Annotated in this window: 56 protein-coding genes and 2 riboswitches (1 of these 58 cut by a window edge); of the genes, 39 read left to right on the top strand and 17 right to left on the bottom strand. The window is 64.1% G+C overall.

The genetic code is table 11. From position 1 onward, the window contains the following. Positions 1 to 46 precede the first annotated feature (46 nt). Entirely contained in the window at positions 47 to 661 is a 615-nt protein-coding gene (locus tag CXY70_RS14340) for an exonuclease domain-containing protein (protein ID WP_104193018.1), read from the bottom strand. Between the two features lie 64 nt (positions 662 to 725). Here CXY70_RS14340 and ychF point away from each other — a divergent pair, with 64 nt between their 5' ends. The 3 genes from ychF to CXY70_RS18520 all read left to right on the top strand — a co-directional run bounded on the left by ychF (position 726) and on the right by CXY70_RS18520 (position 3,000). Then, positions 726 to 1,799 (top strand): redox-regulated ATPase YchF, encoded by a 1,074-nt coding sequence (gene ychF / locus CXY70_RS14335; protein ID WP_104128088.1) that lies wholly within the window; start codon positions 726 to 728, stop codon positions 1,797 to 1,799. 635 nt (positions 1,800 to 2,434) lie between these two features. Next, a complete protein-coding gene (locus CXY70_RS14325; protein WP_104193016.1) occupies positions 2,435 to 2,815 on the top strand; it encodes a hypothetical protein in 381 nt (126 codons plus the stop codon). Between the two features lie 53 nt (positions 2,816 to 2,868). Continuing rightward, entirely contained in the window at positions 2,869 to 3,000 is a 132-nt protein-coding gene (locus CXY70_RS18520) for an alpha/beta fold hydrolase (protein WP_255412045.1), read from the top strand. A 302-nt stretch (positions 3,001 to 3,302) separates the two neighbouring features. Here the strand turns inward: CXY70_RS18520 and CXY70_RS14320 are convergent, their stop codons facing one another. Next, on the bottom strand, positions 3,303 to 4,250 hold the full coding sequence (locus CXY70_RS14320; RefSeq protein ID WP_199183449.1) for an SMP-30/gluconolactonase/LRE family protein: 948 nt from the start codon (positions 4,248 to 4,250) through the stop codon (positions 3,303 to 3,305). Between the two features lie 401 nt (positions 4,251 to 4,651). Between CXY70_RS14320 and CXY70_RS14315 the strand changes: the two genes are divergently transcribed. From CXY70_RS14315 to CXY70_RS14270, 10 genes are all read left to right on the top strand, one after another. Then, positions 4,652 to 4,933 carry a type II toxin-antitoxin system RelE/ParE family toxin gene (locus CXY70_RS14315; protein ID WP_104193014.1) on the top strand — a complete coding sequence of 94 codons (282 nt, stop codon included), beginning with the start codon at positions 4,652 to 4,654 and terminating at the stop codon, positions 4,931 to 4,933. Continuing rightward, a complete protein-coding gene (locus tag CXY70_RS14310) occupies positions 4,908 to 5,228 on the top strand; it encodes a HigA family addiction module antitoxin (protein ID WP_104193013.1) in 321 nt (106 codons plus the stop codon). The genes CXY70_RS14315 and CXY70_RS14310 overlap by 26 nt, the downstream gene beginning before the upstream one ends. Then, the gene (locus CXY70_RS14305; RefSeq protein ID WP_104193012.1) at positions 5,225 to 5,779 is read left to right on the top strand and encodes a GNAT family N-acetyltransferase; all 555 of its coding nucleotides are present in this window, start codon (positions 5,225 to 5,227) and stop codon (positions 5,777 to 5,779) included. The genes CXY70_RS14310 and CXY70_RS14305 overlap by 4 nt, the downstream gene beginning before the upstream one ends. Then, a complete protein-coding gene (locus CXY70_RS18705) occupies positions 5,737 to 6,279 on the top strand; it encodes a DUF2695 domain-containing protein (protein WP_104193011.1) in 543 nt (180 codons plus the stop codon). The genes CXY70_RS14305 and CXY70_RS18705 overlap by 43 nt, the downstream gene beginning before the upstream one ends. Before the next feature lie 638 nt (positions 6,280 to 6,917). Further along, positions 6,918 to 7,382 (top strand): nucleotidyltransferase domain-containing protein, encoded by a 465-nt coding sequence (locus tag CXY70_RS14295; RefSeq protein ID WP_233205948.1) that lies wholly within the window; start codon positions 6,918 to 6,920, stop codon positions 7,380 to 7,382. Between the two features lie 156 nt (positions 7,383 to 7,538). Then, positions 7,539 to 7,772 carry a DUF86 domain-containing protein gene (locus CXY70_RS17615; RefSeq protein ID WP_158250988.1) on the top strand — a complete coding sequence of 78 codons (234 nt, stop codon included), beginning with the start codon at positions 7,539 to 7,541 and terminating at the stop codon, positions 7,770 to 7,772. Positions 7,773 to 7,895: 123 nt separating this feature from the next. Further along, positions 7,896 to 8,570 carry an SDR family oxidoreductase gene (locus CXY70_RS14285; protein WP_104193008.1) on the top strand — a complete coding sequence of 225 codons (675 nt, stop codon included), beginning with the start codon at positions 7,896 to 7,898 and terminating at the stop codon, positions 8,568 to 8,570. Between the two features lie 241 nt (positions 8,571 to 8,811). Next, a complete protein-coding gene (locus CXY70_RS14280; protein ID WP_233205970.1) occupies positions 8,812 to 9,015 on the top strand; it encodes a DUF4177 domain-containing protein in 204 nt (67 codons plus the stop codon). Positions 9,016 to 9,313: 298 nt separating this feature from the next. Then, entirely contained in the window at positions 9,314 to 9,883 is a 570-nt protein-coding gene (locus CXY70_RS14275) for an HhH-GPD-type base excision DNA repair protein (protein ID WP_104193006.1), read from the top strand. Positions 9,884 to 9,892: 9 nt separating this feature from the next. After that, positions 9,893 to 10,612 carry a DUF2461 domain-containing protein gene (locus tag CXY70_RS14270; protein ID WP_104193005.1) on the top strand — a complete coding sequence of 240 codons (720 nt, stop codon included), beginning with the start codon at positions 9,893 to 9,895 and terminating at the stop codon, positions 10,610 to 10,612. Between the two features lie 82 nt (positions 10,613 to 10,694). Here CXY70_RS14270 and CXY70_RS14265 read toward each other — a convergent pair whose 3' ends face one another. Beyond that, positions 10,695 to 11,966, bottom strand: a complete 1,272-nt coding sequence (locus tag CXY70_RS14265; protein WP_104193004.1) for an MFS transporter — start codon at positions 11,964 to 11,966, stop codon at positions 10,695 to 10,697. A 194-nt stretch (positions 11,967 to 12,160) separates the two neighbouring features. Between CXY70_RS14265 and CXY70_RS14260 the strand changes: the two genes are divergently transcribed. Beyond that, a complete protein-coding gene (locus CXY70_RS14260; protein WP_104193003.1) occupies positions 12,161 to 13,825 on the top strand; it encodes an ABC-F family ATP-binding cassette domain-containing protein in 1,665 nt (554 codons plus the stop codon). An 18-nt stretch (positions 13,826 to 13,843) separates the two neighbouring features. Here CXY70_RS14260 and CXY70_RS14255 read toward each other — a convergent pair whose 3' ends face one another. The 3 genes from CXY70_RS14255 to CXY70_RS14245 form a co-directional block, all read right to left on the bottom strand. After that, positions 13,844 to 14,803, bottom strand: coding sequence for a Brp/Blh family beta-carotene 15,15'-dioxygenase (locus tag CXY70_RS14255; RefSeq protein WP_104193002.1), 960 nt, complete (start codon positions 14,801 to 14,803; stop codon positions 13,844 to 13,846). Beyond that, positions 14,782 to 15,990: a lycopene cyclase family protein gene (locus CXY70_RS14250; protein ID WP_104193001.1), complete on the bottom strand. Its 1,209-nt coding sequence runs from the start codon at positions 15,988 to 15,990 to the stop codon at positions 14,782 to 14,784. Before CXY70_RS14250 ends, CXY70_RS14255 begins: the two co-directional genes overlap by 22 nt. Before the next feature lie 368 nt (positions 15,991 to 16,358). Then, positions 16,359 to 16,718 carry a LysR family transcriptional regulator gene (locus CXY70_RS14245; protein ID WP_104193000.1) on the bottom strand — a complete coding sequence of 120 codons (360 nt, stop codon included), beginning with the start codon at positions 16,716 to 16,718 and terminating at the stop codon, positions 16,359 to 16,361. 130 nt (positions 16,719 to 16,848) lie between these two features. On the opposite strand from CXY70_RS14245, the gene CXY70_RS14240 reads away from it, so the two are divergent. From CXY70_RS14240 to gcvP, 5 genes are all read left to right on the top strand, one after another. Further along, positions 16,849 to 17,451: an LON peptidase substrate-binding domain-containing protein gene (locus tag CXY70_RS14240; protein ID WP_104192999.1), complete on the top strand. Its 603-nt coding sequence runs from the start codon at positions 16,849 to 16,851 to the stop codon at positions 17,449 to 17,451. A gap of 82 nt (positions 17,452 to 17,533) precedes the next feature. Further along, positions 17,534 to 18,139, top strand: coding sequence for a DNA-3-methyladenine glycosylase I (locus CXY70_RS14235; protein ID WP_104192998.1), 606 nt, complete (start codon positions 17,534 to 17,536; stop codon positions 18,137 to 18,139). A 34-nt stretch (positions 18,140 to 18,173) separates the two neighbouring features. Continuing rightward, positions 18,174 to 18,269: riboswitch (glycine riboswitch) on the top strand. Next, positions 18,270 to 18,383: riboswitch (glycine riboswitch) on the top strand. A 69-nt stretch (positions 18,384 to 18,452) separates the two neighbouring features. Beyond that, on the top strand, positions 18,453 to 19,616 hold the full coding sequence (gene gcvT, locus CXY70_RS14230; RefSeq protein ID WP_104192997.1) for a glycine cleavage system aminomethyltransferase GcvT: 1,164 nt from the start codon (positions 18,453 to 18,455) through the stop codon (positions 19,614 to 19,616). 53 nt (positions 19,617 to 19,669) lie between these two features. Continuing rightward, positions 19,670 to 20,041 carry a glycine cleavage system protein GcvH gene (gene gcvH, locus CXY70_RS14225; RefSeq protein WP_104192996.1) on the top strand — a complete coding sequence of 124 codons (372 nt, stop codon included), beginning with the start codon at positions 19,670 to 19,672 and terminating at the stop codon, positions 20,039 to 20,041. A 27-nt stretch (positions 20,042 to 20,068) separates the two neighbouring features. Then, the gene (gene gcvP, locus CXY70_RS14220; RefSeq protein ID WP_233205968.1) at positions 20,069 to 22,966 is read left to right on the top strand and encodes an aminomethyl-transferring glycine dehydrogenase; all 2,898 of its coding nucleotides are present in this window, start codon (positions 20,069 to 20,071) and stop codon (positions 22,964 to 22,966) included. Positions 22,967 to 23,050: 84 nt separating this feature from the next. On the opposite strand, the gene CXY70_RS14215 is transcribed toward gcvP, so the two are convergent. Beyond that, positions 23,051 to 23,842, bottom strand: coding sequence for a CPBP family intramembrane glutamic endopeptidase (locus CXY70_RS14215; RefSeq protein WP_104192994.1), 792 nt, complete (start codon positions 23,840 to 23,842; stop codon positions 23,051 to 23,053). Between the two features lie 533 nt (positions 23,843 to 24,375). Here CXY70_RS14215 and CXY70_RS14210 point away from each other — a divergent pair. From CXY70_RS14210 to CXY70_RS14200, 3 genes are all read left to right on the top strand, one after another. Then, entirely contained in the window at positions 24,376 to 26,181 is a 1,806-nt protein-coding gene (locus tag CXY70_RS14210; RefSeq protein ID WP_104192993.1) for an ABC transporter family substrate-binding protein, read from the top strand. 95 nt (positions 26,182 to 26,276) lie between these two features. Further along, complete coding sequence (locus tag CXY70_RS14205) at positions 26,277 to 27,809, top strand: ABC transporter permease (RefSeq protein ID WP_104192992.1); 1,533 nt, start codon at positions 26,277 to 26,279, stop codon at positions 27,807 to 27,809. Next, a complete protein-coding gene (locus CXY70_RS14200) occupies positions 27,809 to 28,873 on the top strand; it encodes an ABC transporter permease (protein WP_104192991.1) in 1,065 nt (354 codons plus the stop codon). Before CXY70_RS14205 ends, CXY70_RS14200 begins: the two co-directional genes overlap by 1 nt. Before the next feature lie 17 nt (positions 28,874 to 28,890). On the opposite strand, the gene CXY70_RS14195 is transcribed toward CXY70_RS14200, so the two are convergent. Further along, positions 28,891 to 29,499 (bottom strand): PH domain-containing protein, encoded by a 609-nt coding sequence (locus tag CXY70_RS14195; RefSeq protein WP_104192990.1) that lies wholly within the window; start codon positions 29,497 to 29,499, stop codon positions 28,891 to 28,893. 67 nt (positions 29,500 to 29,566) lie between these two features. On the opposite strand from CXY70_RS14195, the gene CXY70_RS14190 reads away from it, so the two are divergent. The 3 genes from CXY70_RS14190 (at position 29,567) to CXY70_RS14180 (ending at position 33,882) form a co-directional block, all read left to right on the top strand. Continuing rightward, positions 29,567 to 31,255, top strand: coding sequence for an ABC transporter ATP-binding protein (locus CXY70_RS14190; protein ID WP_104193193.1), 1,689 nt, complete (start codon positions 29,567 to 29,569; stop codon positions 31,253 to 31,255). Between the two features lie 145 nt (positions 31,256 to 31,400). Further along, positions 31,401 to 33,311, top strand: a complete 1,911-nt coding sequence (typA, locus tag CXY70_RS14185) for a translational GTPase TypA (RefSeq protein ID WP_104192989.1) — start codon at positions 31,401 to 31,403, stop codon at positions 33,309 to 33,311. A 106-nt stretch (positions 33,312 to 33,417) separates the two neighbouring features. Continuing rightward, positions 33,418 to 33,882 (top strand): hypothetical protein, encoded by a 465-nt coding sequence (locus CXY70_RS14180; protein WP_146066144.1) that lies wholly within the window; start codon positions 33,418 to 33,420, stop codon positions 33,880 to 33,882. On the opposite strand, the gene efeB is transcribed toward CXY70_RS14180, so the two are convergent. The 3 genes from efeB to efeU are packed head-to-tail and all read right to left on the bottom strand — an operon-like array spanning position 33,879 to position 37,315. Further along, positions 33,879 to 35,237 carry an iron uptake transporter deferrochelatase/peroxidase subunit gene (gene efeB, locus CXY70_RS14175; RefSeq protein ID WP_369852655.1) on the bottom strand — a complete coding sequence of 453 codons (1,359 nt, stop codon included), beginning with the start codon at positions 35,235 to 35,237 and terminating at the stop codon, positions 33,879 to 33,881. The two genes, CXY70_RS14180 and efeB, sit on opposite strands and share 4 nt — an antisense overlap. Beyond that, positions 35,234 to 36,418 (bottom strand): iron uptake system protein EfeO, encoded by a 1,185-nt coding sequence (gene efeO / locus CXY70_RS14170; RefSeq protein ID WP_104192987.1) that lies wholly within the window; start codon positions 36,416 to 36,418, stop codon positions 35,234 to 35,236. The genes efeB and efeO overlap by 4 nt, the downstream gene beginning before the upstream one ends. A 27-nt stretch (positions 36,419 to 36,445) precedes the next feature. Then, complete coding sequence (efeU, locus tag CXY70_RS14165) at positions 36,446 to 37,315, bottom strand: iron uptake transporter permease EfeU (RefSeq protein WP_104192986.1); 870 nt, start codon at positions 37,313 to 37,315, stop codon at positions 36,446 to 36,448. A gap of 161 nt (positions 37,316 to 37,476) precedes the next feature. On the opposite strand from efeU, the gene CXY70_RS14160 reads away from it, so the two are divergent. The 9 genes from CXY70_RS14160 (at position 37,477) to CXY70_RS17610 (ending at position 45,631) form a co-directional block, all read left to right on the top strand. Further along, positions 37,477 to 38,457 (top strand): PIG-L deacetylase family protein, encoded by a 981-nt coding sequence (locus CXY70_RS14160; RefSeq protein ID WP_146066143.1) that lies wholly within the window; start codon positions 37,477 to 37,479, stop codon positions 38,455 to 38,457. 84 nt (positions 38,458 to 38,541) lie between these two features. Then, positions 38,542 to 38,799, top strand: coding sequence for a ferredoxin (gene fdxA / locus CXY70_RS14155; RefSeq protein ID WP_104192984.1), 258 nt, complete (start codon positions 38,542 to 38,544; stop codon positions 38,797 to 38,799). Between the two features lie 9 nt (positions 38,800 to 38,808). Then, the gene (gene dapC / locus CXY70_RS14150) at positions 38,809 to 39,909 is read left to right on the top strand and encodes a succinyldiaminopimelate transaminase (RefSeq protein ID WP_304481727.1); all 1,101 of its coding nucleotides are present in this window, start codon (positions 38,809 to 38,811) and stop codon (positions 39,907 to 39,909) included. 231 nt (positions 39,910 to 40,140) lie between these two features. After that, complete coding sequence (locus CXY70_RS14145) at positions 40,141 to 41,427, top strand: citrate synthase (RefSeq protein ID WP_104193191.1); 1,287 nt, start codon at positions 40,141 to 40,143, stop codon at positions 41,425 to 41,427. A gap of 266 nt (positions 41,428 to 41,693) precedes the next feature. Continuing rightward, positions 41,694 to 43,181: a nitronate monooxygenase gene (locus CXY70_RS14140; RefSeq protein WP_233205947.1), complete on the top strand. Its 1,488-nt coding sequence runs from the start codon at positions 41,694 to 41,696 to the stop codon at positions 43,179 to 43,181. Positions 43,182 to 43,595: 414 nt separating this feature from the next. After that, positions 43,596 to 43,811, top strand: coding sequence for a hypothetical protein (locus CXY70_RS14135; RefSeq protein ID WP_104192982.1), 216 nt, complete (start codon positions 43,596 to 43,598; stop codon positions 43,809 to 43,811). Continuing rightward, a complete protein-coding gene (locus tag CXY70_RS17865; protein WP_104192981.1) occupies positions 43,811 to 44,341 on the top strand; it encodes a hypothetical protein in 531 nt (176 codons plus the stop codon). The genes CXY70_RS14135 and CXY70_RS17865 overlap by 1 nt, the downstream gene beginning before the upstream one ends. A 2-nt stretch (positions 44,342 to 44,343) precedes the next feature. Next, positions 44,344 to 45,105: a DUF222 domain-containing protein gene (locus CXY70_RS14125; protein WP_104192980.1), complete on the top strand. Its 762-nt coding sequence runs from the start codon at positions 44,344 to 44,346 to the stop codon at positions 45,103 to 45,105. Then, entirely contained in the window at positions 45,059 to 45,631 is a 573-nt protein-coding gene (locus CXY70_RS17610) for an HNH endonuclease signature motif containing protein (protein WP_146066142.1), read from the top strand. The genes CXY70_RS14125 and CXY70_RS17610 overlap by 47 nt, the downstream gene beginning before the upstream one ends. Before the next feature lie 45 nt (positions 45,632 to 45,676). Here CXY70_RS17610 and CXY70_RS14120 read toward each other — a convergent pair whose 3' ends face one another. Both CXY70_RS14120 and dapD read right to left on the bottom strand, forming a co-directional pair. Then, positions 45,677 to 48,334, bottom strand: coding sequence for a penicillin acylase family protein (locus CXY70_RS14120; protein WP_233205946.1), 2,658 nt, complete (start codon positions 48,332 to 48,334; stop codon positions 45,677 to 45,679). A gap of 94 nt (positions 48,335 to 48,428) precedes the next feature. Continuing rightward, positions 48,429 to 49,412, bottom strand: coding sequence for a 2,3,4,5-tetrahydropyridine-2,6-dicarboxylate N-succinyltransferase (gene dapD / locus CXY70_RS14115; protein WP_104192978.1), 984 nt, complete (start codon positions 49,410 to 49,412; stop codon positions 48,429 to 48,431). 83 nt (positions 49,413 to 49,495) lie between these two features. On the opposite strand from dapD, the gene dapE reads away from it, so the two are divergent. From dapE to CXY70_RS14100, 3 genes are all read left to right on the top strand, one after another. Beyond that, positions 49,496 to 50,572, top strand: a complete 1,077-nt coding sequence (dapE, locus tag CXY70_RS14110) for a succinyl-diaminopimelate desuccinylase (RefSeq protein ID WP_104192977.1) — start codon at positions 49,496 to 49,498, stop codon at positions 50,570 to 50,572. A 27-nt stretch (positions 50,573 to 50,599) separates the two neighbouring features. After that, complete coding sequence (locus CXY70_RS14105) at positions 50,600 to 51,850, top strand: hypothetical protein (RefSeq protein ID WP_233205945.1); 1,251 nt, start codon at positions 50,600 to 50,602, stop codon at positions 51,848 to 51,850. Positions 51,851 to 51,956: 106 nt separating this feature from the next. Then, positions 51,957 to 52,133 (top strand): DUF3117 domain-containing protein, encoded by a 177-nt coding sequence (locus tag CXY70_RS14100; RefSeq protein ID WP_104193188.1) that lies wholly within the window; start codon positions 51,957 to 51,959, stop codon positions 52,131 to 52,133. 73 nt (positions 52,134 to 52,206) lie between these two features. Here the strand turns inward: CXY70_RS14100 and CXY70_RS14095 are convergent, their stop codons facing one another. Then, entirely contained in the window at positions 52,207 to 52,839 is a 633-nt protein-coding gene (locus CXY70_RS14095) for an O-methyltransferase (RefSeq protein ID WP_104192976.1), read from the bottom strand. An 86-nt stretch (positions 52,840 to 52,925) separates the two neighbouring features. Here CXY70_RS14095 and CXY70_RS14090 point away from each other — a divergent pair, with 86 nt between their 5' ends. Both CXY70_RS14090 and ppk2 read left to right on the top strand, forming a co-directional pair. Continuing rightward, entirely contained in the window at positions 52,926 to 53,315 is a 390-nt protein-coding gene (locus tag CXY70_RS14090) for a sec-independent translocase (protein ID WP_104193187.1), read from the top strand. Positions 53,316 to 53,358: 43 nt separating this feature from the next. Beyond that, a complete protein-coding gene (gene ppk2 / locus CXY70_RS14085; RefSeq protein WP_104192975.1) occupies positions 53,359 to 54,180 on the top strand; it encodes a polyphosphate kinase 2 in 822 nt (273 codons plus the stop codon). A gap of 3 nt (positions 54,181 to 54,183) precedes the next feature. Here the strand turns inward: ppk2 and CXY70_RS14080 are convergent, their stop codons facing one another. The 3 genes in view from CXY70_RS14080 to CXY70_RS14070 are tightly spaced (each overlapping or abutting the next) and all read right to left on the bottom strand, a layout consistent with a single transcriptional unit that may run on beyond the window. Next, the gene (locus CXY70_RS14080; protein WP_104192974.1) at positions 54,184 to 55,335 is read right to left on the bottom strand and encodes an Mrp/NBP35 family ATP-binding protein; all 1,152 of its coding nucleotides are present in this window, start codon (positions 55,333 to 55,335) and stop codon (positions 54,184 to 54,186) included. Continuing rightward, entirely contained in the window at positions 55,332 to 55,898 is a 567-nt protein-coding gene (locus CXY70_RS14075) for a DUF1003 domain-containing protein (protein WP_104192973.1), read from the bottom strand. The genes CXY70_RS14080 and CXY70_RS14075 overlap by 4 nt, the downstream gene beginning before the upstream one ends. After that, positions 55,885 to 57,053, bottom strand: the 3' portion of a protein-coding gene (locus tag CXY70_RS14070) for a magnesium transporter MgtE N-terminal domain-containing protein (RefSeq protein WP_104192972.1). The gene runs 163 nt beyond the window's last position; only the last 1,169 of its 1,332 coding nucleotides appear in the window; the start codon falls outside the window, past its right edge; the stop codon is at positions 55,885 to 55,887. The genes CXY70_RS14075 and CXY70_RS14070 overlap by 14 nt, the downstream gene beginning before the upstream one ends.

Raw genomic sequence — 57,053 nt, 5'->3', positions numbered from 1 at the left:
TCGCCGAAAGGACACTCGGATCAGGCGAATTGCTGGCTGGTCCTGACTAGCTGAGGGCCATCGGACCGTGCGTCGACGCGTGCTCCCTGGTGGCCACTGGCCCGATTACGCCGACCTTGACCCGGGTCACGTGGGCGAGCTGCTCGAGCGTGTCAACTTCGTGGCGCCCAGCCGCGTGAATCATGATGGCCGCGCACGCCTCGGCATCGGCAAGCGCGTTGTGGTGCGAGAAGTCCTCAAAACCGGCCGCCATGGCCGCCACCGGCAGCCGATACGACTCCAGGTGATAGGTGCGGCGGGCCACCTGCAGGCTGCAGACATAACGAAAGTCGGGCACCGGCTGGCCAGTCACGAGCGATGCAGTCTTGATTACGCCGAGGTCGAACCCAGCGTTGTGGGCCACGAGATCGTCGCCGTCGACGAAGGCGACCAGCTGCGGAAGCTGTTCGGCCCAGGTGGCTGCACCCACGACATCCGCTGCGGTGATGCCGTGGATACGGGTGTTCCACGCCGAGAATTCATCGTGGCCGGGAGGCGGGGCAATGAGCCAGTAGGCCGAATCGACGACGACGCCGTGACGAACTTTCACCATTCCGACGGAGCACGCCGAGGCGCCAGAGGAGTTGGCGGTTTCGAAATCGATCGCGGTAAAATTCAGCACACCTTATGCTCTCACGGGCCACCGACAGAGCCCGCGTCCCGCGCTGCCGGTAGAATGATCTCTCGTGGCTCTTACTATTGCAATCGTCGGACTCCCCAATGTGGGTAAGTCCACCCTCTTCAACGCCCTGACCAAGAACAACGTGCTCGCAGCGAACTACCCGTTCGCAACGATTGAGCCCAACGTTGGAATCGTGAACCTGCCGGATTCGCGCCTGGCCGACCTGGCAACCATTTATGGCAGCAAGGCCCTGCTCCCGGCACCGGTGTCGTTCGTCGACATCGCCGGCATCGTTCGTGGTGCGAGCGAGGGGGAGGGCCTCGGCAATAAATTCCTCGCCAACATTCGCGAAGCGGATGCCATCGCCCAGGTTATCCGCGGCTTCGCAGACCCCGACGTGGTGCATGTCGACGGCAAAGTCAACCCGGCCGGCGATATGGAAACCATCAACACCGAGCTGATCCTCGCCGACCTGCAGACCCTCGAGAAAGCCGTGCTGCGCTTCGAGAAAGAGGTCAAGGGCCGCAAGCTGGCGCCACTCGTTTTGGAGACCGCGCTCAAGGCGCAAGCCATCCTCGACGGTGGCCAGCCGCTGTCCTCGGCGACGCTCGATATCGAGCCGATTCGCGAGCTTGGCCTGCTGACCGCCAAGCCCTTCATCTATGTCTTCAACGTCGATGAGGCCGTGCTGCAGGACCAGGCCAGGCTCGATACCCTCGCCGCGCTCGTCGCTCCCGCGAACGCCGTCTTCCTCGACGCCAAGCTCGAGAGTGAGCTGAGCGAACTTGATGCTGAAGACGCCGCCGAGATGCTTGCCTCGACCGGTCAGGCCGAGAGCGGCCTCGACCAGCTCGCCCGCATCGGCTTCGACACACTCGGCCTGCAGACCTACCTCACGGCCGGCCCCAAAGAGTGCCGCGCCTGGACCATCCACAAGGGCTGGACCGCGCCGCAGGCCGCCGGCGTCATCCACACCGACTTCCAGAAGGGCTTCATCAAGGCGGAGATCTTTTCCTTTGAAGACCTCATGGCCGCCGGTTCGATCGCCGAGGCTCGTTCCAAGGGCAAAGCGCGCATCGAGGGCAAGGAATACGTCATGCAGGACGGCGATGTGGTGGAGTTCCGGTTTAACGTCTAGCAGGCACCGTCGCCCGCGTAGTCCCTGACTCTGTCGGCTGCGGTGAGTCGCGTCTAGATCGACAGTTCCCGTCGACTTCAACAGGCGCAACAGCCGAACTGGACCGCAACCGTCGCAGTCGATGCGCGCTCGTTGCGGATGCCGCTTTGCACTGACGGCGTCACCGGAGTTAGGTCAGCGTCACCTTTTCAGAGCGTGCTGAGGCTTTAGGCGCCCCAGTCCGCCGAGGGGGCCCAGAATTCTGTGATCGCCCCGAGCGGATCAGGTGCGTCTAGCCGGGCCGAATACGTGCGGTCCGAATTCCCTCTCGCTGCCACTGAGAACGAGGAATTTGGGCAGTTCAGTGTCTCCCCACCCACCACAGGATCGTAGTTGAGCAGGGCGAAATCGCGCCAGGCGTGAGTGATTCCCCGGTGTTTGTCGCCTTCGCCCCACGTGCTTTCGGTCGGCGCGCTTCCCAGCGCCAGCGACTGCGCGGAAACCAGCTTGTCCGGCGGGAAATAGGCGAACGTGGATGGACTGCGCCGTCCCGGATGCATCTCGGAATTCGATCGACGTCGCGCTGAGGACGAGGTCAGTCGGCCCGCGTGGTCGGGCCGGGATCGAGTCGATTCCGACGTAGAGCGGAGCTCCCGTTGGGGGTAGCGGCGTTCATCGGCCGCGGCCGCGACCGCGCCAAGGTGGCGGACCTGCTCGCGGAAACCCGCGTGGTGACGTTGACCGGTTCGGGTGGTTGCGGAAAGACGCGGCTGGCAATGGTGGTCAGCGGGGATGTCGCGGCACGCTTTACCGACGGGGTCCGTTGGGTCGTTCTGCAGACGGTGAGCGAACCCGGCCGGGTGGCGCCGGCCGTCGTTGAGGCCGTGGGCGTTCGCTCCGGCTCGCGGGTTGCTTCAGCACCGGCGGCGGCGCGTGTGCGGGTACTCACGCCGAGACAGATCGCGGCGGGGTTGTCTGACCGGTTCGGACTGCTGACCGGAGGGTTGCGAGGAGCCCCGCACCGGGATAACCAGTAGCACCGTGCTGGATCTGGTCGCGGGTCTGGTTGAGCAATATCAGCGCACAGCACGTGGTTGACCACGTCCCGAACGCACGAATCCAAAAGATTCCCGGCGCCGGGCACGCCGCCCCGCTCAAGCACCCCGAGGCACTTGCAGAGCCGCTCATCGGGTTCTTCGCGCGCACCCGGAAGGATGTGTAATTCAGGGAGCCCAAAACTCGGCCCCGCCGGGCCGGGTTTGGGCAAGCGTAGGGAATAAGTCGAGTGAACACCGATCCCAGCAAGGTCCAGCCCCATACATGGATGCTGATCGAGCCACCGGCGGTTCAGATCCGGGTCGCGGGGGCCAGCCTCATCCCCTGACTTAAGCGGCTCAGGCGGCCATCGCTGGGAGGTGCGATTTGGGGCGCCTCAGGTTGATCGACCGTAATGCCATATGGTTCGCTGGCGCCACCTCGGGGTTCGTGACCTAAACGCTGGGGAAGTGCGTCTGCAGGCGGTGGTCACCGATCGATGCGCACCACCGAGTAGGGAGTGTCGGGCGCCGGGGGCGTGCCGAAGCGGGCGTTCGGGAGGTAGAGCCCGTTGCCAAACCTCGCGATAGTCGTGGGCACTTGGAAGTCGGGGTCCGTGTACCGGTCGATGAGCTCGCCGCTGGTCCCGGCTGCATTGAGGCGGATAACGGCGACGGTGTTCAACTGATTCTGCACGACGTACAGGGTGCGCCCGGCGACGAGCAGCCCGTCACCGTTGGGGAGCAGGAGCCCGCCCAGATCAACGACCGCGGCGACGCCGGTCTTGGGGTCGACGCGGAACAGAATGCCCGTGGATGACTGGATGACCAGAAGCGCTTGATGGTTGGGGGTCTCCGCGATGCCGTTTGCGTTGAAGCCCGGCTGCTGCATCCAGCTGCCCGACAGAGAGACGACTTCGATCGCATCCGCCCCAGGGAGCGCGCCGCCCGGTCCGAGGGGGAGCTTATAGAGCTGCGCTTGCTGGCTGTCGGTGAACCATGCGGCGTCGCGAGTCACAATGACGTCGTTCACGAACGTTGGCGCATCGGTGAGAGCGTAGCTCTGCAGGAGGTCGCCCGTGGCGGCATCCACGACCCGCGCCTCGCCGGTGGGCCCGCCCGCGATGAAAAGCCGATCGCGGTTGTCGATCTTCAGGCCGACCGACGGAGTGCCCGGGCCCTCGAGGGTCCTGATCTCCTCGCCGGTGCGCACGTCGAAGACGTAGACGTCGCCGTCGGCGAGTGAGCCGACGTAGGCAGTGCCGCGCGGGCCGATCGCGATTCCCTCGGGCTGGAATCCGTCGGGAAGCGCGATAACATCCTCGAAATGACCAGGCCGTGGCTGCGGTGCGGCGTGGACTGCGGGGATCCCTGAAGCAAGGAAGAGCGCACCCAATGCGGCGGCGGACAGTGTGCGTGCGACGATGCGACTGATCATGGCGATCATAATAGTCCGGCTCGGGCGCTGCCAACAGGCCTGATCGGCCTCGGGCGAAAATCACCGGGCCGGTCGTTGAATCGTGAGGTCACAGGAGACCACCGCCGCGCCTGATCGTTCGTATCGATGAGCGGGAGGGACAATTGCAGCATAGGAAGAGTGGTAGATCGATTCAGAACCAGATCGCGTGCCAGAGTAATGTCGCTCATTCTCGTTCCGCCCCCCTGTGGACCCAAAATCGACGCAGCTTCACCGGCCGTGGCTGAAGGCTACCGTGCCGCTGAGGCCATGGCTGTGCCTTGGTAAGCGATTTCTGTCGTCACGTTGCCTGGTGACGCAATCCGGTGGAGTTCCGCTTTAGCGTCTAACGTTATTGACGCGCTGCGTTATACACTGATCTTGTGCTCAGGTCGTTCGGTGGCAAGGACACTGGAAAGATCTGGCATGAGCAGTACGTCAAGGGTGTCGACCGCACGGTGCAGCGAGCGACCCTGCGGAAACTCGAGTTGGTTAATGCGGCCACGGATGTCGAGGATCTTCGGATCCCTCCGGGGAATCGTTTGGAGCGGCTGGTCGGTGACCGTCGTGGTCAGTACAGCATTCGGGTGAACGCCCAGTGGCGCATCTGCTTCAACTGGAGAGAAGGAGGAGCGGACAATGTCGAACCCGTCGATTACCACTGAAAACGACCGGATCGAGCCGATCCATCCGGGAGAGATCCTGATGGAGGACTTTATCGACGCTTTCGGGATCACCCAGAACAAGCTCGCGGTCAGCATTGGGGTGCCGCCGCGCCGGATCAATGAGATCGTGCACGGCAAGCGGGGCATCACGGCCGACACGGCGATCCGCCTGGCGCGGTACTTCGGAACATCGGAAGAGTTCTGGATGAACCTGCAGTCCAACTACGAGCTGCGTCGCGAGCGCCGGGCGCTGCGGGACAAGGTTGCATTGATCACACCGCTGAAGGTCGCGTGACCGATCGCTCGATCGAGGTAGCCGCGCACAATGCGTTGGGGGCGCGAGACTTCGACCAGCTGGCGCGGCTGTTCAACGACGAGTATTTCTATGATTTCGGACCATGGGATCCGGATCAGCCGTATGGCTACGCTCCTCACGATCGCCACGTGATCTGTCGATCCGGTGATGATATCGTCGGACACGTAGGCTGGGCCGGTCGCGTCATCGGGGTGGGTGATGTCGAGGTCACCATCGCAGGCGTCGGAGGAGTGCTGGTATCTGAGCGAGCGCGCGGTCAGCGGTTGGGGAATCGGCTCATGGCCAGCGCGGCGCAGTCGATGCTGGATGCCGGGGGCTTCGGCTTCGGCTACCTCGGATGCCGGGAAGAAGTGGTGCCGTTCTACACAACGTGCGGGTGGCGTCGAGTCTACGCGGCCGAGTGGTCTATCGGGCGGGACGGCCGACCGGCCGACGATGCGCAGGGGCAGCCACTCATGGTGCTGCCGGTCGCCTCCGAGCTGGCCGCATGGCCCGTCGGCACGATCGATCTGCGTGGACGCGCGTGGTGAACGATGAAATGTTTCTCACCGTCGGAACGTGGTCGAATTCCGATGTCGGAGGTTCGTGGCAGGGTTTCTACATGGAACGCATATCGATCACCGAACGGGCAGAGCGGATCCTTCACGATGCCGCCTCGACGCTCATGACTCCCACGGCCGGCGAATGTCTCGTCTGCTTCGTGGCTCACCTAGTCGACGAGTTCGGGTGCGAAGGCACCCACCGGTTCGCTTCGCAATATCGAGATAGCGTTGCCCCTCGCGCCACGGAACTGCTAGCGCGGCTCTCAGCAATGGGCGCGTGTTGTTGCGATTGCGAAATGTTCATGAACACCTATGAGCCCGCCACGCGGCTTTGGTCGCAGGCGAATGAATCCGTTGCCTCGGATGATTTTGACGAGTGGGCGGACCCCAAACCACCCGACAACATGTCCCCGTGCGAGACAACACGACGGGGCTCGACTAAACCGTGTGCGAACTGGGAACGCACTTCACGCTCGCGGTGCCGGTGATTCGACTTCGGAATGCGGTGGAATTCCGCTTCAACGTCTAGCTCGCTATCAGGCGCTCAACCGGTTCTATGTGATGTAAGAGCGCGTAGCGACTCGGGACCACGTAGGGCTAGGTGTCACCCGACACGCGCTGCTTTCTTTTCGGTTAGGTGCATTTGCGCGGCGATGCGTCCGAGAACGAAATATTGGCGTGCAGGCTTATCACCGCACTGCAAGATAGCCCGCTCCTTTCGCGCGCGACTACTTGAAGCCGTTGCTTGAGCTGACTCCCGTGCTGGCGTTAGAGGCCCTGCAATTCTCGGCACTCGGCCTAATCCACGCGATGTGAGCAGTGCACCATGTTCATCCCGCTTGTGGACGGTCGGAAGTTGGACAATATCTGCTGCATTACTCTCAATTCGACTGTACAGCGAGAGCAAAGTCACTTCTCTAGCGGTGATCGGTGACGAAACGTGGTGGAGTTTCGCTTCAACGTATCAGGATCCTGTATGGGCCATTGGTTGGCATTGGACGGAGGCAGACAAATGGCCATGACGAACACGACAATGCCGCAGCTTGTGCCCGACACCCGTGCACGCACGGCCAAAAAGACGCTGAACGTAGCAGTGCTGCGAACATAAGATTACCTTATTTCGCTCGTGACGGAGTATGCGCGTGCGCGCCGTGACGAAGATGGTGCTCGCCTGCGCCGCGTTCTCTCGCTTCGTGCGATGCTCGCCACGGGGATGAGTCATCAGCAGGTAGGTGACGCAGTGGGTGTCTCGCAGCCGGCGGTCAGCCAGCAGCTCCGGTACAGCCCTGACTTCGCGGGCATCGGTCCCGAGGAGTTGCGGGATGCGGCTGCTCCGGTGCTGAAGGCCCTGGCGGCGGAATATGACTACCGGCGCCTGGCTGTGTTCGGCTCGGTTGCCCGTGGCGAGGCCCACCAGTATTTGGACATTGACCTTCTCGTGGATGCGCCGCCAGGCACTTCGTCATTCGCGTTCATCAGGTTCAAACAGCTGATCGAGAAGGTCCTCGGCCGGGAAGTCGACCTCATTTCGTACGGCGGTCTGAAACCAAAGATCGACGATGATATCCGGCGTGACGCGGTGCTGTTGTGATGGGTCGCGAGGTGGCCAAACAACTGTTGCACATCGATGGCTGGCTCGATCGGGCCGCTGAGATTGTCGAGCGTGGCAAGGATGCCTATCTCGCTGATGACCTCTTGCAGGAGGCAGGAGGCAGGAGGCAGGAGGCAGGAGGCAGGCGACTCGCTGATGATGAAGCTCAGTGAAGCCGCAAAACGGATGTCGAGGCTCGATGTGCTCGCGCCCGATGGAGTCGAGTGGGCGCTGGCCGTCGCCAACCGAAACTTCATCATCCATCAGTACGATCAGATCAACCGCGAACTGACCTGGGTGACACTGTCCGTTGATCTTCCGGCTTGGCAGAAGTCGCTCGCACGGATGGTCGACCGAGCTCGGTCTGCGCTCGACGCTGATGCCAGGTAGACGGGCGCCACGTGAGGGTTTCCAGCTTCAGTGCCTGACGGAATGTGGTGGATTTCGCTTCAACGTTTAGACTTAATCTCGTCGCGATAGTCGTCACAGCAGCATCAATCGAAGGAGACCATCGTGCCTGTCATTGCCATCATCGGAGCCGGACCGGGACTCGGCGCAGCAGTTGCGCGAAAATTCGGGCGCGAAGGCTTCTCAATTGCCCTGATCGCCAGAAACCAGTCGAAACTAGACGCCATGGCAGCCGAGCTCACGGCCGCCGGCTTTACCGCGAGTGCTTACGCTGCGGATGTCCGCACGCCGGCGTCGCTTGAGACTGCCCTTGCGAATGCCGCAGCAGAGCTCGGGCCCATCACCGCGCTGCAATATAGCCCACTCCCATCGCGCGACTACCTGAAGCCGGTGCTTGAGATGACGCCCGAGCTGGCGTTAGAGGCGCTGCAGTTCTCGGCCCTCGGGCTGATCCACGCGGTGCGTGCGGTGCTCCCGGCGATGCGTGAGGCAGGTAGCGGCAGCGTCATCATGATCAACGGCGGGACCTCCGTGAAGGCACGGGCCGGCTACGCCGGAACATCGGTGGCCTTCCCCGCCGAGAGCGCCTACGGCGAGATGCTCCACGATGCACTTGAGGATGAGGGCATCCGTGTCAATCAACTTGTGATTCCTGGCGGTATCCCACAGCTGCAGCTGCCCAATGGCATTGATGGCGTCGCCGATCGTATCTGGGACCTCCACGCTGTGGCCGGTCCGTTCCGCACCATGCTCATCCCGCTCGAGGACGGCCGGGAGTAGCGTCGCGGCATCGGGCTTCGCGCGATGCTCGCCACGGGTTGCACTGTGTTGGACCGATGGCTTTCCAGGTTCGAGCCTCGATCGACACCGACGCCGGTAGGCATGGACGGTGCTCCAGATGATTGCAGCTGACGGAAGGTGCTGCGCGGCGATTGGGTTCAACGCCTGTAACCTCGGAGTCCTCTGATGATGCCTCGACTGCAGGGCGGTGGAAGGTAAAGCAAAGATGGCGGCAAAGGGTATGTACGTAGTGATCCAGATCGTGCTTAAGGAAAAGTTTTTGGGCACTGGCTCCGGCAATCTCACGGAGCTGGAAAATGCGATTAATTCGCAGGCCGCGCTCGGCTACCGACTGCACACCATTACAACCGCGGCGTCGGGCAGTAAGGGCTTCGGAGGCGGCGATCGTGTGCAAGCGACAATGGTGTTCGAGCGCATCGTCTGAGTCGGGCACAAGTTCGTAAAACCCCGACCAGCGAGCGCTTCGCCTCGGTCGGCCCGACCTTCAGCTACAACCTCGGCTGCTCAACCGAGTCGAGGTTGAAGACGCTGATTCGGGTCGACACGTTAGTCGTGGCTGCCCCTCGATTTTCGTTCACAGCCAAGATTCCCCCTTTACGTTTGGCCGGGATCGGGTCACACGCGCTTGGTCCCCACGGAATCGTGTGCGACGGGGGCCACAACCCCCAGGCTGACCGCGGTGGAGTGCTGACCTCACAGCAGCGCAGTGGCACAATGAGCGAATGACAACCCTGCACCTCACCGGCGATGTCGCCGCCGACGCTCTACTGAGCGAGAACCCGTTCGCCCTGCTTGTGGGCATGCTGCTCGACCAGCAGGTCGCTATGGAAACCGCCTTCGTCGGCCCGGCCAAAATTCGTGACCGCATCGGAGCGATCGACCCGGCCGCGATCGCCGCCTACGACGCCGACGCCTTCGTCCTGCTGTTTCGCCAGTCTCCCGCCGTGCACCGATTTCCCGGCTCGATGGCCAAACGCGTACAGGAAGTCGCTGCGGTCATCGTGAGCGATTGGAACAGCGACACGACTTCGATCTGGACCGCTGACGACCCGACTGGCCCCGAGATCCTGCGCCGGCTCGAGGCGCTGCCCGGGTTCGGCGAGCAGAAGGCGAAGATCTTTCTCGCACTCCTCGGCAAACGACTCGGGGTCGACGCGGAGGGCTGGCGTGACGCATCCGCTCCCTATGGCGAAGACGGCGCGTACCGGTCGGTGGCCGACATCGTCGATCCCGAATCTTTGACGCGGGTGCGCGCGACCAAGCGGGCCGCGAAGGCTGCAGCGAAAGCGTAGTCTCGCGTAGTGGGCCCTCATTTCAGCGAACAGACATTCGACTTTCTCGACGAACTCGAGCACCGCAACGAACGCGAATGGTTTCAGGAGCACAAACCGATCTACGAGGTCGAGTTAAAAGAGCGGATGCTCCTGGTCATCGAGGCGCTCAACGTTGCGCTCGGGGATTTCGCCGCCGCCTACGTTCGTCCGCCGAACAAAGCCATGATGCGCATCTATCGTGACGTGCGGTTCTCCAACGACAAATCGCCGTACAAGACTCATCTGGCCGCGCACTGGCCTCCCCGCGGGCTGGAAAAGGCCGGAGGAGCCGGATTCTTTCTGCAGGTCGGCGTGCACGGCGTCATGATGGCGGGCGGGGCTTACAGCCCGCAGCCGCCGCAGCTGCGCGCCATCCGCGACTATGTGCTCGACCACCACACCGTGCTGCGATCCCGGCTCGCCGCGCCCGCGCTCAAGAAGGTGGCGCAGTCGTTTGGCGGCAACAAGCTCATCCGCCCGCCACGCGGCTTCCCGGTCGACCATCCGGCGGCCGACCTGTTGCTCAATCGGAGTTGGGCACTCGTCGCGCACCTGCCCGGCGACGTCGCGCTCGAGGAGAACTTCACCGACCTCGTCATTGAGCGATTTCGCGCGTTCGCGCCGGTCGTCGACTTTCTCAACATTCCGCTGGTCCGCGCTACGCCGCTCGAGCAGGAAGCAGCTACTGGCCGGCGGCGCTCGGCCTGACCGCGATCGGCAGCATCCGTTTGTAGCGGTTCAGCGCTCGCTAGAGGCTGGGGTGAACATGCGGCGTGGCGTGTTGCGAAGTTTAGGCGTGCGTGCCGCGCAGTCGCAACACCGACCAGACCGCCACGATCGCGACGAGCGCCATGGCAGCGATGCCGAGCCCGGAGTACCCGGCCAACGCCAAAATTGGACCGGCGATCGCGCCGCCGAGCGCGCCGGCCGCGTTCATGGTGAGGTCAGAGAATCCCTGCAACGACGAGCGATCCTCGATTTGAACGGCTTCCGATACGAGCGCTGAACCGGCCACAACGGATGCAGACCATCCCAGTCCCAGAAAGATCAGGCTGAGCGTCATCGTGCCCTGTGATCCGTCGCTAAGCGCGGCGATGATGAGGGCGACGAGCAGCAGGGACTGTCCTCCGAGAATGACCGGGAGACGACCCGCTCGGTCGGCGAGTGCGCCGAATACGAGGGAGAGGGCGTACATCCCGGCCACGTGCAGGCTGATGGTCAGTCCAACGATGGTCAGGGTAGCGCCGTGGTCACGCAGGTGCACCGGAGCCATCGACATCAGGGCCACCATGGTGGCGTGGCTGAGCGCGATGACCATGACGGCATACCGCGCCGCCGCATTGTCGCGCAAAATTGACAGACCGCCGCTGGCCCGACGGATACCCGCGCTCGCCGTTCGCGCCGCCAGCGCGGTCAGCAGAGGGTCGGGTCGAAGCCCGAGCGCATAGACGAAGGCGGCGGCGACCGTTGCGGTGAGCGAAAACGCGAAGGCACCCGTCATCGCCGGCAGGCCGAGGGCTGCGCCGAGCACTTCGCCCGGCCCGAACAGGTTTGGGCCGAGTACGGCGCCGATCGTGGTCGACCAGACCACGATTGACAGGTCGCGGGCCCGAAAACGTGGGGTGGCGAGGTCGGTGGCCGCGAAGCGCGCCTGGAGATTGGTGGCCGAGCCGACACCGAGGAGCATGAGCGAGAGAAGCAGCAGGGGAAAGCTGTCGACGGACACCGAGGTGATGGCGAGTATCGCGCCCGTGCCAGCGGCGAGCGAGCCGGTCGCGAGCGACACGCGACGCCCGCAGGCCTGCGCCAGCCGAGCGAGCGGTATGGCCACGATCGCGGCACCGAGGGTGCTCATGGTCGCGGCCATGCCCGACCAGGCACTCGACCCCGACAACTGGGCAGCGAGCAGCGCGCCGAGGGACAGGGTCGCGCCCATGCCTATCCCGCCGAGGATCTGCCCGGCGATGAGCACCCGCACGACGCGCTTCTGCAGCGCTGTGTGCGCAACCGGAGTGATCGGAAACTTCGTCGGTTCGGCGGGTACCGTGTCGTTGTTCATCATGTGTACTTTTCTGATTGCGGCCTCGCGCTGGCAGTAGCGCTTTGCCGATCCACCGTCTACAGCTCACTTTACTGAGTCGTGCACGCCTCGCTCGTAAAGAGTCAAGCCAGGCAAGCCGTGCGAACGCTGCTCACATAGCTCGCCCGGACGGCTAGCTGCACTGCGTCCCGCGCAATAAATGGCACCATTGAGCAATGACCGGAACACTCGTGGCCAAGGGCTTGGCCGGCGGCTACGCGCACCGCACCCTTTTTGAATCGCTCGATCTCACGGTCGCGCCCGGTGATGTCGTCGGCGTGGTCGGTGCCAACGGCGCCGGCAAATCCACCCTCTTGAATCTGCTGTCCGGGCGCAGCGCGCCGCAAGCCGGCACTATCACCCTCAGCCCGGCGGATGCCTTCGTCGGCGCGCTCCCGCAGGAACACGAACGAGTCCCTGGCGAAACCATTGCCGGTTACATTGCCCGGCGCACAGGCTGCGCCGAAGCAACCCGCGAAATGGATGCCGCGGCATCCGCTCTCGGGGAGACCTCACCGCGTACCGATGGAATCGACCCGGCCGACACCTATTCGACCGCGCTCGAACGCTGGCTGGCCAGCGGGGCTGCCGACCTCGACGAGCGGCTGCTCCTTGTTTTCGCCGACCTCGGTCTCGCGCTCGGCAGCACACTCACCGCCAACAGCCTGATGACGGCGCTCTCCGGCGGCCAGGCCGCGCGCGTCGGGCTCGCCGCCCTGCTGCTCTCCCGTTTTGACATCGTGCTGCTCGACGAACCCACCAACGACCTCGATCTCGACGGGCTGGAACGCCTCGAGGCCTTCGTCAGGGGCCTCCGCGGCGGAGTCGTGCTGGTCAGCCACGACCGGGAATTTCTGGCCCGCTGCGTCACCCGCGTGCTCGAACTCGACCTCGCCCAGGGCGCGAATCGGGTGTTCGGCGGCGGCTACGATTCGTACCTTGAGGAACGCGAAACGGCCAGGCGGCACAACCGGGAGAACTATGACGAGTTCGCCCTCAAGAAGGCCGACCTCGTCGGACGGGCCAGAACCCAGCGGGAATGGTCGAGCCAGGGCGTGCGCAACGCCATTAAGAAGGCGCCGGACAACGACAAGATCCGGCGCAAAGCCTCGGTCGAGTCGAGCGAGAAGCAGGCGCAAAAGGTGCGCCAGCTGGAAAGCCGCATCGCCCGCCTCGACGAGGTCGACGAGCCCCGCAAGGAGTGGCAACTCGAGTTCACCATCGGGTCAGCCCCGCGCTCGAGCGCCGTCGTGGCCACCCTGAGCAACGCCGAATTTCGGCAAGGCGACTTCGTGCTCGGCCCCGTGACGCTGCAGGTCAATGGCGGTGAACGCATCGGCATCACCGGCCCGAACGGCGCGGGCAAGTCCACGCTGCTGCGTGCCCTGCTCGGCCGTCAGAAAGCGGATGCCGGCAGCGCTCACCTCGGAACCAGCGTGTTGATTGGTGAAATTGACCAGGCCAGGGCCCTTCTCGCCGGTGCCCGGCCACTCTCCGTCAGCTTCGAGTTGCTCGTTCCCGAACTCTCACCCGCCGAAGTGCGCACGTTGCTGGCCAAGTTCGGACTCAAAGCCGACCACGTGAACCGGCCCGTTGACGAGTTGTCGCCGGGGGAGCGCACGCGGGCCGGGTTGGCCCTGCTGCAGGCGCGCGGCGTGAACCTGCTCGTTCTCGACGAGCCGACCAACCACCTCGATCTCGCCGCGATCGAACAGCTGGAACAGGCGCTCGCCTCCTATGAAGGAACGCTACTGTTGGTCACCCACGACCGGCGCATGCTCGAGAACGTGCATACCGACCGCCACTGGAACGTCGACGCGGGCCGGGTTCTCGAGGTGTGACGGTCAGGTCCGAAGAGCTCACCCGGGCAGGGCCATCAACTTCTTGTGGTGTCGTTTTTCGTGGGTCACCACAATCATGTGCGGAACGGTGAGACCGGCCAGACCGATGAACACCACCTGCAGAATCTGCTCCGGTATAACGCCGCCGGGGCCGATGACGAATAGCAGAGCACCGACCGCGAGGATTGGCGCCACGGTGTACACCGCCACGATCAGGGTCGGTAGCCGTCCGCCGCCACGTTCCTCGGCAAACCCCGCCCTCAGATGCCGAAAGCTGTGCAGCGCACAGAAATACACCAAAAAAAAGAGCAGCGGCTCGCAGGCCAATGCGAGCACCGACGTGAGCACGATTTCCACGCTCTCATGCGGCCGATGCCGCACGGCGGCGACGGCCGCCACAAGCAGCCCGGCCAGGGCGAGCGGGGCCAGCTCGGCCTGCACGCCTGCCACCGTTGCGCCACCGGCACCGGCAAGCACCACATAAGCAGCGCCCACCTGATCCGGATGTGAGAAGGCTGGTACGCTCAGCAGCCCGAATCCGGCGAGAAAGCGCAGCCACACGCCGCGATCAGCGTTCCAATCAGACCCGAAATGCAGCGCCGACACGATCAGGAACGCAACCAAGCTCAGCACTGGGGCGACCAGCCAGAGCAGCACGACACCGACCACAATGACGATGTACACCGTGTTGAACGCAGCAAAACCCAGCGGGGTGCGCCAGACGCCGGCGCGACGCGCGATCAGCGGATCAAGGGCACCGTGCGGCAAACCCAGCACGGCGACGAGCACGCCGAGGAGTACGACCTGGAGCATAGGCGAGGGCATCGGCAGGCCGACCGCGAGCACGCCCAGCGTCGTCAGGGCCAGACAGGAGAACACCATCGTTTCGATGGGGATATGGCGGAGCCAGGCCGTTGCGCGGGCGGTGCCGACTCGGGAAGCGGCGACCTGCTCCTTCATGGAGTCCAGCTCGAGCACGTGGTCGCAGTGGGCGTAGCGACCAGCCTGGCCTGTGCGAGCGATGCTGAGGTGAAGATCGTGGGAGCGGCCACTTGAGCGATGAACGGGCTCCAGGGCAGGCTGAAAATGATTTTGGCATAGTCAGTGGCCCGGGCGCCGTCGCTGAGGAAACGCACCAGGGTAGCTGGCGGCACACCGCGGGCCAGAGCGAGAAAGTACTCGGCAGTGCGTTCGGGGTGCTTGCGGACGGCCTGGAGAAAGATGCGGTCGAAGGTGCGTCGCAGCCAGGGTTCTTCGGGATGCCCCACCGCCTCCTGCCCCGCCAGAAGGCGATCCGTGCACATTTGCGCCCATCGTTGAATACGCAAGAATCCATAGCCGGAGGCGGCTCGCAAAGCACCGCCCGCATTTCCGGCACGCACCACCCCGGGTATCTCCGGCCCGGCCTGGCGGCCCAGTCCCATGGCCAGCACCCCACCCTCGGTGCGCACCCGACGAACGTCATCCAGACCCAGGCCCGTCAAAACATGGTCCAACTCACCGGCCAGAAGTTCTCGGTTGATCGGCGCTACGCCGAAGCGGGTCCACTCCACGATGGCTCGGTTCGGACCCAATGGCAGCGCGTACACAAAGCTCAGGCCGTCCTCATCGGCGGCAAGCGAACCCATCAGCGTCACCTCGGTCGAATCGAACGGATGCGGCCCGTCACACTCGAATTCAACACCGACAAAACTCTGGTACAGCATCGCCGCAGCGGGCCGTGGTCGCGTATCAACCACCTGGCGGGCCAACAGCGTGCCAGCACTGGTTTCGACCCGCACACCATTCGCCACTGCGCTCACGCTTTCGGCGCGCACACCGAGACGCAGGTCTACACGCGGCGACTGGGCGATGTCGGCCTGCGCGCTGGAATAGAAGTCGATGCCCCGAATGTATTGGTAGAACAAGTCCGGAACGTGGTGCCGAACCGCGCTGCCTGCGGAATCAGAAAAGCTCCACGTCGTCCAGCGCTGGGAAACGAGGTGTGACAGTTCATGTTGTTTTGACTGCCAAAAGCACCAGCTGCGGTCGTCTTGGTACGCGGTGCGCGGTTCGATGACGACCACGCGCAGGCTGGATGGCGCGCGCGCCAGCCGGGCCGCCAGGCTGAGCCCCGCCAGTCCCGCACCCAGCACCACGAGGTCAGCGTCTACGACAGAGTTCATTTGATCTCTATTTCTCTAAACCACATGCGGAGATGGGGTGAATCCGTAGGCCGATCGAGTCGGCTGCGACAGCTAAAGAATCAACGGGAGAACAACTGCTCATAATTGCTACCTGTCTCCATGGATTGGAGTAGGTGTCCTAATATACCTAGCTGAGTTACCTAGTCATTTGTTCTAGCTCCCGTAACCCAGTCGCTCGACGGCCGACCCGCCACGGTAGCGTTCAGAATCGCCAGAAATAGTCGACAAAATCTGCGCTATGAATGGGGCCCGCCAGACCGATAATCGGTCGTGCAGGCTCCGTTTGTTTGATCAGCCGACGAGATGGTGAGGCGAGGCCGCGTGGATCGCCAGTCGATCGTTTTAAATCAGCGGGACTGGCGCTTCTTGCCGAGCTTCGGCTGGCCCTTCACCGTGGGAGCGCGGCCCTTGCCCTTGTTGGCTTTGGCCTTGCCGCCACCTGAACCGCTCGAATTGCCGCCGGACTGCGCGCCACGTCCGGCGGCCTGTGCCAGCTCGAGGTGCGCGTCGGCGAGAAAGGCAACCCCGATCTCGGTGAGCGTTGTGCTCTCGGCTGATCTGTCGAACAGCGCGTAGCCGAGTTCGGCTTCGACCTGCTTCACCGAAGAGCGGAGGGTATCGCGGGTTACGCCGAGCGCTTGGGCGGCACGGGCGAAATCGGGTGCCTCAGCGGCGGCCACGAAGTGACCCAGCAGGGTGATGTCCACGAACAGCCTTTCGTCGTTGGCGCAAAGTGCACGCCTGACCTTCTAGGCTACGCGTCGAAAACGATGCGGCCCACCGCAAACTAGCCCTCGGGGGCTTGGCCGAACGCCATCAACGTGGTTCGCTGGGTGCATGACGACCCTGCCGATGTTCCCCCTGGGATCCGTACTGTTTCCCTACATGCCGCTGCAACTGCGTGTTTTCGAGGAACGCTACCTGATCATGCTCGCCCGGGTACTCGATTCCGAGCCGGCCGAGTTCGGCGTCGTACTGATCGAACGCGGGCAGGAAGTTGGCGGCGGCGAACGTCGCTTCAGCGTCGGCACCGTCGCCCGGGTCACCCAGCTCGAAGCGCCGGAGGGGTACCTGGGGCTGGTGGTTCAGGGCGAGCGCAGAATCGAGGTGACCGAGTGGATGCCGGAGGACCCGCATCCGCTCGCCACGGTGCGGGAGCTGCCCGACCTGACGTGGGACGACGTCCTGTTGCCGCGACGAGAACAGGCCGAGCAGGTCGTTCGCCGCACCCTGTCACTCGCGAGTGAATTCGCCGACCAGGAGTGGTCGCCCGATGTCGAGCTTTCCCACGATCCGACCGCCGCCGCCTGGCAGCTCGCCGCGATTGCCCCAGTCGGTCCCCTCGACCAGATCGCACTCCTGCGCTCCGACACGATGGCGGCACTGCTGGACAACATCATCGACCTGACCGAGGCCGCAGCCGAGTCTTTGGCCTGGTGAGCGTGTCACTCGGCCGCCGAAATGGCCGCCTAGTCCCGGCCAGGCGACGGGCATCGACGCGGTCCGGTGTCTAATGGTTTGTATGGATCAATTACCCGCTCCCGGCGCGATCGTCGGCCCCGACGGGCTCGCCCGCCCTGCCTGGGCCTCGGTCGACCCGATGTTGCGCGATTACTACGACACGGAGTGGGGCGTGGCCGTGCGCGATGAGCACGGCTTGTTCGAGCGGATCAGCCTCGAGGCATTTCAATCGGGGTTGTCGTGGGCGATCATTCTGCGCAAGCGCCCCGGGTTTCGGGCGGCCTTCGCCGACTTTGACCCCGAGCGGGTCGCCGCCTTCGACGAGGACGACGTGGTGCGGCTGTTGAACGATGAGAAAATCGTGCGAAATCGCCTCAAGATTCGCGCCACGATCACAAACGCGCGGGCCACGCTCGCCCTTCGCGAAAGCGGTGGCCTGGTGAATTTTGTCTGGTCATTCCAACCGGATGCCACGCCAGCGCCGCGAACGCAGTCCGACGTGCCCACCAGCTCCGACGCATCCGTTGCCCTCTCGAAAGCACTGAAAAAGGTCGGCTTCGTCTTCGTCGGCCCCACCACGATGTTCGCCCTCATGGAAGCGATCGGCATCATCGATACCCACCTCGTCGACAGTCATCGGCGTGGCAGCAGCGGGGTGTGGGGCTAGGCTGGCACTAAGTCACAACTGAACATCGGGCCATATGGACGATGCGGGAGAGTTCGACGCGAAGGCGCGCGAACACCGAAGGAGCAATCCTCCCCGACAATCTCTCAGGTACTCGTACCGCATCGAACTGGCCACTCTGAAAAGTAGATTGAACGCGCTCGGCGCGTTTCACAATCTCGCCCACGGTGAAAGTCAGTGCGTCTGCGCTGGTGAAGCTCTCAGGCACGACGACAGAGGGGGAGTTCCCACGAGGCTCAACCGAGCCTCGCACGCAAACGGCCGCACCTGTTCGGCCTTGTCACCCGGAGAACTCATGACCTCGGCCGATTCCAGCACCCCCGGCTCCCCCGATTCACGAAATACCGAGCGATTCTCGCCGCTGCACCAGGCGCACGTCGATGCCGGTGCGAGCTTCACCGACTTCGCTGGCTGGCAAATGCCGGTGCGCTACTCGAGTGATCTGGCCGAGCACCACGCCGTGCGCACCGAAGCCGGCCTGTTCGACCTGTCGCATATGGCCGAAATTCTGGTCGAGGGCGTGGATGCCGCCGCCTACCTCGACTATGCGCTGGCCGGCAAGCTCTCGGTCATCGAGCTGTGGCAGGCCAAGTACAGCCTGCTCCTCGCCGAGAACGGCGGCATCATCGATGACCTCGTCGTCTACCGCCTCGACGATACGAAGTTTCTCGTCGTGGCCAACGCCGGCAATCGGTTCGCCGCCTTCGATGCGCTGCGCGCCCGTGCTGAGGGCTTCGCCGTGAGCGTCGTCGACCAGAGCGACGAGTACGCCCTTATCGCTGTGCAGGGCCCGAACGCTCTCGCGATTCTTGACGCTACCGAGGGCCTGACCGACCTCGGCGACGACCTGCGCTTCATGAAGTACTACCGCATCACGGATGCCTCCTTCCGCGGTCAGCCACTTCTGGTGGCTCGCACCGGCTACACCGGTGAAGATGGCTTCGAGTTGTACCTTGCGGCTGAGCGCGCCCGGGAGCTGTGGGATGCACTCACGAGCGCTGGCGCTGATAAAGGGCTCGTTCCGGCCGGTCTCGCCAGTCGCGACACCCTCCGGCTCGAAGCCGGCATGCCGCTCTACGGTCATGAGCTGACCCTGGACACCTTCCCCGCGCAGGCCGGCCTTGGCCGGGTGGTCAACCTTGGCAAGGAGAACGACTTCGTCGGCCGCGCCGCGATCGAAGCGGGGCCGGAAGCCGGGGCATCCGTTTTGGTGGGTCTGATCGCCGCCGGCAAGCGTGCCGGTCGCGCCGACTACGAGATTTTCCGCAGCCTCGACGCCGAGACCGCCACCGGCGTCATCACGAGTGGCGCCCTGTCGCCGACCCTCGGCTACCCGATCGCCATGGCCTATGTCACCCCCGACCTCGCCCGCTTCGGCACCGAGGTCTACGTCGACGTGCGGGGCACCCGCCTTCCCGCTACTGTCACCTCGCTTCCGTTCTACAAGCGCGTCAAATAGTTCCGCCCTGTTGAAATAGCCCTGAATCCGTTCAACCTGCGAAAGGCAACACCATGACAGACACATCGAAACTGCACTACACCGCCGAGCATGAGTGGATTCTGGTCGACGGCAGCATCGCGACCGTCGGCATCACCGCCTACGCTGCTGAGAAGCTCGGCGACGTGGTCTTCGTCGAACTGCCCGAGGTGGGCAGCACGGTCGCCGGCGGCACGGTTGTTGGCGAAATCGAGTCGACCAAGTCGGTCGGCGAACTGTTCGCACCGGTCAACGGCACCGTAACCGCCACCAACGATGCCGTGGTCGAGAGCCCCGAGCTGGTCAACAGCGATCCGTTCGGCGCAGGTTGGCTGATCAAGGTTGAATTCGACACGCTGCCCACCCTTCTCAGCCAGGTCGAATACTCGGCCCTCATCGGCGAGTAGCTCATGGAAACGCAGGTTCGGCAGCAGATGCTCACGGCCTTCACCCAGCGCCACATCGGAACGGATGCTGACGCCCAGTCCCACATGCTCGCCACGCTCGGCTATAAGTCGGTGGACGACCTCGTCTCCGCCGCCATGCCGGCGTCGATTCACGCAGACCTGTTTCGGCAGGATGGCGACAGCGCCCTCCCGCCCGCCGCGACCGAGAACGAAGCCGTCGCCGAACTGCGCGCCCTGGCCGGACGCAACACGGTCAAACGTTCCATGATCGGCCTCGGCTATTACGACACGTTCACGCCCGCCGTGATCAAACGCAACGTGTTCGAGAACCCCAGCTGGTACACGGCGTACACGCCGTACCAGCCCGAGATCTCACAGGGCCGGCTCGAAGCCCTCATCAACTTTCAGACCATGATTGCCGACCTCACCGGTTTGACCACCGCCAACGCATCGATGCTCGACGAGTCAACGGCGGTCGTCGAGGGCATGCTGCTGGCCCTGCGCGCCTCGAAATCCACCTCACGCCGATTCATCGTCGACACGGATGCTTTTCCCCAGACCCACGCGCTGCTCGCCAATCGCGCCGCTGCCCTCGGCATCGAGCTCGTCCAGGTCGCGCTCAGCGAGCAGACCACCGCCGCGGACCTCGGTGACTATTTCGGCGTCTTCGTGCAATACCCGTCGGCATCCGGTCGCATCTGGAACCCGCAAGCGGTCATCGATCTTGCGCACGAGCGCAAGGCGCTCGCCGTCGTGGCCGCCGACCTACTGGCTCTCACCCTGCTCAAATCGCCCGGCGACCTCGGCGCCGACGTCGCTGTCGGCACCAGCCAGCGCTTCGGCGTGCCGATGGGGTTTGGCGGACCGCACGCCGGCTATATGGCCGTGCGTAAGGGGCTTGAGCGCCAGCTGCCCGGCCGCCTCGTCGGCGTCAGCGTCGATGCCACCGGACACCCCGCCTACCGCCTCGCCCTGCAGGTGCGCGAACAGCACATCCGCCGGGACAAGGCCACCTCGAACATCTGCACCGCCCAGGTGCTGCTCGCCGTCATGGCCGGCATGTACGCGGTTTACCATGGCCCTCAGGGCCTCACCGCAATCGCTGAACAGGTGCATGAGCGAGCTGGCGCCCTCGTCGCCGCCCTGCGTGCTATCGACATCGACGTGCGGAGCGACACATTCTTTGACACGGTCAGGGTCTCCGTGCCGAGCGCAGCCGACGTCGTGGCGAAGGCGGCCGCGAGCGGCTACAACCTGCACCAGGTTGACGAGACCACCATCAGTGTGTCGGTCGATGAGACCACCACGCTCGCCGACCTCTCCTATGTCGTCGGCGCATTTGGCGGCCGCGATGCGTTCGGTCACGTGGACTTCGACGCCGTGCAGCACGGGCTGCCGACCGACCTGGGTCGCGAGAGTGCATTCCTGACCCACCCGGTGTTCAACACGCACGCTTCCGAGACCAGCATGATGCGTTACCTCAAGCGCCTCGCCGACTACGACTATGCGCTTGATCGGGGCATGATCCCGCTCGGCTCCTGCACCATGAAGCTCAACGCGGCGAGCGAGATGGAGGCCGTCAGCTGGCCCGAATTCGCCGGGATCCACCCCTTCGCGCCTCGACCGGATGTCGAGGGGTACCTGCACCTCGTGCGCCAGCTGGAAACGTGGCTGAGCGATGTCACCGGGTACGACTCCGTCTCGCTGCAGCCGAACGCCGGCAGCCAGGGCGAACTAGCTGGCCTCCTCGCCATCCGCGGGTACCACCAGTCCAACGGACAGACCGGCCGTACGGTCTGCCTGATCCCGTCGAGCGCGCACGGCACCAACGCGGCATCCGCTGCGCTGGCCGGCATGCGCGTTGTTGTCGTGGCCTGCGACGAGCTCGGTAACGTCGACCTTGCCGACCTGCACGCCAAGATCGCCGAGCATGCCGACAACCTCGCCGCCCTCATGATCACCTACCCCTCGACCCACGGGGTCTATGAGCACGAGGTCGCCACCATTTGCGAGGCCGTGCACGCCGCCGGCGGTCAGGTCTACGTCGACGGTGCCAACCTCAATGCGCTGCTCGGGTTCGCCCGCTATGGCGATTTCGGCGGCGATGTCTCGCACCTGAACCTGCACAAGACCTTTTGTATCCCACACGGCGGCGGAGGCCCCGGTGTCGGCCCGGTCGCAGCCAAGGCGCACCTCGCACCGTTCCTGCCCGGGCATCCGCTCGCCCAGAGCGACGAGCACTACCTGCTCGGCCCGGCGGGAGCCAGCGGCACCGTCGTGCACGCCGGCGGACCGGTCTCAGCGGCGCCCTACGGCAGCCCGAGCATTTTGCCGATCTCCTGGGCGTACGTGCGCATGATGGGAATCGACGGCCTCAAACAGGCCACCGGCGCAGCCGTGCTTGCCGCCAACTATGTCGCCAAACGCCTCGAGAACAGTTACCCGCTGCTCTACTCGGGCGAAAACGGTCTGGTCGCGCACGAGTGTATCCTCGACCTGCGCCCGCTCACCGCGGCTACGGGAATCAGCGTCGACGACGTGGCCAAACGCCTCGTCGACTACGGCTTCCACTCGCCGACCATGAGCTTTCCGGTGGCCGGCACGCTCATGGTCGAACCCACCGAGAGCGAAGACCTCCGCGAAATCGACCGCTTCATCGACGCCATGATCGCGATCAAGGCCGAAGCGGATGCCGTCGCCGCCGGCCGCTGGCCCGCCGACGACAACCCGTTGCATAACGCTCCGCACACCGCGCAGTCGGTGATCGAGGGGGAGTGGGAGCACCCCTACGACCGGGCCACCGCGGTCTACCCGTTGGCTTCGCTGGTGCGGAGCAAGTACTGGCCGCCGGTGCGCCGCATCGACAACGCCTACGGCGACCGCAACCTGGTCTGCGCCTGCCCGCCACCCGAGGCTTTTGAGTAGGGGGTGAGCGGCCACCGCCCCCGGTTTCGGTGGCCGCTACGGTAACCGGCGCTACCGCAGCCGGGCGTGCCCACACCCGCGGGCTCAGCTGGCTGGGGCGAGCAGCCCCGGCCACCAGGCCAGTGCGAGGGGGTAGCCGACAAACGAGAGAATGTCGAGGAGCCAGTGCGTCACTACGAGCGGCGTGGTGCGTCCCCAGCGGGTGTAGCACCAGCCGAACACGACGCCCATGGCCACGTTGCCGAAGAACGGCCCGATGCCCTGGTACAGGTGATAGCTGCCGCGCAGCACGGCCGAGCTCAGAATGATGGTCCAGGTCGACCAGCCGAGCTCGCGCAGTCGGGTGAACAGGTAGCCGACTACGATAAGCTCCTCAACCAGCGCGGCCTTCAGCGCGGCGAAGACCAGAATCGGTATGGTCCACCAGAAAGTGTCGAGCGGCGAGGGCACCACGGCCACCGTGAAGCCGAACGCGCGTCCCGCCAGGTACAGCGCGAGGCCCGGTACGCCGATGACCAGCAACAGGCCAAACCCGCCGAGCACGTCTTTGCGCGGACGCGTCAGGTCGAATCCGAGCCGGGTGAATGGGTTCTGCCCGGGTCGCCACAGCAGGTACAGCACCAGGGCCACCGCCGCGAGTCCGAACACGATGCCGAGAAACTGGTAGGTGAAATCGAGCCACTCGCGGGTCGACTGCGAGCCGTTCAGCGTCGCCGACTGGTCGGCGAGCGGTGTCGTGTCGGTCAGCCTGGCCACGATCGACACCAGCGAGTACACGGCCGACGCCCCGAGCGACAGCGCGAGCACAATGCCGATCTCCCAGTAATACCGGGTGTGGTGCGGCCCCACAAGGCGTGAAACGGATGCTGTCGGCATGACCCTATCCTGCCAGTGCCCTAATGATAGGGTCGCGAATCTGTGGATCGCGTCGGGCATGCCCCGCCGCGGCAACTTCCCTTTCGGTAGCCTATGTGCCCAGTGGCTCCAGCCAGTGCGCAGTAGATAACACCATGGAACAGTTCGTGCCAATCTACTCATTATGGGCAGAATTCACACACGATTGTCGTCACAACCCCAAACTCGGGCTCGTATTTCGCGGCCAAATTTGGATTGACTCGCCGGGTGCGGTTCTCTAAAATCCCGACCCGCTCGCCGGGAACCACGTGCGGTCTGGGTCGGCAATAATCACCACGACCTGCGGAGCCTACGGTCGTTTTGATGGAAATGCGCCCCCCGAACGCAATAATCGTGCATTCGTCACGATTATTCGTTGGTCTGGTTACCAATGTGTAACAGTTTTCGCCCGATGCTAGGTGAAGACGGTGGACCCTCTCTATGGTCGGAGTAACCACGCTCGACTTCGGGGGCCATAAACCTTAGGTCGGTGCATACTTCGCACAGGAGGAACTATGAGATTTAGACGCATCGGGGCAGCTATTGCCACCGTGGGGGCCGCAGCACTGGTCCTTTCCGGTTGTTCAGCGCCAACGGCCGAATCCGGACTTGATGAGGGAACCAGTGTCGACGTCGCGTGGAACCAGCCGTTCTTCTCGTACAACGGTCTGACGTCTTTTGGCAATGCCACGGCGAACAATAACATCACCTACATGACGAACGACTGGTTCAACTACTACGACAACACGCCGGAGTTGAAGCAGAACGAGTCATACGGCAGCTATGAGATGGTCTCTGAAGACCCGCTCACGGTGAAGTACACCCTCGCTGATGACGTCAAGTGGTCAGACGGCACCGCGGTCGACGCCTCTGATCTCCTGCTGAGCTGGGCGGCCAATTCGCGTTCACTTGACACGCCGGATTTCGTCCCTGACGACTTTACCGACCCCGATACCGGTGAGTTCACCGAAGCATTCCCTAAGGACGTCGTCTACTTCGACTCCGGCGCCCAGGCCGACTCGGGCCTGGGACTCGTACGTGACGTTCCCGAGATCAGCGACGATAATCGTTCAATGACCCTGGTCTACTCGTCACCGTACGTCGACTGGGAGCTGGCCCTCTACGCGCCGCTTCCGGCACACGTTGTGGCGAAGAACGCCCTCGGACTCGACGATAACGAGGAAGCCAAAGCCGCCCTCGTTACGGCCATTCAGGACAACGACGCCGCATCGCTTGCCAAGATCTCCTCATTCTGGAACTCCGGCTTCAACTTCACCGAGTTGCCTGATGACCCCGAGCTCTACGTCGGAACCGGTCCGTACACGATCTCGGCCTTCGTGGCCGATCAGTACATCACCATGACGGCCAACCCCGAGTACACGGGCCAGAACACGCCCACTATTGAAGAAGTAACCGTGCGCTTTATCACGGATCCGCTCGCTGCCGTGCAGGCGCTGGAAAACGGTGACGTCGATGTCATCTCTCCCCAGTCCACGTCTGACCTGGTGACCGCGCTGGACGCGATCGAGAACGTCACGGTCCTGAAGGGTGAAGAAGGCACCTACGAGCACCTCGATCTGCAGTTCGACCAAGGCAAGAGCGGCGTGTTCAACGACCCGCTACTGCGTGAAGCGTTCATGAAAATCGTTCCGCGACAGGAGATCCTCGACAAGCTGATCAAGCCCATCGTCGGTGACGAAGCGATTCTACGTGGTTCGCAGTTGTTCGTTCCGGGTTCCGAGGGCTACGACGATTCTCTCGACGGCAACGGTTCGGCCGACTACGCCGAGGTCGACGTCGAGGGTGCCAAGGCCCTCATCGCCCAGTCTGGCGCCACCAACCTTGACGTGACAATTCTGTATGCATCGACCAACCCGCGACGCGTGAACGAATTCGCGCTCATCCAGACCAGCGCAGCACTCGCCGGCTTCAATGTGATCGATGGGGGCAACCCGGAATGGGGTGGAATCCTCGGTACCCCGGGTGCCTACGACGCGTCGTTCTATGCGTGGCAGTCGACCAGTCTGGGCGTCACCGACTCCGGCCCGACCTTCGAATCTGGTGGCATTAACAACCACAACTTCTTCTCCAACGCCGATACTGACGCTGCGATCAACAAGCTCAACCTTGAGTTCGACCCGGCCAAGCAGATCGAGTTGAAGCAGGAGATCGACAAGATCCTGTGGGAGAACTTCTATGGTGTGACCCTTTTCCAGTTCCCCGGCGTGACGGCATTCAATGACAGCGTCACGGGCATTGACCCGTCGATTCTGGCGCCGACGATCTTCTGGAACATCTGGGATTGGAAGCTCGCCAGCTAAGAGAAAACTCTTCGTTGGATCAACGTGCTATTTGAGGCGCTGGGACCGGTTGGTCCCAGCGCCTTCCCCCGACCAGAGACAGGTAGCCACCGCTCATGGCTTCATTCGTATTCCGGCGGCTGATTGCCGCCGTCATCGTGCTCCTCGCAGCAACGTTCCTGATGTACATGCTCGTCGCCCTGTCCGGGGACCCGCTAAAGGAACTCCGCGAGAGCAGCGCACCAAACAAGATCGAGCTCATGGCGTCGCTCAGCCAGCGGCTCGACCTCGATGTTCCCCCCTTCTTTCGCTACTTCCTGTGGCTCGGCGGCGTCGGGCAGTGTTTCGTCGGCGCCTGTGACTTCGGCGTCAACGTGCAAGGCCTGCCCGTGGTGATCCTGCTCCAACAGGCGATGGGATCAACACTGCAGTTGGTCACCGGTGCCCAGATCATCGCCATCATCGTTGGCCTGATCGTCGGCATCACCACGGCCCTGCGTCAGTACAGCGGTTACGACTACACGATCACATTCGCTTCTTTTCTCTTCTTCTCTCTGCCTATCTTCTGGGTGGCGGTGCTGCTCAAGCAATACATCGCGATCGGGTTCAATAACTGGCTATCCGACCCCATTATCGGAGTGCCGATCATGATCGGAATCTCGATCGTGTCTGGACTTCTGTGGATGTCACTCCTTGGTGGTGCGTCGCGGCGACGGTGGATCACCCTCGGCGTGGCGACGGCGTCAACGCTTGCACTGCTGGCCTACTTCGAACTGACCGACTGGTTCACCACCCCGAGCGTCGGCATCGTCGGCGTCGTGATCACCGCCCTGGCGGCTGCGCTCGGCGTCACGGCAGTCTCGGTGGGGCTCAAGGACAAGAACGCGGTCCGTGGAGCCCTCGTCACGGCCGCCGTGGGTATCGCCCTGTACTATCCGATGACCTACTTTGTCTTTCGCAGTATGTCGCTTCCGCTCTTCTTCGCCCTCTCTCTGGGCGCTGTCGTCGTAGGCGGCGCAATCGGGTACTTCCTTGGTGGCAGAGATCGGTGGCAATCAGCCCGCACCTCGGCCATCGTCGCCGTAATCATCGGAGTGGTGATCGTTATTGATGGTCATCTGCTCTATTGGAACGACTACGTCAACTCCAGCCGGGTCAACGGGCGGCCGGTGGCGACCATCGGATCGACAACACCTAACCTCGGCGGTAATTTCTGGATTCAGGGCATCGATACCTTCACCCACCTGCTCCTGCCGACCATCGCAATCATCCTCATCTCCTTTGCCAGCCTGACGCGCTACACACGGGCTAGCATGCTCGAGGTGATGAACCAGGACTTCATCCGCACGGCCCGGTCGAAGGGGCTCACCCAGCGCACCGTCGTCGTGCGCCATGCACTGCGCAACGCACTCATCCCGATCGCGACGGTGATCGCGCTCGAAATTGGAGCGCTCATTGGTGGAGCGGTGATCACCGAGTCCGTGTTCGGGTGGAGCGGCATGGGCAGGCTATTCCAAAACGGTATCGACCACGTTGATCCCAACCCGGTGATGGCCTTCTTCGTGGTGACCGGTCTCCTCGCCGTCATATTCAACCTGCTGGCCGACCTCCTGTATGCGTCCCTCGACCCGAGAATCAGGGTGTCCTAATGTCCGATCCGAATCCTTCCCTGCAGGTCCCGCTGGGAGCTGGCAATCAGCTCGACGAATCCTCGATCGAACAACGTGAAACCATCGGCCTCAGCCAGGGACAGATCGTTCGTAAACGGTTTTTTCATCACAAGGGCGCCGTGGTCTCGATCTTTGTTCTTGCCTTCGTGATTGTGCTGGCCTTCAGTTCGGTCGGGATTCATGTCTGGGGGCTAAACACCCCCGGGTGGTGGCCCTGGCACTGGAACGCGACACCGCCACTGGTTAATCGGGGAATTCCCACGTTGAACCTGATCCCCGGCCCGGGCTTCGGCATTGGCCCGCACCCCTTCGGCCAGGACGAAATCGGCAAGGACATCTTTGCCCTCGTCATGCGCGGAACCCAGCAATCCATCATGATCATGCTGCTGGTCGGCCTGGTCGGCACCGGAATAGGGGTGCTGATCGGCGCCCTCGCTGGCTTCTACCGCGGAATCGGCGACGCCATCCTTATGCGCTTCACCGACGTGATCATCACCATCCCGTTCATCGTGGTGGGTGCTGTTATCGGGCGTTCCATTGGTGCTGCCGGACTCGGCGCAGCGGTTCTTGGCCTCGCGCTGGGGCTTTTCGCCTGGACCGGGCTCGCCCGACTGGTGCGGGGTGAATTCCTGTCGCTGCGCGAACGCGAGTTCATCGATGCGGCCAGGGTTTCCGGGGCCAGCGACGCGCGCATCATCTTCAAACACATTTTGCCCAACGCGGTCGGCGTGATTATCGTCAGCGCCACCCTGCTCATGGCCGGCGCCATCCTGGCTGAAACCGCCCTGAGCTTTTTGGGTTACGGCGTGCGCAATCCCGATACATCACTGGGCCTGATCGTGGCCCAGAATGTTGCAGCCTTCGCTACCCGACCATGGCTGTTCTGGTGGCCCGGCATCTTCATCATCGTGATCGCCCTGACCGTGAATTTCATCGGTGACGGTCTGCGCGACGCGTTCGACCCGCGTCAGAAGAAGATGCCGTCCGCGAAGACGCTGTCAAAAGCGGATGCCCGTCGCGTGCGCGCCGCCAGCACGGTCTAGCGCTTATGCCCAGGCTTTTACAAAACAAGACCGATCATCGCTGTGGCGAGCAATCCGGCGAGCACCACAATGGTGACCCGATGGGTGGTGACGCGGAGAGCATCCGGGTCAACAATGGCACTGTCCAACGCTCCGGTGTCGCGCAGGGCTTCCCATCGCTGGCGCAGCACGAATGCCACCTGTCCAGACGCGGTGGTCACGGAATCCCCCGGCCGCACGCTTCGACCGGTACCGTACGCGGAATCGCCGAGATTTCGGAGGTCGGAACGCTCAATCGCGATCGCCCCGCGAATGCCGGGACTCGGTGCCGCCCACACCGAAATTCGCCGTTGGGCCGTGAACAGCGTCAAGGTGTAACGGGTGTCAATGCGCTCCACGTGCGGCCACGGCACGAAGAACGTGCGGAGCACGTTGACGACCGTGATGCCCGCTTCTTCGACCACAATATGCGGCTGCCAAAACAAGGCCACTGCTGCTGCGGAGAAGAACAGCAGCAGTGGCACGGTGCGCAGCAGATTCTCAATGTCGTCGGCCAGCACCAGGCCGACACACCCCGCCGCGCAGAGCGCGGCCACGACGGCGGCCAGAACCCGGCCAAATACAGGACGAAACGTGAAGATCGGCATGGGTTCATTTTCACAGACGACGCGTTCAACACAGACAGGACCTCAGCTGATGAGTAACGAAGCAACCATGTCCCCCGGCAACGGCTCTTCTTCCCGGCCCGTGACAGAGGCCGTACTCGAGGTGACCGACCTCGACGTGGATTTCTGGGTCGAGGGTGAGCTGTACCCGGCGGCTATCAAGATGAACTATCAGGTGCGCCGCGGTGAAGTGCTCGCCATCGTGGGGGAGTCCGGATCGGGCAAGAGCACGGGGACCATGGCGCTGCTCGGCCTGTTGCCGCAAAATGCACGCACGACCGGCTCGATCAAGCTTCTCGGAAAAGAAATCTGCGGTCTTCCCGAGTCGGAGATTCGCAAGGTGCGCGGCAATGATGTGGCCACCATTTTTCAGGAGCCGATGACGGCCCTCAACCCGGTCTACACGGTCGGCTTTCAAATTGTGGAGGCCCTGCGCTCGCACTTCGACCTGTCGCCGCACGAGGCGAAAACGCGTGCGATTGAGTTATTGACGCTCGTTGAGATGCCCAACCCCACGTTGTCTTTCGACAAGTATCCGCATCAACTCTCGGGCGGACAGCGGCAACGCGCCATGATTGCCCAGTCAATTTCTTGCGACCCGATATTGCTCGTCGCTGACGAGCCGACGACCGCGCTCGACGTGACAGTGCAGGCTGAAATTCTCGATTTGATGCGCAACCTGCACACCAGACTCGACAGCGCCATCATTCTCATTACGCACGACATGGGCGTCGTCGCCGACCTGGCGGATTGGGTCATGGTGATGAAGAACGGTCTCACGGTCGAGGCCGGGCCAATCGACGATATCTTCAACCGTCCGCAGCATCCGTATACCCAGCAGTTGCTGGCCGCGGTGCCGCACCTGGGCCAAGGCATTGAAACGGTCGCCCGGCAGCAGGTTGCCCGCCCGGTAGGCGTCAAACCGGTGCTTGAGTTTCAAAACGTTTCCATTGACTATCCCAAGCGCGGGCGCATTCCAGCATTCAGGGCAGCCGAGGCCATCGACTTTCAGATCTTTCCCGGGGAGATTGTTGGACTGGTCGGCGAGTCCGGATCGGGCAAGACCACCCTGGGTCGTGCTGCTGTCGGGCTGCTGCCGATCGCCGACGGCACGCTGATCTCCTGTGGGATCGACATTTCCCATGCGAAACTGCGTGATCTCCGGCCGTTGCGCCGCAAAGCCGGCATCGTTTTTCAGGATCCCGCGTCATCGCTCAACCCGAGAATGCCCATCGGAGAATCGATCGGAGAGCCCCTCTATCTGTCCGGTGAAGCGCGCGGCGCTGACCTCGACAAACGCGTACAGACACTGCTGGAACAGGTAGAACTACCCACCAGCTACCGCAACCGTTTTCCGCACGAATTGTCTGGCGGGCAGAAACAGCGCGTCGGGATCGCACGCGCGCTCGCCCTGCATCCGGACCTGTTGATCGCGGACGAACCCACGAGTGCCTTGGACGTCTCGGTACAGGCCCGATTTCTGGACCTGCTGCACGAGCTGCAGGAACGTCTTGGGTTCGCGTGCTTGTTCATCAGCCACGACCTGGCGGTCGTCGACGCACTGGCCCACCGTATCGCGGTGATGCATAAGGGCAAACTTGTGGAGCAGGGCACGAGCGACGAAATTCTGCGTGCCCCGAAGGACCCGTACACGCAGCGATTGATCAGCGCGGTCCCGGTGCCGGATCCGGTGGAACAGCGCCTCCGTCGCGAGGCCCGTCACGCCGCCAAGGGGTGACAGCACCGGGGCAGCAGGCACTCCCACCGATGCGCTGACGTGGATACGGTAGGATAGTACTTTGGGTCACATTATGACCCCTGGTATCCATTCTTCGTCGCGCGCGAGACTCTGCGGCACTCATTCTTCGTAAGGATCTATTTTTATGGCGATTGCTACACGCAATAACCTCCGAAATGTTGCAATCGTTGCTCACGTTGACCACGGTAAGACGACGCTGGTCGACGCGATGCTCAAGCAGACCGACTCCTTCGCGGACCACTCCCACGTTGAAGAGCGCGCGATGGACTCGAACGAACTCGAGCGCGAAAAAGGCATCACGATTCTCGCCAAGAACACGGCAGTTTCGTACAAGGGCATCCACGCTGCGGACGGTCCCATCACGATCAACGTGATCGACACCCCGGGCCACGCCGACTTTGGTGGCGAGGTCGAGCGCGGACTGTCGATGGTCGACGGTGTTGTGCTCCTCGTTGACGCTTCAGAGGGCCCGCTGCCGCAGACCCGTTTCGTGCTCCGCAAGGCGCTCGAAGCCAAGCTTCCCGTCATTCTGCTGGTCAACAAGACCGACCGTCCCGACGCGCGCATCGACGAGGTTGTGGCCGAAAGCCAGGACCTGCTCATCGGTCTCGCGAGCGACATGGCCGATGACTTTCCCGACCTCGACCTCGACGCCGTGCTCGACGTACCCGTCGTCTACGCGTCGGGCCGTAACGGCGCGGCTAGCTGGAACAAGCCCGAAGACGGCACGCTGCCCGACAACGACGACCTCGAGCCTTTGTTCGACGCCATCCTCAAGCACATCCCGGCACCGACCTACGATGACACGCACCCGCTTCAGGCACACGTCACCAACCTCGACGCCTCACCGTTCCTCGGCCGCCTCGCGCTGCTGCGCATCTTCCAGGGCACCATCAAGAAGGGCCAGACCGTGGCCTGGGTGCAGCAGGACGGCACCGTCAGCAACGTGAAGATCACCGAGCTGCTGATCACCAAGGCTCTGGACCGCTACCCGACCGAGAGCGCCGGCCCCGGCGACATCGTGGCCGTGGCCGGTATCGAGAACATCACCATTGGTGAGACCCTCGCAGACCCCGACGACGTGCGCCCGCTGCCAACCATCACGGTTGACGACCCGGCCATCTCAATGACCATCGGAACCAACACCTCGCCGCTTATGGGCAAGGTCAAGGGCCACAAGTTAACCGCCCGCATGGTCAAGGATCGCCTCGACCGCGAACTCGTCGGTAACGTCTCGCTCAAGGTCGTCGACATCGGACGCCCGGACGCCTGGGAGGTGCAGGGCCGTGGAGAATTGGCCCTCGCCATCCTGGTCGAGCAAATGCGGCGCGAAGGCTTCGAACTCACCGTCGGCAAGCCGCAGGTAGTCGTCAAGCGCGTCGACGGCAAGATCCACGAGCCTTACGAGCACCTCACCATCGATGCGCCCGAAGAATACCTCGGTGCCATCACGCAGCTGCTCGCCGCCCGCAAGGGTCGCATGGAGAACATGGCCAACCACGGCACCGGCTGGGTTCGCATGGAATTCATCGTTCCGTCGCGCGGCCTGATCGGCTTCCGCACGCAGTTCCTCACCGACACGCGTGGTACCGGTATCGCCAACGCGATCCTGCACGGCTACGAGCCCTGGGCCGGCACGATCAACACCCGCACGAACGGTTCCATCGTGGCCGACCGCTCCGGTGCTGTCACGCCGTTCGCGATCATCAACCTGCAGGAGCGCATGTCGTTCTTCGTGCAGCCGACCAGTGAGGTTTATGAAGGCATGGTCATCGGCGAGAACTCGCGCGCCGACGACATGGATGTGAACATCACCAAGGAAAAGAAACTGACCAACATGCGTCAGTCCAGTTCCGACACGTTCGAGTCGATGACGCCGCCCAAGGTGCTTTCGCTCGAGCAGTGCCTCGAGTTCGCCCGCGAAGACGAGTGCGTCGAAGTCACCCCCGCCGCCGTGCGTATCCGCAAGGTAGAGCTGACGGCATCCGCTCGCTCACGCCAGGTTTCACGCGTGAAGAAGATGGACGCGAACTAGCCAGTTCCCCTCTGCGCGAGCGCAAAAAGTGCTGCTTTGACCAAGTCGAAGCAGCACTTTTTGCGCTCCTGCGATATACCGGTGTTTTGAATTTAAGAGGTTTCACATGACTGCCAGCCGACCGGCACGACGAGTTACGCTTGGCCTCCTTGTAGCCGCAGTCGCATTACCGCTGTTGGCGGGCTGCTCCCTGGGCGAAAACGTGCGCGACTCTGTGAGTGGTGCCGTGAATGGCGCGGTGCGGGACGCGACGGGCGGCGACGTCAGCCTGGGCGGGCAACTTCCCGCCGACTGGCCGACCGATATTCCCGTGGTCGACGGAGAGGTTCTCTTCGCGACCGGTGGCCTGGGTGAGAGTGGAGTCGGTGGCTGGGTGGTCACCGTCAATGCCACTTCAACGACCCCCCTGGAGGAGGCGCGCACTGAGTTTCTGGCGGCCGGCTTCACCGAAGTTGTAGCCGGAGTCGACGCTGAGGTGGTCACGATGGCCAACGCGGCGTACGGCGTCGTCGTCGCTGGTGATCCCGACGGCGTTGTCTACACCGTCACTCCGGTTCCGGCGCTCGGTTAGGCAAACAGGGCCGCGCCGACGTAACTACCGGCGGAGATGCCGCCCGGAGCGGCGAATAGGGCACTGCCGACGTGCCGAATGTACTCGTTGAGTGCGTCGCGCTTGGCGAGGTTGAGCTGCACCGCGGTGAACTGGGCGGGCGACCGTTGAAAGCTGATAAAGAACAGCCCGGCTTCAAGCCGGCCCAGCTCGTCATTGCCGTCGACGAAGTTGTAGCCGCGGCGCAGTAACTTCATGCCCTTATTCTGGGTTGGATGCGCGAGCCGCACGTGCGCAGCGGCGCCGATGAGCGGCCGGTCTTCCCGGCCGGTCAGAACAAAGTTGGGTTCGGTGAATTCGGTGCCGCCGGAGAGCGGCGCCCCTGACCCCTTGGTGCGACCGAACACGGCCTCTTGCTCACTCAGAATAGAGCGGTCCCAGGTCTCGATCGTCATGCGGATGCGCCGCGCCACCAGGTAGGAGCCGCCCGCCAGCCAGGCCGGGCCGTCGGACGTCGCCACCCACACCTGGTCGGCGACGACCTCAGGCTCTTCGGCTTTGATATTAGACGTGCCGTCCATAAAGCCGAACAGGTTGCGCGGGGTGGCCTGAGCCGTTGACGTCGATGAGGTGCGGCCGAATCCGAGCTGGGACCAGCGGAGGGCGGCCCGCCCAAACGCGATGCGGGACAGGTTGCGAATGGCGTGCACGGCCACCTGGGGGTCGTTCGAGCAGGCCTGGATACACAGGTCACCGTCGCTTCGACCGGCGTCGAGGTCGTCGCCGGGAAAGTGCGGAAGCGGCGCCAGACCGGCCGGCCGGCGGCCGACAATGCCGAAGCGATCGACGCCATCCGCTGTTTCAAACAGGGTCGGCCCGAAACCGAACGTGATGGTGAGGCCAGCCGTTGGCAAGCCTTGTGCCTCGCCGGTATCTTCGGGCGGCGCGTCGTAGGGGCCGCTGACAGCGCCGTACTCCCCGATTTCCTGCCCGGCGGCCATCGAAGCGGCTGCGATGGTCCAATCCCGCAGTAGCTCGATCAGCTCGGCGCGCGTGGTGCCGGCGGAGACGTCGAAAGCGGCGAAGTGCAGGCGATCCTGCGCTGGCGTGACAATGCCGGCCTGGTGGTTGCCGTAGAACGGGTAGACCGGCGAAACGGATGCCGCCTCCGATCCCAACGACGCCACCGCAGCTCTATCCCCGGCTACACCGAGCCCGATCCCGGCGACACCGGCCCCGGCGAAGCCGAGGAGCCCCCGCCGCGACAGACCGTATGTTGGCGTGGCCGGAGCGGCCGAGGTGGGCCCGGCGGAGAGCGCCGCACTCGGCTGGGCCCGCTTACCGCGCGTGCTGCTGCTCTTCAGGCTGCGCGTCACAGTACGAGCGCGGCCGTGAGCTGGTGTAACGGCTCACCGAGCGCGTTGACTTGATCGGCGAGGGCACGAATCTCGGCCGGAGTGAGATCGGTGTAGAGCTTGAATCCGTCGCCGACGCGCTGGACGTCGAGGAGCGCCTGCAGGGAGGCGAACTCGGCGTCGAGCGAAGCGGCCAGATCGGCATCCGTCTGCAGCAGGATTGGGCGCACGCCGTCGTAGAGCACCTGGGCTCCATCGACGTTGGCCTGAAAGTCCCAGAGGTCGGTGTGCGACCAGGTCTCTTCCTCGCCGGTGACCTTGCCGGTCGCGACCTCGTCGAGCAGGCCGATGGCACCGTTGGTCTGCTGCGACAGGGTAAAACTCAAACCCTGCACCTTCGAGTGCAGGGTGGCGGTGTCGGCGACGAGCTGCTGCGTGAGGGCTGCGCGTTTCTCGGTGCTGTACGCCTCGAAACCGGCTTCAGCCTCGGTCGGCCAGAGGTCCTTCTCGATCGCGTGCCAGCCGGTCCAGTCCTGGCCCACTTCGAGGTCGGCCTCGCGCAGGTCGAGCTTGGGGTCGAGGTCGCCGAACGATTCGGCAATGGTCTCTACCCGCTCCCAGTGCACCCGGGTCGACGCGTACAGGCTGCGGGCCGTGTCGTCGTCCCCATTTATATAGGCGGCGGCGAACGAGTCGGTGCCGGTGACGAGCTGGTCGATCTGATCGCTGACGTACGAGGCGTAGTCGGAGTTGGCGGTGTCGATCTGGGCCGCAAGGTCGACGTCGACGGTGGCGGCGGCGTCCGTTTTGGTGGCGGTGAATTCGGCCTTGCCGACGCCATCGCCGGTCATCCCCGGCTTGCAGGCGGTGAAGTAGTTGCCGGCGTCGAGCTGTACGACGAGGTCGCGGCTGAGTCCGGGGCCAATGTTCTCCGCCTCGCCGACGATGCGCAGTCCGTCGTCGGCGAGCAGGTAAAACTCCGTCACCTGATCGCCGGAATTGGTGATCGAAAAGCGGATACTGCCAGCCGGCGCCTCATTCGCTGATAACGCACACTCCGTCGCGCTGCTGTCTACGGTGAGGGCTGTGTGCAAGGCTGCCGGGTCGTTTGCGACGCAGCCGCTGAGTAGAGAGACGCCGAGAACACCGACGCCGAGAACACCGACGCCGAGCAGGCGGGCAGAACGCAAGACACGAGGCATGGAGATCCTTGGCAGAGAAACGAGAAATCAGTGCGCGGAAACCGGAACGGGCGCCGGCGTCTGGGGTGCGGCCTGAACCGGGTGAGTGCTCGTGCGACCTTGGCGGCTCTTTTTGATGAAGAGCGTCAGGGTGGGCACGGCGTAGGCCAGCCAGGCGAACATCTCCAGCCAGGTGGTGGCGGGGGAGAAGTTCAAGGTGCCCTTGAGCAGAGTGCCGTACCAGCTGTCCGGCGGCACGGCGGCGCTCACATTGAAGGCAAGGGCGTGCAGGCCGGGCAGAATGCCGGCTTCCTGCAGGTCGTGCACACCGTAGGAGAGCACGCCAGCGGCAACGACAATGAGGACGGCGCCGGTATAGGTGAAGAACTTCGACAGGTTAATCTTGAGCATGCCGGCGTAAATCAGAGCACCGAGGCCGATCGCGGTCGCGATGCCGAGGGCAGCGCCGAGCAGCGGCATGGTCGTTGCGCCGGTGGCTTGCACGGCGGCCCACAGGAACAGGGCGGTCTCGATGCCCTCACGGCCGACGGCGAGAAACGCGACGAGCACGAGTCCGAGGCCGGTGCCGACGAGGTATTTATCGATGTTGCCCTGCAGGTGTCCCTTGAGGTCGCGCGCGGTGCGCAGCATCCAGAACACCATCCAGGTAACGAGGCCGGTCGCGACGATCGATAGCACCCCGCCGATGGTCTCCTGCGCGGTGAACGAGAGCCCGTAGGTTCCGTAGGTGAGCAGAGCACCGATGCCGAGGGCGAGCAGTACGGCGAGGCCGACGCCGAGCCAGATGCGCGGCAGCACGTCGCGCCGGTTGATCTTCACGACGTAGGCGATGAGGATCGTCACGATCAGCGCGGCCTCAAGGCCTTCGCGCAGGCCGATCAGGTAGTTTGCGAGCACGGGGTTCCTTGAATGATTCGGCTGACAGTTTCGGTAACATATTGGTAAGGCTAACCTTACCGAGTTTGACTCTAGTCCGACCGGCGCGATCGTGTCTAGTTATGATTTATTTCGGGGACAGATAGTACCCGGCAAGACGAACAACCCGCAGAGCAGAAACGGTGCGTACGCCCATGGTCATGTCCGGCAGCGGCGAGCGAATCCTGTTCGTGCATGCCCGGCCCGGCGACGAATCCGCTCTTACCGGCGGCACGATCGCCCGGCTGTGCGCCGATGGATCCCGGGTGGTTGTGCTCTACGCTGTCGCTCACACCGAAACGGATGCCGCGATCTCCGCGGCGCTGGCCGAACTCGGGGCGCGTGTCTGGCATCGCTTGCCGCAGGCCTCCGCGCAGGCCTCCGCGCAGGAATTCGAATCGACCGTTCGAGGGGCCATTGACGCACTCGACGCGACCGCAGTTGTTGTCGGCACCGTCGATGACGGTCTGCGTGTGGTCGCGCAGGCCGCCGCGCACGAGGCCGGTCTGCCGGTGTTTCTGGCCTGCACGGTTCGGCAGGCGGCCGGCCAGCGTCTCATCGCAATCGACGTCGGCGCGCACCTCGACCAGAAACTGCGCGCACTCTCGCACTTTCCCGCGCGCTGGACCCTGGCCGAGCGCACTCGCGTCCTGGCTGACGGGGCCACCGATGTCGTCACCGACACCGAAACGTTCCTGAGAACGGATGCCCCGCGCACAGCGCTGCCCGCGCCCACCGAACGACCCGCTCGCCCGACCCTGACAAACCGGTCTTTGGGCGGTCTCGGCGGACTGCTTCTGGGCATCCTCTTTGGTGTGCTGGGAACGATCGCTCACCAGGTCACCCTGACCCTGTTCGGTGTGGCGCTTCCGATCGGCCTGGCAATCGCGTTCGTTGGCATAGGCGCGTTACTGCTCGGGCTGCGGCTTGTAGTGGGGGACAGGTTCGTGGTGGGCCTCGCCGCGACGGGATTGCTCCTGACCATTTTTGTGCTCTCACTGCGCGGTTCCGGAGGGTCGGTCCTGGTGCCGGCTGGCTGGCCCGGAACCCTGTGGACCGTTGTTCCTGCGCTGATCGCGGCTTTCGTGCTGGCCTGGCCGAAACTTCCACCGCGCCGACCCTAGCCGCACCGCGTCATACGGAAAAGGGGCCTGACCGAGGGGGCGTAGAATCAGAAGTCCGCTCTTGAAGGGAATCCCCAGNGCCCGGTGGACTGCATTTATGAGGGCGAACGCTCGCTCTATATCCATCCTGACGAGTGCGTCGACTGCGGGGCCTGCGAACCGGTCTGCCCGGTCGAGGCCATCTACTACGAAGATGACCTGCCCGAACAGTGGGCCGACTACTACAAAGCCAACGTTGAATTCTTCGATGACATCGGCTCCCCGGGAGGCGCCGCCAAGATCGGCGTGCTCGCCAAGGACCACCCCGTCATCTCCGCACTGCCCCCGCAGGTTGCGCACTAAGCGATTTTCGTGCTGAAGCCGCTGCCGGATTACCCCTGGGATCAGATGGTGCCTTTCGCGACCCAGGCACGGCAACACGCCGACGGCATTGTCGACCTGTCGATCGGTTCGCCGGTCGATGCCACGCCCGACGTGGTACAGCATGCGCTGCGCTCTGCAACGGATGCCCACGCCTACCCGCAAACCGTCGGTACGCCCGCCCTGCAGCAGGCGATCATCGCCTGGTATGCAAGGCGCCGCGGTGTCACCGGCCTCGAACCGAAGAACGTGTTGCCCACGATCGGTTCCAAGGAGCTCGTGGCTCTCATGCCGTTCATGCTTGGCCTCGGCGAGGGCGACACGATCGTGCACCCGCGGGCGGCCTACCCGACCTATGCGATCGGTGCCGCTATCTCCGGCGCGGCGGCCCTGGCCTCTGACGATCCGGCCGAGTGGCCCGAATCGACCAAGCTGATCTGGCTGAACAGCCCCGGAAACCCGGACGGCCGAGTGTTGTCGGTCGATCACCTGCGCGCTGCTGTTGCCCGCGCCCGCGAACTCGACGCGGTCATCGTGAGCGATGAGTGTTACGCCGAGCTCGGCTGGGACGCCCCCTGGGACGCTGAGGCGATCCCGAGCATCCTCGACCCCCGAGTTATTGACGGCGACCGACGCAACATCGTTGCGATCTACTCGCTGAGCAAGCAGTCCAACATGGCCGGCTATCGAGCAGCCTTCGCGGCCGGCTGCAGCGGCGTACTGAAGCGGCTGCTGACCGTGCGCAAGCATGCCGGCCTCATGCTTCCGGCGCCCCTGCAGGAGGCAATGATCGCCGCTCTCGGCGACGACGAGCACGTTGCCGTGCAGAAGGAGCGCTATCGCGCACGCCGCGCCGCGCTGCGTCCGGCGCTGGAGGCGGCCGGCTTTCGCATCGATCAGAGCGAAGCCGGGCTCTACCTGTGGGCGACCGAGGGACGTCCCGCATGGCAATCCATCGAACGGATGGCCGACCTAGGCATTCTGGCCGGTCCCGGTCCGTTCTATGGCGATGTCTACCCCGAGCACGTGCGATTCTCGCTCACCGCGACCGACGAGCGTATCGCCGCGGCCGTGGCACGCTTGTTGGTCTAAAACAGGGTCTGTTTGGGCGGAGGTCTGTAGACTTCCACCAACGAACCGCGCGAAGTCTTAGCTGATGCAACAGTAGGTGGTCAGGCCGATTAGGCTGTAGTCGCGGCGGAATCGACCACAGCAGCTTCATCACTTGCCGATTCAGTGACGCGTCGCCACATTTCATCCGGCAGAGATACCCGAGGAGGCTCCGTGACCGACGTCGCGCAGCAGACAACATCCGGCGAACCGATGAGCGCTGACCCCAACAAGGTCACCATCACTTTCCCCGGCGGGAGTGCAGAGTTCCCGATCCTGACCAGTGTGGACGGCGTGTCGAGCATCGACATCTCCACCCTGACGAAGAAGACCGGCCTCACCACGCTGGACTACGGTTTCGTGAACACGGCGGCAACCCGCTCCGCGATCACCTACATCGACGGTGACGCCGGCATCCTGCGCTATCGCGGGTATCCGATCGAACAGATCGCCCAGAACTCGAACTTCCTCGAGACGGCCTGGCTGCTGATTCACGGTGATTTGCCCAGCGCGAGCGAACTGGCCAACTTCGACGATCGCATCCGTCATCACACGCTGTTGCACGAAGACATGCGTCGGTTCTTTGATTCCCTACCGCACAAGGCGCACCCGATGAGCGTTCTCGCGTCGGGCGTCTCGGCCCTGTCCACGTTCTACCAGGACTCGCTCGACCCGAAGGACCCGGAGCAGGTCGAGATTTCGACCATCCGTCTGCTGGCCAAGCTGCCGGTCATGGCCGCCTACGCGCACAAGAAGAGCGTCGGGCAGGCGTTTCTCTACCCCGACAACTCCCTGAGCTTCGTCGATAACTTTCTCAAGCTCAACTTCGGCAACATGGCCGAGCCCTACGAGATCAACCCTGTCGTCAGCAAGGCCCTTGAACGCCTGCTCATGCTTCACGAAGACCACGAGCAGAACGCGTCGACCTCGACGGTGCGCATGGTTGGCTCAACCGAGGCCAACCTGTTTGCGTCGGTCTCCTCCGGCATCAACGCGCTGTTTGGACCGCTGCACGGCGGAGCCAACGAAGCCGTGCTGGCGATGCTCGGTGAGATCCAGGCATCCGGTCAGGGCGTCGAAAAGTACGTCGAACGCGTCAAGAATAAAGAACACGGCGTGAAGCTCATGGGCTTCGGGCACCGGGTCTACAAAAACTACGACCCGCGCGCCACCCTGGTTAAGGAGAGCGCCCACGAGGTGCTGGCTGCTCTCGGCGTCAAAGACGACCTGCTCGACATTGCTCAGGAACTCGAGCACATCGCGCTCAACGACGATTACTTCAAGGAACGTCGCCTGTACCCCAATGTCGATTTCTACACCGGTGTCATTTACAAGGCGATGGGCTTTCCGACGCGCATGTTCACCGTGCTCTTCGCGATCGGGCGTCTGCCCGGCTGGGTCGCGCACTGGCGCGAGATGAACGAGGATCCGGCTACCAAGATCGGTCGCCCGCAGCAGCTCTATGTGGGCTCTCCGGCGCGAGACTACCCGCTGCGGTAGCACCGCTTTTTATTCAGCGGCTTGATCCACGGGCGTTGCATTGATGGCGTTACGGCCGGTTCCTTGGCGACTTTACTTCGTTGACAACGGATGCGTCGCCTTTCGCCGCCCACCGTTCGCCTACGTCGTTCACCTTTCGTCTTCGTCGTTCACCTTTCGTCGGATTTGGAATGGATCGGTGGAACGTATTCGGGAGGCGGAATATGCACGGGAATACGCTTTGAGAGGGCGCCCAGCCGAGGTGTCCGTCACTGAAAGGTTCGCCCATGACTGTGCTTGAGATGACTGCGCCCGCGACACTCGCGACGGCAACCCCCACGACTGCGCGCCCGACGCAGACCCTGCCGACTATCATCCAGGGCGGCATGGGCGTTGCCGTATCATCGTGGCAGCTCGCCCGAGCGGTGTCGAAAGCGGGGCAGCTCGGTGTCGTCAGCGGGACCGCTCTCGACACGGTGATCGCTCGGCGCCTGCAGGACGGCGACGCGGGTGGCCACGTGCGCCGAGCGTTGGCTCACTTCCCGGTTCCGGCCCTCGCCGACCGGGTACTGCGGAAGTACCTTCGCCTCGGCGGTCGCGGCCCTGGGATTCCGTACCTTCCCCTCGCCAAGGTCAGCCAGCATCCGCTCGCAAAATCGCTTGAGCTGAGTGTCGTGGCCAACTTCGTTGAAGTCTGGCTGGCCAAGGAGGGCCACGATGGTCTGGTCGGTATCAATTTTCTCGAGAAGGTGCAGTTGGCCACTCCGAGCGCGGCCTACGGCGCGATGTTGGCCGGTGTCGACTATGTGCTGATGGGGGCGGGAATTCCGGCCGAGATCCCTGCGCTGCTGACCGGACTGGCCCAGCACGAGACCCGGGCGCTCGACCTGCACGTCGAGAACTCCACCACCAGGTACTCCGTCGAGTTCAATCCAGAAGCCCTGACCGGTGGAGGACTGCAGCCGTTACACCGGCCTCGTTTTCTGGCGATCGTCGCTGCCCATGTGCTCGCTGTGTACCTGACCCGGGAGGAGTCGACCCGTCCCGACGGTTTCATCATTGAAGGGCCGCGGGCCGGCGGGCACAACGCTCCGCCGCGCGGACGCGGCGTACTCGACGACGACGGCCAGCCGGTCTATGGCCCCCGGGATGACGCCGATCTGGCGAAGGTCGCAGCGGTCGGCCTGCCGTTCTGGGTCGCCGGCGGTTACGGCACCCCCGAGCGGGTCAGTGAAGCCCTCGCAATCGGCGCCGCCGGCGTTCAGGTGGGAACGCTGTTCGCCCTCGCGGCCGAATCCGGCCTCGACGAGACCCTTCGGGAGCAGCTGCTCCGCCAAATCGACGACCAGGGGCTGGAGATTCGTACCGATCCGCTGGCGTCCTCGACGGGATTCCCGTTCAAAGTCGCGACGCTGCCCGGAACCTTGTCCGACGACACCCTGTACGAAGAGCGCCCGCGCCTGTGCGATCTCGGTTATCTGCGGGTGCCGTACGAACGCGCCCCCGGAGTGCTCGGTTATCGTTGCCCGGCCGAACCGGTCGCGACGTTTGTGCGCAAGGGCGGTTCCAGCGACGAAGCCGCCGGCCGCAAATGCCTGTGCAACGCCCTCACGGCCAACGTCGGACTCAGCCAGACCCGGCGAGATGGATACGAGGAGTTGCCGTTGGTCACTCTCGGTACTGACCTCGACGGGGTCAACGCGTTTCGTGCCGCGCACCCCCAAGGCTGGTCCGCCACCGAAGCTGTAGCCTACCTCGAGTCTAAATCTCGATAGCGGCCTACGAACTGAACCGGCGCAGTGCGGGTTCAGTCGGGCGCTACCTCCGGACAGCGGGGCACGGAACGGTCCGAGCGATTGAGTTCTCGGGCGAGGTGGCGGTAATTGGAGGCGGGGCGCTACCGCTGGGACGAGCGCAACCAGTGCGTGGTGGTACACCTTTCGGTATCGAGCCCGTGCTGAATGGAAGTGGTAGCTATACTGGCGGGTCAGCAGCCTGGTCCGCGTGGGTCTCTCGACCTTGGGTCGACGACGAGCGCCGTGACTTTCTGGCCCTTGGGAACATTTTTATGGGTATTCTTTGGCGGATTTCTCCCGTTTAGTGCTTGTATAGGTGATTTTTCCTCGGGAGTGTCGGTGGTCGGGTGTTGAGTTGAATCATGACCAACTTGGCGATGGAGCTCACCCCGGGTGGCGGCCGGTGTCGCCGCGCTCGGCGGCTCCAGTGCCGAATTCTTTGGTCTGAATGATGCCGAGGTACTCGCTGCGCGTGGTCCGATCGCGGATCTGCTGCGACTCAGCCACACGGTGGCGGCGTTGCTGGCGGGCACCATCGCCGAGCGGCCCGGCCGCAACTGGGCCAGTCGGGTTTGGCGTCGCGGCACGGGTATGGCAACCCGACACTGATGGTGCAGCACGCCACCGGTCCCAGCCGCATCGGGGCTGGTCGGCTGCTCGCCATTGGGGTGCTGATGAGCGAGACCGAAGAGGCTGAACGCCGCGCGGTCGAGGTGCGGGAGGCCGAGCGTAGGGCGGTGCGTGCCACGCAGGCTGCGGCTGAGGCCGCCGCGAGGGAAGCGGCTGTGGCGTCGGCCGACGCACAGCGGGAGGCGGAGTGGCAAGGCGCCCAGTGGGAGGCACGGGAGGCAGATCGGGCGGCAGTCCGGGCTGAGTTGAACCCCGATCAGCCGCTCCCCGACGCCCTGCCCCGCCCGGTCTTGCCGGTTGTCGCAGCGGGCCCGGCCGTGCCGGCCGTGCCGGTCGTGCTGGTCGCACCGGTGGTGCCGGTGCTGCAGCCGGTCGTCGTTCCCTGGCAGGCACCGATCATGCACGCCGTCGCTGCTGGTGCTTTCTCACCCGGCGTCGGCGATGCCCTGCTTCGTGGGCTGGGCACCCTCGACCAGGCCATCACCGCTGACAGGCTCGCCTCTGCCTAGGCGTGCTGCTCGTCGACGCCCCCGGAATAAATACCGAGCAGGCCTTCAAACGAGCCAGGCGCTTGCGTGACGAGCTGGATGCGGCCGGTATTTTGGCGAGGGAGAAGCAGGCGCGCGATGATACGACGTGGTCGCTCTGGCGTCGGGCCGACGGCATGGTGACCCTGCACGCACTGCTACCGGCGGAGCAGGGCGAAATGTGGATAGCAACCTACGACGCCCTGACCAGTCCGCGGCGTGGCGGGGTGCGGTTTGTCGATCCGGAACGGGCAGCGTGGGCGAAGAGCGTCAAAGACGACCCACGCACGTTCGATCAGATCGCCGCGGATTCCTTCACCCAACTTCTCAAACTCGGCGCTGATGCTGACCCCAACACACTCTTCGGCGGGCACCGCCCGGCGGTGCGGGTCATCGTCACCGAACACGATCGCCCCACCACTATCCACGCTCCGGTTGCAGACGCGAGTGCCGCAACCGAGCGTGGTGCGAGCAATGAGGCCGGTCAAGCCACCGAGACAACCGAGAACGCCGCGCTCGTCACGGCTGCAAAGAGCGGTAACAGCGCGGCGTCCGCACGAACCTCCGAGACTGATGGCATCAGCGGGGAGACACTAAGGGTCACGCTCGAGGGCAGCGTAACGGACGTTGAAACGGGCAGTGAAACGGGCGTTGCGACCGGCAGCATGATGGACACCGAAATGGGCAGCGAAACGGGCAGTGAAACAGGTGACGAGCCGGCCACCGGGCGGGACGTCGAGTGGTGAGTCTGGTGGACGGGGCACCGGAAACGCCCGGGCGGCCCGCATCAGAAAGACGTTCGGATATTTCGAAGGCAACCCGGCGACGGTTTCGGGGGAGACGATTTCCCGCCAACTGTGCGATGCGGGCTATCGCGGTATTCTGTTCAGTCAGGCCGGGCAGCCCCTGAACGTTGGACGTGAGCAACGACTCTTCAACCGTGAGCAACGCAGGGCTTTGGCGGTGCGCGACGGCGGATGCCGCTGGCCCGACTGTGAGCAACCGTCGTCGTGGACCGAGGCGCACCACATCGAAAACTGGCTTGATCTAGGACTTTCCAATATCGATCACGCCATACTATTTTGTGCGCACCACCACCTGTTACTCCACAATCGGCACTGGAAGGTGCTTATGCTCAACGACCAATATTGGCTGCAACCGCCGGTCGAGATCGATCTTGAGCAAGCGCTGATTGCCCTGCCGAGCAAGAACCCCCTCATGGACGTGCCCGTGCAGCTCGACGGCGCCAAGGACGACGACCCGAGTGGCTGACATCGCAGGCTACGGCGATGGAGAACGGTGGACTCGGTCGCGGCCCTAAGAGGCCGGCTCCAGTGTCAGCGTGTTGGTTGCGGTGACGTTGATGGCGGCCGGGGTGAACAGCCACGGCCGCGTCTCATGGTCGCGCCAGAGCGGCGCCTGGTCGGTGTAGTTGGGGTGGAAAGCGTGCCCGGATGCCCCGGTGAGGTTGATCCAGGTGGAGTCGTCGAAATTCTCCAGGCTGACCACCTGTCGCATCGACGGTACCCAGTCCACCTGGTAGCCCTGGGTGGCATCCCAGCCGACCGCGTTGACGACGGCTGAACCTCCGGCGAGCTCGTACGGCCCGCGGTTGAAGAGCCATTCCAGCGGGGCAATTCCGGACTTGCCGAAGCTCTGGTTGGTGAGCTCAAGGGTATGGATGCTGCCCCACTGCCATTCGGTCGGGTTCGATCCCATGAGGTCGACAGCCTCCACCGAGGCATCCGTCATCACTCGCCGCAGCGTGCTCTCCTGCCCGACGGTTCCGTAGGCGCCGTTGGACCACCAGGGGGAGTTCGGCTCAGCGAGCAGGCTCGTGACCACGGAGAAGGCACGATCACCGCCGGTGAGCGCAGCGCCGGCGTCGATCTTGCCGGTAAACATGTCGTGCAAAAGAGTGCTCCAGATCACGTTGAAGTACGCGGCGGCGGCGCTGTCGGCGTCCATCTGGTAGTCCCAGCCGTCGAGTAGCGTCTGCGCTTCGGCGGCGTCGCCGGTGAGTCGCACCTGCTGCAGGGCCGGCACCAGGGCCGCTGCGATGGCGCTGTAGTTGTCACCCTGAATGTCGCTCATCAGCTCTGCGGTCAGCGGGGTTTTCGTGGCAATGAGGGTTTGCAGCCGAGCCGTGATTTGGTTCGCCCGATAGCCCAGATCCCAATCGGCGGTCAATAGGTACGGGTAGCTCTGATCGACAGCCGCGTTATTGGCCGTGACGATGTATCCGCTCGGCGGATTGAACGTGCTGGGCAGGGCGTCAAAGGGAATGTACCCGGTCCAGCCATACTGGCTGGTCCAGCCCGGCACCGGAAGGGTGCCGTTGCCGCTGGCCCGAATGGGGATAAGCCCGGGCGCCTGATAGCCGATGTTTCCGTCGACGTCGGCATAGGTCAGGTTTTGCGCCGGCACCTCGAACAGGGCGGCCGCGGCGCGAAAACTGGTCCAGTCGGTCGCCTGGTTCAGGGCGAAAATGGCGGCCGCCGTGCGCCCCGGCGTGAGCGCCGTCCATTGCAATGACAGCTCATAGGTCGTCTGGTCAGCACCCGCCGCGGCGATCGGGGCTGGAGGTAACCCTGCCGCCTCTGGAAAGTCACTTGCGATCTGCGGGTAGGTGGTGCCCTCGAACCCGCTCAGCAGCGGCCCGTGTCCGGTCGAGCGAATCTCGATCTTGACGTCGTCACCGCCGGCGACGGAGATCTTTTCGTCGCGCAGCAGCAGGGGCTGGAGAACGCCGTCGAATTCGTAGCTATCGCCGGTGACCTTCTCGACATAGAGATCAGCGACGTCGGGGCCAAGGTTGGTGAAACCCCAGGCGATGCGCTCGTTGTGGCCGATGATCACGCCGGGCATTCCCGAAAAACTGTACCCGGCTACGTCGAACGGGCAGTCTGTGGTGATCGACTGGCAGCGCAACCCCACCTGGTACCAGACCGAGGGCAGTGCAGGGCCGAGGTGCGGATCATTGGCGAGCAGGGGCTTGCCGGTGTCGGTGAGGGCACCGGCAACGACCCAGGAATTGGAACCGATCTCCCCGCCGGCCGGCCCGAGCAATTCCGGAACCGACCCGAGGTGCGCGCGCAACTCGGTGAGGGCCCCCGCGTACGAATCGATGGAACCGGCGCCGGATGCACCTGGCGCGGTGCTCGAGGTGACGCTACCGGCGGCGGCGGCGGGGACATCCGTTGAATCAACGTTCGGCGCAGCGGCCGGTGCCCCGGCCGACGGCACGATGACGGTTTGACTGCCGGTTATGGTGGGGTGCTGGTCGGCCGGAAAGCTCGGGTGCAGTTGGCTCACCTCGGTGGGCGTGAGCGTCGACGACAACAGCGCGCGGTCGATCTCGTCGTCGAGGTTGGAACGGAGGTCCCAGGCCATGGCTTTTAGCCACGCGACGGAGTCGGACGGGGTCCAGGGTTCCACTTCATAACCGGGGTTCTGCAGGCCCAAGACGGCATACTCGAGCGAGAGGTCGGCGCCCTGATAGGTGTCGAGGTAGGCGTTTACGCCATCGGCGTAGGCCTGGTAATAGCCGAGTGTCACCGGGTCGAGCAGGGCAACTTCCTGCTCGGCGACGGCTCGCCAGCCAAGCGTGCGCACGAATGTGTCGGTGCCGACCTGGCTTTCTCCGAACAGTTCCGACAATCGCCCGCTCGTCACGTGCCGGCGAAAGTCCATCTCCCAGAACCGGTCCTGCGCATGCACGTAGCCCTCGGCGAGAAAGAGGTCGGCAGCGGTCTTCGCTGTGATCTGGGGAATTCCGGCGTCGTCGCGTGTGACCGTGACCGTGTCGGTGAGCCCCGCGATGTCGATGGTTCCTGCCAGCGTCGGAAAGGACCGCGTGACGGTCCAGACACCTAGGCCCGCGGTGACTACAACCAGGCTGACGACGATACCGAGCACAATCATTAATCGCCGAACGCGACGGTGCCCCTTGCTGCGCGGTGCGTCGGTGCCCACATCACTCCCTCGCGACTTGTGCGATCCCCACCCGAGCGGAGGCCGCTACCCGGATGCTAGCGGAACCCACCGACATCCGCTCGGCGGCAGGAGTCTAGGCGTGCAGCGCGGCGTTCAGCGTGATGCCGCTGCCACTGCGGGCGAGCACCTCGACGGCGCCCGAGATGGAGTTGCGGCGAAACAGCAGGTTTGGAACGCCGGAAAGTTCCACAGCCTTCACCGTCGGCTGGATGCCGTCGGCTGTGACGGTTTCGCCCACGAGAACGACCTTGGTGCCGGCCGTGACGTAAAGCCCGGCTTCCACAACGCTGTCGTCGCCGATCGGGATACCAACGCCGGAGTTGGCGCCGAGCAGGGCGCGGGCGCCGATCGAGATACGCTGCGTTCCACCGCCGGACAGGGTGCCCATAATGGATGCTCCGCCACCGATATCGGCGCCGTTACCGACCACGACACCCTGCGAGATCCGGCCCTCGACCATGGAGGAGCCGAGGGTTCCGGCATTGTAATTCACGAAGCCCTCGTGCATCACCGTGGTACCCGGGGCGAGGTGGGCGCCGAGCCGCACGCGGGAAGCATCCGCTATTCTCACGCCGACCGGAAGGACGTAGTCGAGCAGCGGTGGAAATTTGTCGACGCCGCTGGCCTGGATGCCGGCGCGCTGCAGGGTCGGGCGTAGCCGGGCAAAGTCGGCCGGCAGCATCGGACCGGCATTGGTCCAGACCACGGTGGGCAGGTGCGCGAAGATGCCGTCGAGGTTGATGCTGTTGGGCACAACGAGAAGGTGGGAGAGCAGGTGCAGCCGCAGGTAGGCATCCGAGGTGCTCGCCGGCGCCGCATCGAGAGTGATTTCCACGGTGATGGCCTCAAGGCGCACCGCGCGTCGGGCGTCGTCGCCAGCGGCTTCGCACAGTTCCGCCGGAACGATCCAGCGGTCGCGACCGGTCGGGAGGGAGCCCAGTACGGGGGACGGAAACCAGGTGTCGAGTACGGTGCCATCGACGGCGACGGTGGCGAGACCGTACCCCCAGGCCTGGGTCGGTGCGGCTGGGGCGTTTTCGGTAACAACGGAGGGCATACCTCTAGATTAGTAGGGTGACTTCTACGACTCCGGCCCCCGCCGCTCCAGCCAGCGCCTCCGCACGGCCGGCACAGCTCACCGTGCTCGACCTGACGGCGACGTCGATCGACCTGACCCGGCAAATCTGCGACATGGAGTCGGTGTCGGGCAACGAGTCCGTCCTTGCTGACGCGATCGTGGCCGCGCTCGAAGGTTTCGATCACCTCGAGATAATTCGGGATGGCGACACCGTCGTCGCCCGCACCAACCTTGGACGCGCCCAGCGCGTCGTCATCGCCGGCCACATCGACACGGTTCCGCTCAACGACAACCTGCCCACCCGGTACGAGACCATCGAGGGCACCGAGTATCTCTGGGGCCGCGGCACCGTCGATATGAAGGCCGGCGTGGCCGTGCAGCTCAAGCTCGCGGCCGAACTGAGCGACCCCGGGGTCGACGTGACTTGGATGTGGTATGACCACGAAGAGGTATCCGACGACCTCAACGGCCTCGGCCGCCTCGCGCGCAACCGTCCCGACCTCTTCGCCGGTGACTTCGCCATCCTCGGCGAACCGACTCGGAGCCGGGTCGAGGGCGGCTGCAACGGCAACCTGCGCGTGGAGATTCGCACCTTCGGGCTGCGCTCGCACTCAGCGCGCAGCTGGGTTGGCGATAACGCCATCCACACAGCCGCCCCTATCCTCAATATTCTGGCCGGGTACGAGGCGCGCGAGGTCGAGGTCGAGGGCCTCGTCTATCGCGAAGGCCTCAACGCTGTCGGCATCACCGGCGGCGTCGCCGGCAATATCATCCCCGACGAGTGCATGGTGCACGTCAACTACCGCTTCGCCCCGAGCCGCAGCGGCGACGAGGCCGTCGCCCATCTACGCGAGCTCTTCGCCGGCTACGACCTCACCGTCGTCGACCGGGCCGAGGGCGCCCGCCCCGGCCTCGATGCCCCGCTCGCCCGCGAATTCCTCGCCGCTGTCGGTGGCGTGGCCACGCCAAAATATGGCTGGACCGACGTCGCTCGCTTTTCGGCCTTGGGAGTTCCGGCCGTCAACTACGGGCCGGGTGACCCGCTCAAGGCGCACGCCGACGACGAACGCGTCGCCGTGGCCGAGATCACGGCCTGCGAGAAGGGCCTGCGCGACTGGCTGAGCGCATCCGTTCGGTAGCGCAGCGACAGCGCAATGACTGAGCGGATGTTCCGCCCCCGCACCCAGGCTGCCCGCCGCCACCCCGTTCGTCGCCAGCCCGCCCGCCGGTTGCCGGCCGTCTGGCACGCCCGCTATAGGCTGACCCCGTGGTGGGGCAAAGTGCTCGTGGTCTGGGCGCTATCGCGACTGGTCACAACGATGCTCATTCTCGTGCTGGCGAGCGTGCAGGGCCCGAACGCCTGGACCGGTGCGAGCCCGAAATACACCGATTTTGCGACCATGTGGGACGGGCGCTGGTACAACATCGTCGCGGTGCTCGGCTATCCGAGCGTGCTGCCGATCACCGACACCGGCCAGATCGGCGAAAATGCCTGGGCGTTCATGCCCGGCTATCCGGTCGTGGCCAGGCTCCTCATGGAGCTGACCAACTTTGCATGGGCGCCCGTGGCTGTGTTCGTGTCGGTTGTCTTCAGCCTCGGTACAGCTCTGCTGTTCTACCGTCTGATGACGCGCGTGCAGCCGCCGAACACGGCCTTGTTTTCGGTCGTGCTGTTCTGCGCCGCCCCGCTATCGCCGATTCTGCAGTTTGCCTATGCCGAATCGATGTATCTATTTTTTCTGACCCTCGCCCTCTACCTGCTGTTGGAGCGCCGCTACTGGCTGCTCTACCCCGTCATCGCGGTCATGGCCCTGACCCGGCCAAGCGGGCTCGCATTCGCCCTCGCCCTTGGCCTGCACGTGATCTACCGTTTCGTCACGCGATTTCGCGACCCGTTTCCCGGGCGAGAGCGGATGCTGGCGGCGTCTGTCGCCCTGTTCAGCGCGCTGATGGGGCTGGCCTGGCCGATCGCGGCCTGGGCGGCCACCGGAGACTCGATGGCGTACACCGACACGGAGCTGGCCTGGCGGGCCCCGTACATCGGTTACGTGGAGCTCGTGCCGTTCACCGCGTGGTTCCAGGGGGGAACCTGGTGGCTCGGCAGCCCATGGGGGATCGTCGTGGTCACCGCCCTCATTCTGGCCTTCGCCCTGCTCCTGTTCATGCCGGCCGTGCGCCGGCTCGGTGTGGATCTGCGGTTGTGGCTGGCTAGCTATGGCCTGTACCTGCTCGCAGTTTTCTTTCCGCAATCGAGCACGTTTCGGCTTCTCATGCCGATGTTTCCGGTGCTCGGCGCGGCCGCGTTGCCGCGCAGCCGGGTCTACCGGGTGGCGATCGTATTGCTTTTCGTGGCCGGCCAATGGGGCTGGCTGCTGATCTGTTGGGGCGTCGACGGGTATGACTGGACACCCCCCTAAAGACTAGGCATGAACGACTGAATCTGACACTGAGTCCGACCCGAATTTACGTCTCGGGCCCAGATAGTCGATAATGGGTATACAAAGACGAATGGAAGGGGAGTTCATGGCGGCCATGAAGCCACGGACCGGAGACGGGCCAATGGAGGCTGTAAAAGAGGGGCGCCTGATCATCGTGCGTGTACCGCTCGAAGGTGGCGGTCGGCTCGTTGTCTCAGTCAACGACGCTGAGGCCAGGGAACTTCACGATGCACTCGCCGGGGTTGTCGCTGCAGCGAAGTAGCCTCGTGTTCCTGTAGGTAACAGCAGAACGGCCGCGCAGTCAATGTGCGGCCGTTCTGCTGTGTGCAGGCGCGTCAGGCGCGCAGCTTGGTGATCTGCAGCAGGCCGTCGCCGACGGGGGAGAGCGCACTGATGACCGCGCTCGACGCGGCAATTTCGGTCAGCAGCGTGCGGAAGCCCGTCGCGACATCGTCGCGCTGGGCCGGGTCGGCGACCCGGCCTCGCCAGAGGGCGTGCGCGACGAGCACGGTGCCGCCCGGACGGGCCAGGCGCAGTCCGTGTTCGACGTATTCGATGACCGACTGCGGGTCGGCATCAATGAACACAATGTCGTAAGAATTCTCGTTCATGCGAGGCAGGACCTCGCTGGCCTTGCCCGTGATCAGGCGCACCCGGTTGGCTGGAACCTTTGCCTCGGCGAAGTTCGCCTTGGCGTGTTGCAGGTGATCGACCTCGGTGTCGATCGACGTGAGGGTGGCGCCAGGCGCCCCGGTCAACAGCCAGATGCCCGAAACTCCGGCCCCTGTGCCAACCTCGAGGATACTGCGTGCCCCGGTAGCAGCGGCCAGAACGGCCGATTGCGCACCGACCGCGGGCGTTATCGCGTCGATTCCCAGCTCGAGGGATTGCTGGCGCGCTCGAATAATGGCTTCGGACTCCACGACACAGTCGTCAGAGAATTTCCAGTTCAGTTCAATGTCAGACACAAATAACTCCAGTAGATGATTAGGTCAAGACTAGGGCCGTGGTGCGTGTGGTCTGGGGATGCCTCGCCGGGCGCTACTCTAAGGACATGTTTGGGCTGACGTTCGAGAAGATTCTTCTTATCGGGATCATCGCTGTCTTCTTGCTTGGCCCCGATAAGCTACCGCACTATGCCGCCCAGCTGGGTCGTCTCGTGCGGCAGCTCCGCGACATGGCCAACGGTGCCAAAGATCGTATGCGCGATGAAATGGGCCCGGAGTTCGACGATCTGGACTGGAAAAAACTGGACCCGCGCCAGTATGACCCGCGCCGCATCATCCGGGAAGCCCTCGCCGACGAAGACCCGTTCAAGGATCAGTCCGCGACGATTTCACGCGCCGAGCCCAATCCTGAGGGCGCCTACCTAAAACGTAAGCGTGCGAGGGATGCTGCTTTGACCGCGCTCGAGCTGGCCCCGTTCGATTCCGAATCCACGTAACTGCCAGGCGTTCGCGCACAGCGAAGAGCAGAAGGAGACGTTGATGTCTGAGGTCAAGAAGCTCAAACGCGTCAAGAAGAACGTCTACGAGGCCGAGCTCGCCCGGCTGCAGGCCGAATTGGTCACGATGCAGCAATGGGTAAAGTCGTCCGGTGCCCGGGTCGTGGTGATCTTCGAGGGCCGCGACGCCGCCGGCAAGGGGTCGGCGATCAAGCGCATCACCCAGTACCTCAATCCACGTGTTGCGCGCGTGGTAGCCCTGCCGATGCCCACCGAACGCCAGCGCGGCCAATGGTATTTTCAGCGCTACATCGAGCACCTGCCCTCGATTGGTGAGATCGTTCTGATGGACCGCTCCTGGTACAACCGAGCCGGCGTTGAACGCGTCATGGGCTACTGCACGAGTGATGAATACCGTCGGTTTCTGCACCAGGCCCCCCTGTTCGAACGGATGCTGGTCGAAGACGGAATCCTGCTGGTCAAATATTGGTTTTCAGTGTCTGACCTGGAACAGGAACGGCGTTTTCGTTCACGCCTAAAAGATCCGATGCGTCGGTGGAAGCTGTCCGAGACCGATGTGCTGTCGATCACCAAGTGGGTGGACTATTCCAAGGCGAAAGACGAGATGTTCGTGCACACCGACATTGCCGAAGCGCCCTGGTGGGTGGTGGAGAGTGAAGACAAGCGGGCTAGCCGGCTGAACGCGATCAGCCACCTGCTCTCGCTCGTGCCCTACGAGAAAACTGACCCGCCCAAGGTACACATTCCAAAGCGCCCACCGGACTCCGACTATGAGCGGCCGCCGCGCGAGATGAACCACCAGGTTCCCGACCACGCGGCGACCCTGGTCAAGCCCGAGGACTAGGCGTCAGCGGGGCGTGAGTCCGAGGCTGAGACCGGCCAGGCTCCTGGCACGCGTCTTCATACTGTGGGCGAGCTCCAGAATGGCGCGGGCCGAGGGGTCATCCGGCGCGCCGAGTACGATCGGCAGGCCGGCATCCCCGCCGCTTCGCAGCGCCACGCTCAGCGGAATCTGCGCGAGCACCGGCACCGGTGCCGTCTGGCCGACGGAGAGACGCCTGGCCACTTCGGCGCCGCCGCCCGAACCGAACAGTTCGAGCAGGCTGCCGTCGGCCTGCACCATCGCCGACATGTTCTCGATCACGCCATAGACGCTCTGCCCGGTCTGCCGGGCCACGATTCCGCTGCGCTCGGCAACATCGGCCGCCGCAGCCTGCGGGGTAGTCACGACGATGACCTCGGCGTGTGGCAAAAGCTGCCCCACCGTGATGGCGACGTCCCCGGTACCGGGCGGCAGGTCGAGCAGCAGCACGTCGAGATCACCGAAATACACGTCGGTCAGAAACTGTTTGATCGTGCGGTGCAGCATCGGGCCGCGCCACGCGACCGCCGCCGACGCATCGTCGATGAACATGCCGATCGAGATGACCTTCACGTTATGTGCGATCGGCGGCAGGATCATGTCGCCCACCTGGGTCGGTTTGACCGCGAGCCCGTTGTGCACGAGGCCGAGCAGGCCGGGAATGCTGAAACCGTGCACGTCGGCGTCGACGATCCCCACGCGCAGTCCCTCTCCGGCCAAAGCGACGGCCAGGTTGGCGGTGACGGTGGACTTGCCGACGCCGCCCTTGCCGCTCGTGATCGCGTAGACCCTGGTGAGCGACTCCGGGCCGAACTGCACGCTGCGTTGCACCTGCCCGCCGCGCAGTTTTTCGGTGAGCGCGGTGCGCTGCTCGCGCGTCATGACGGCGACCTCGACGCTCGCACGGCCCACCCCCGACACCGATTCGGCGGCGGCGAGAACATCGCTCTCGATGCGTGCAGCGGCCGGACAACCGGCAATGGTCAAGCGGATACCGACGCTCACCCGCCCGGTGTCGCTCACCGTCACCCCCGAGACCATGTCGAGCTCGGTGATGGGCTTGCGAATCTCCGGGTCGGTCACCCCGGCAAGGGCGGCGAAAACACGGGCGCGGATGGCATCGGAAGCAGAATTCATGCGGTGGGGCGGCTTTCCGTAGTGCTGTTGTCAGTTTCGTCGTCTGGGCGGCTGCGCTCGTCACTGCGCTCATCCAGGTGTTCAAGCAGTCCGCGCAGTTCCGCGCGGATGAAATCCTTTGAGGCCATGTCCTTGATCGCGATGCGCAGAGCCACGACCTCCCTGGCCAGGTATTCGGTATCGGCGAGGGTGCGTTCTGCGCGCTGCCGGTCCTGCTCGAACTGCACCCGGTCGCGGTCGTCCTGCCGGTTCTGGGCGAGCAAGATCATCGGAGCCGCATAGGACGCCTGCATCGATAAGACGAGGGTCAGTGCGATGAACCCGAGCGCGACGGAGTCGAAGCGCCACTCCACCGGTGCCAGGGTGTTCCAAGTGATCCAGGAAACGGCGAACAGGGTGAGGCCGAGCAGAAACCACGGGGTTCCCATACCGCGCGCGATCGCCTCGGTGAACCGGCCGAACCGGTCTCGGCTGTGGCCGGTGCGCCCGAGACCCACAAGGTTGCTTGAGCGCAGTCCCTTCGGCGCATCGAGGCGCAGGTCGACGCGGTTATTGCGGGCCACGAGTTGTCCTTTGCGCTCCGGGCAGCGGGATACTGCCGGTTCTCAGCTCGCTGCGGGCCGCCGCACGGCGCCGCACGTCATCGTTGCCATCGTGGCTGCGCCAGTCGTCGGGGAGTAGATAATCGAGCACGTCATCAATCGTGACCACCCCGACCAGTCGGTAATTCTCGTCGACGACGGGCACCGAGACGAGGTCGTAGCTTGCCAGGATGCGGCTGACTTCGGCGGCCGAGGTGTCGGCGGTCACCGGGTCCAGCCCGGCGTCGAGCAGCGTGCCGAGGCGTTCGTGGGGCGGGTAGCGCAGCATCCGCTGAAAATGCACCATGCCCAGAAAGCGGCCGGTAGGCGCTTCGTAGGGCGGGAGGGTGACGCAGATCGCCGCGCCGAGCGCCGGTGCCAGGTCGTGGCGACGGATGCGGGCGAGCCCCTCGGCGACGGTGGCGTCGGCCGAGACGATGATCGGCTCGGTCGTCATGAGCCCGCCAGCGGTGTCGGGAGCGTAGGAGAGCAGAAAACGCACGTCCTCGGCCTCTTCGGGCTCCATCAGGTCGAGCAGCTGCTCACCGCGCTCCTCGGGCAGTTGGGCGATGAGGTCGGCCGCGTCGTCTGGCTGCATCTGGTCGAGAACATCGGCGGCGCGGGCGTCGCCAAGGCTGGTCAAAATGCCGACCTGATCGGTTTCGGGCATCTCCTCGAGTACATCGGCGAGGCGATCGTCGGGCAGTTCACCGGCCACCTCGAACATGCGCTCACGGGGCAGGTCGAGCAGGGTGTTGGCGAGGTCGGCCGGTTTAAGGTCGGAATAGGTAGCGATGAGGTGCTCGGCGGACTGCGCCTGGCCCTTGGTCTCTTTCTCGTGCACGTCGGCCCAGGTCGTGAAAGTCGTGACACCCTTGACGAAGGGGGAGGCGCTGGTCTTGGGCCGGCGCACGAACAGCTGGCTGATCGCCCAGTCGGCCTCTGTACCTTCCTTGATTGCAACGTCCTCGATCGTGGCCTCGCCAGAGCCGTCGTTGAAGACCACTTTGCGGCCGAGCAATTCGGCGATGACCCGTACTTCACCGCCGCGCTGCTCGTAGCGGCGCACGTTGATCAGGCCGGTCGTGATGATCTGGCCGCTGCCGATGCTGGTGACCCGATTGATCGATACAAACA

It is taken from the genome of Cryobacterium sp. Y82, from assembly GCF_002929495.1.
Taxonomy (GTDB): Bacteria; Actinomycetota; Actinomycetes; order Actinomycetales; family Microbacteriaceae; genus Cryobacterium; species Cryobacterium serini.
This window is presented reverse-complemented; position numbering and strand designations above follow the sequence as displayed.

What these genes read in the sequence shown, in the direction of transcription:
- ppk2 (WP_104192975.1), top strand. Translation starts at nt 53,359, where the DNA reads ATGTCTGAGGTCAAGAAGCTCAAACGCGTCAAGAAGAACGTCTACGAG.
- CXY70_RS17865 (WP_104192981.1), top strand. Translation starts at nt 43,811, where the DNA reads ATGGTGCAGCACGCCACCGGTCCCAGCCGCATCGGGGCTGGTCGGCTG.
- CXY70_RS14250 (WP_104193001.1), bottom strand. Translation starts at nt 15,990, where the DNA reads ATGAACTCTGTCGTAGACGCTGACCTCGTGGTGCTGGGTGCGGGACTG.
- CXY70_RS14105 (WP_233205945.1), top strand. Translation starts at nt 50,600, where the DNA reads ATGTTCCGCCCCCGCACCCAGGCTGCCCGCCGCCACCCCGTTCGTCGC.
- CXY70_RS14190 (WP_104193193.1), top strand. Translation starts at nt 29,567, where the DNA reads ATGTCCCCCGGCAACGGCTCTTCTTCCCGGCCCGTGACAGAGGCCGTA.
- CXY70_RS14140 (WP_233205947.1), top strand. Translation starts at nt 41,694, where the DNA reads ATGACTGTGCTTGAGATGACTGCGCCCGCGACACTCGCGACGGCAACC.
- typA (WP_104192989.1), top strand. Translation starts at nt 31,401, where the DNA reads ATGGCGATTGCTACACGCAATAACCTCCGAAATGTTGCAATCGTTGCT.
- CXY70_RS14275 (WP_104193006.1), top strand. Translation starts at nt 9,314, where the DNA reads ATGACAACCCTGCACCTCACCGGCGATGTCGCCGCCGACGCTCTACTG.
- CXY70_RS14310 (WP_104193013.1), top strand. Translation starts at nt 4,908, where the DNA reads ATGTCGAACCCGTCGATTACCACTGAAAACGACCGGATCGAGCCGATC.
- CXY70_RS14215 (WP_104192994.1), bottom strand. Translation starts at nt 23,842, where the DNA reads ATGCCGACAGCATCCGTTTCACGCCTTGTGGGGCCGCACCACACCCGG.
- CXY70_RS14200 (WP_104192991.1), top strand. Translation starts at nt 27,809, where the DNA reads ATGTCCGATCCGAATCCTTCCCTGCAGGTCCCGCTGGGAGCTGGCAAT.
- CXY70_RS14210 (WP_104192993.1), top strand. Translation starts at nt 24,376, where the DNA reads ATGAGATTTAGACGCATCGGGGCAGCTATTGCCACCGTGGGGGCCGCA.
- CXY70_RS14100 (WP_104193188.1), top strand. Translation starts at nt 51,957, where the DNA reads ATGGCGGCCATGAAGCCACGGACCGGAGACGGGCCAATGGAGGCTGTA.
- CXY70_RS18705 (WP_104193011.1), top strand. Translation starts at nt 5,737, where the DNA reads ATGGCCCGTCGGCACGATCGATCTGCGTGGACGCGCGTGGTGAACGAT.
- gcvP (WP_233205968.1), top strand. Translation starts at nt 20,069, where the DNA reads ATGCTCACGGCCTTCACCCAGCGCCACATCGGAACGGATGCTGACGCC.
- CXY70_RS14320 (WP_199183449.1), bottom strand. Translation starts at nt 4,250, where the DNA reads ATGATCAGTCGCATCGTCGCACGCACACTGTCCGCCGCCGCATTGGGT.
- CXY70_RS14240 (WP_104192999.1), top strand. Translation starts at nt 16,849, where the DNA reads ATGACGACCCTGCCGATGTTCCCCCTGGGATCCGTACTGTTTCCCTAC.
- CXY70_RS14180 (WP_146066144.1), top strand. Translation starts at nt 33,418, where the DNA reads ATGACTGCCAGCCGACCGGCACGACGAGTTACGCTTGGCCTCCTTGTA.
- efeO (WP_104192987.1), bottom strand. Translation starts at nt 36,418, where the DNA reads ATGCCTCGTGTCTTGCGTTCTGCCCGCCTGCTCGGCGTCGGTGTTCTC.
- CXY70_RS14235 (WP_104192998.1), top strand. Translation starts at nt 17,534, where the DNA reads ATGGATCAATTACCCGCTCCCGGCGCGATCGTCGGCCCCGACGGGCTC.
- CXY70_RS14260 (WP_104193003.1), top strand. Translation starts at nt 12,161, where the DNA reads ATGACCGGAACACTCGTGGCCAAGGGCTTGGCCGGCGGCTACGCGCAC.
- gcvT (WP_104192997.1), top strand. Translation starts at nt 18,453, where the DNA reads ATGACCTCGGCCGATTCCAGCACCCCCGGCTCCCCCGATTCACGAAAT.
- CXY70_RS14195 (WP_104192990.1), bottom strand. Translation starts at nt 29,499, where the DNA reads ATGCCGATCTTCACGTTTCGTCCTGTATTTGGCCGGGTTCTGGCCGCC.
- CXY70_RS14205 (WP_104192992.1), top strand. Translation starts at nt 26,277, where the DNA reads ATGGCTTCATTCGTATTCCGGCGGCTGATTGCCGCCGTCATCGTGCTC.
- CXY70_RS17615 (WP_158250988.1), top strand. Translation starts at nt 7,539, where the DNA reads ATGATGAAGCTCAGTGAAGCCGCAAAACGGATGTCGAGGCTCGATGTG.
- dapD (WP_104192978.1), bottom strand. Translation starts at nt 49,412, where the DNA reads ATGCCCTCCGTTGTTACCGAAAACGCCCCAGCCGCACCGACCCAGGCC.
- CXY70_RS14145 (WP_104193191.1), top strand. Translation starts at nt 40,141, where the DNA reads ATGAGCGCTGACCCCAACAAGGTCACCATCACTTTCCCCGGCGGGAGT.
- CXY70_RS14280 (WP_233205970.1), top strand. Translation starts at nt 8,812, where the DNA reads ATGTACGTAGTGATCCAGATCGTGCTTAAGGAAAAGTTTTTGGGCACT.
- CXY70_RS14080 (WP_104192974.1), bottom strand. Translation starts at nt 55,335, where the DNA reads ATGAATTCTGCTTCCGATGCCATCCGCGCCCGTGTTTTCGCCGCCCTT.
- gcvH (WP_104192996.1), top strand. Translation starts at nt 19,670, where the DNA reads ATGACAGACACATCGAAACTGCACTACACCGCCGAGCATGAGTGGATT.
- CXY70_RS14265 (WP_104193004.1), bottom strand. Translation starts at nt 11,966, where the DNA reads ATGATGAACAACGACACGGTACCCGCCGAACCGACGAAGTTTCCGATC.
- CXY70_RS14090 (WP_104193187.1), top strand. Translation starts at nt 52,926, where the DNA reads ATGTTTGGGCTGACGTTCGAGAAGATTCTTCTTATCGGGATCATCGCT.